48 protein-coding genes and 1 pseudogene are annotated in these 45,477 nt (G+C 53.6%); 24 read left to right on the top strand and 25 right to left on the bottom strand.

The window, feature by feature from the left end:
- Positions 1 to 124 precede the first annotated feature (124 nt).
- Together Q0683_RS02550 and dcd are read left to right on the top strand one after the other, a co-directional pair.
- On the top strand, positions 125 to 388 hold the full coding sequence (locus Q0683_RS02550) for a hypothetical protein (RefSeq protein ID WP_298976151.1): 264 nt from the start codon (positions 125 to 127) through the stop codon (positions 386 to 388).
- A 126-nt stretch (positions 389 to 514) separates the two neighbouring features.
- On the top strand, positions 515 to 1,096 hold the full coding sequence (dcd, locus tag Q0683_RS02545) for a dCTP deaminase (RefSeq protein WP_298612656.1): 582 nt from the start codon (positions 515 to 517) through the stop codon (positions 1,094 to 1,096).
- Here the strand turns inward: dcd and Q0683_RS02540 are convergent.
- Genes Q0683_RS02540 through Q0683_RS02525 form a run of 4 tightly spaced genes read right to left on the bottom strand, consistent with a single transcriptional unit; the run spans position 1,063 to position 3,897 of the window.
- Positions 1,063 to 2,139 carry an Era-like GTP-binding protein gene (locus tag Q0683_RS02540; RefSeq protein ID WP_298617330.1) on the bottom strand — a complete coding sequence of 359 codons (1,077 nt, stop codon included), beginning with the start codon at positions 2,137 to 2,139 and terminating at the stop codon, positions 1,063 to 1,065. The two genes, dcd and Q0683_RS02540, sit on opposite strands and share 34 nt — an antisense overlap.
- Positions 2,132 to 2,284, bottom strand: coding sequence for a hypothetical protein (locus tag Q0683_RS02535; protein ID WP_298612662.1), 153 nt, complete (start codon positions 2,282 to 2,284; stop codon positions 2,132 to 2,134). Before Q0683_RS02535 ends, Q0683_RS02540 begins: the two co-directional genes overlap by 8 nt.
- Positions 2,285 to 2,287: 3 nt before the next feature.
- Complete coding sequence (locus Q0683_RS02530; protein WP_298976148.1) at positions 2,288 to 2,749, bottom strand: pentapeptide repeat-containing protein; 462 nt, start codon at positions 2,747 to 2,749, stop codon at positions 2,288 to 2,290.
- A 38-nt stretch (positions 2,750 to 2,787) separates the two neighbouring features.
- A complete protein-coding gene (locus tag Q0683_RS02525) occupies positions 2,788 to 3,897 on the bottom strand; it encodes a peptidylprolyl isomerase (RefSeq protein WP_298612669.1) in 1,110 nt (369 codons plus the stop codon).
- Between the two features lie 123 nt (positions 3,898 to 4,020).
- On the opposite strand from Q0683_RS02525, the gene Q0683_RS02520 reads away from it, so the two are divergent.
- Both Q0683_RS02520 and Q0683_RS02515 read left to right on the top strand, forming a co-directional pair.
- Positions 4,021 to 4,959 carry a metal ABC transporter substrate-binding protein gene (locus Q0683_RS02520; protein ID WP_298612672.1) on the top strand — a complete coding sequence of 313 codons (939 nt, stop codon included), beginning with the start codon at positions 4,021 to 4,023 and terminating at the stop codon, positions 4,957 to 4,959.
- Positions 4,956 to 5,702, top strand: a complete 747-nt coding sequence (locus Q0683_RS02515; RefSeq protein WP_298612675.1) for a metal ABC transporter ATP-binding protein — start codon at positions 4,956 to 4,958, stop codon at positions 5,700 to 5,702. Before Q0683_RS02520 ends, Q0683_RS02515 begins: the two co-directional genes overlap by 4 nt.
- Here the strand turns inward: Q0683_RS02515 and speY are convergent.
- From speY to Q0683_RS02500, 3 genes are all read right to left on the bottom strand, one after another.
- Complete coding sequence (gene speY / locus Q0683_RS02510; RefSeq protein WP_298612678.1) at positions 5,699 to 6,862, bottom strand: homospermidine biosynthesis protein; 1,164 nt, start codon at positions 6,860 to 6,862, stop codon at positions 5,699 to 5,701. The genes Q0683_RS02515 and speY overlap by 4 nt on opposite strands.
- Before the next feature lie 199 nt (positions 6,863 to 7,061).
- Positions 7,062 to 7,193 (bottom strand): hypothetical protein, encoded by a 132-nt coding sequence (locus tag Q0683_RS02505; RefSeq protein WP_255451698.1) that lies wholly within the window; start codon positions 7,191 to 7,193, stop codon positions 7,062 to 7,064.
- A 562-nt stretch (positions 7,194 to 7,755) separates the two neighbouring features.
- A complete protein-coding gene (locus Q0683_RS02500; protein WP_366142510.1) occupies positions 7,756 to 7,875 on the bottom strand; it encodes a photosystem I protein PsaX in 120 nt (39 codons plus the stop codon).
- A 203-nt stretch (positions 7,876 to 8,078) separates the two neighbouring features.
- Here Q0683_RS02500 and trxA point away from each other — a divergent pair, with 203 nt between their 5' ends.
- Genes trxA through Q0683_RS02485 form a run of 3 tightly spaced genes read left to right on the top strand, consistent with a single transcriptional unit; the run spans position 8,079 to position 10,390 of the window.
- A complete protein-coding gene (gene trxA / locus Q0683_RS02495) occupies positions 8,079 to 8,402 on the top strand; it encodes a thioredoxin (RefSeq protein ID WP_298612687.1) in 324 nt (107 codons plus the stop codon).
- A 21-nt stretch (positions 8,403 to 8,423) separates the two neighbouring features.
- Positions 8,424 to 8,645 carry a sulfur carrier protein ThiS gene (thiS, locus tag Q0683_RS02490; RefSeq protein WP_298612690.1) on the top strand — a complete coding sequence of 74 codons (222 nt, stop codon included), beginning with the start codon at positions 8,424 to 8,426 and terminating at the stop codon, positions 8,643 to 8,645.
- Positions 8,645 to 10,390 carry an ABC transporter substrate-binding protein gene (locus Q0683_RS02485; protein ID WP_298612693.1) on the top strand — a complete coding sequence of 582 codons (1,746 nt, stop codon included), beginning with the start codon at positions 8,645 to 8,647 and terminating at the stop codon, positions 10,388 to 10,390. Before thiS ends, Q0683_RS02485 begins: the two co-directional genes overlap by 1 nt.
- Here Q0683_RS02485 and mazG read toward each other — a convergent pair.
- Positions 10,387 to 11,481, bottom strand: a complete 1,095-nt coding sequence (gene mazG, locus Q0683_RS02480; protein ID WP_366142717.1) for a nucleoside triphosphate pyrophosphohydrolase — start codon at positions 11,479 to 11,481, stop codon at positions 10,387 to 10,389. The genes Q0683_RS02485 and mazG overlap by 4 nt on opposite strands.
- 166 nt (positions 11,482 to 11,647) lie before the next feature.
- On the opposite strand from mazG, the gene hslO reads away from it, so the two are divergent.
- Both hslO and Q0683_RS02470 read left to right on the top strand, forming a co-directional pair.
- A complete protein-coding gene (gene hslO / locus Q0683_RS02475; protein ID WP_298612695.1) occupies positions 11,648 to 12,547 on the top strand; it encodes an Hsp33 family molecular chaperone HslO in 900 nt (299 codons plus the stop codon).
- Positions 12,548 to 12,572: 25 nt separating this feature from the next.
- Positions 12,573 to 13,946: a 1-acyl-sn-glycerol-3-phosphate acyltransferase gene (locus tag Q0683_RS02470; RefSeq protein WP_298612697.1), complete on the top strand. Its 1,374-nt coding sequence runs from the start codon at positions 12,573 to 12,575 to the stop codon at positions 13,944 to 13,946.
- Positions 13,947 to 14,076: 130 nt separating this feature from the next.
- On the opposite strand, the pseudogene Q0683_RS11010 reads toward Q0683_RS02470, so the two are convergent.
- The 6 genes and pseudogenes from Q0683_RS11010 to Q0683_RS02445 all read right to left on the bottom strand — a co-directional run.
- A pseudogene (locus Q0683_RS11010) lies at positions 14,077 to 14,238 on the bottom strand (1-acyl-sn-glycerol-3-phosphate acyltransferase); the annotation flags it as partial.
- Between the two features lie 166 nt (positions 14,239 to 14,404).
- Positions 14,405 to 14,971, bottom strand: a complete 567-nt coding sequence (locus Q0683_RS02465; protein WP_298976142.1) for a DUF2808 domain-containing protein — start codon at positions 14,969 to 14,971, stop codon at positions 14,405 to 14,407.
- 148 nt (positions 14,972 to 15,119) lie between these two features.
- On the bottom strand, positions 15,120 to 15,401 hold the full coding sequence (locus tag Q0683_RS02460; RefSeq protein WP_298976140.1) for a hypothetical protein: 282 nt from the start codon (positions 15,399 to 15,401) through the stop codon (positions 15,120 to 15,122).
- A gap of 62 nt (positions 15,402 to 15,463) precedes the next feature.
- Complete coding sequence (locus Q0683_RS02455) at positions 15,464 to 16,249, bottom strand: HAD family hydrolase (RefSeq protein WP_298976139.1); 786 nt, start codon at positions 16,247 to 16,249, stop codon at positions 15,464 to 15,466.
- Between the two features lie 34 nt (positions 16,250 to 16,283).
- Positions 16,284 to 16,982 (bottom strand): FxLYD domain-containing protein, encoded by a 699-nt coding sequence (locus Q0683_RS02450; protein WP_298612709.1) that lies wholly within the window; start codon positions 16,980 to 16,982, stop codon positions 16,284 to 16,286.
- Positions 16,983 to 17,099: 117 nt separating this feature from the next.
- Complete coding sequence (locus Q0683_RS02445) at positions 17,100 to 18,551, bottom strand: ATP-dependent DNA helicase RecQ (RefSeq protein WP_298612713.1); 1,452 nt, start codon at positions 18,549 to 18,551, stop codon at positions 17,100 to 17,102.
- 185 nt (positions 18,552 to 18,736) lie between these two features.
- On the opposite strand from Q0683_RS02445, the gene Q0683_RS02440 reads away from it, so the two are divergent.
- Together Q0683_RS02440 and Q0683_RS02435 are read left to right on the top strand one after the other, a co-directional pair.
- Positions 18,737 to 19,210: a hypothetical protein gene (locus Q0683_RS02440; RefSeq protein ID WP_298612715.1), complete on the top strand. Its 474-nt coding sequence runs from the start codon at positions 18,737 to 18,739 to the stop codon at positions 19,208 to 19,210.
- A 368-nt stretch (positions 19,211 to 19,578) separates the two neighbouring features.
- Positions 19,579 to 20,109, top strand: a complete 531-nt coding sequence (locus Q0683_RS02435) for an NYN domain-containing protein (protein WP_298612717.1) — start codon at positions 19,579 to 19,581, stop codon at positions 20,107 to 20,109.
- Between the two features lie 56 nt (positions 20,110 to 20,165).
- Here Q0683_RS02435 and petD read toward each other — a convergent pair whose 3' ends face one another.
- Together petD and petB are read right to left on the bottom strand one after the other, a co-directional pair.
- Positions 20,166 to 20,651: a cytochrome b6-f complex subunit IV gene (gene petD, locus Q0683_RS02430; RefSeq protein ID WP_298612721.1), complete on the bottom strand. Its 486-nt coding sequence runs from the start codon at positions 20,649 to 20,651 to the stop codon at positions 20,166 to 20,168.
- 105 nt (positions 20,652 to 20,756) lie between these two features.
- Positions 20,757 to 21,404 carry a cytochrome b6 gene (gene petB, locus Q0683_RS02425; RefSeq protein ID WP_298612724.1) on the bottom strand — a complete coding sequence of 216 codons (648 nt, stop codon included), beginning with the start codon at positions 21,402 to 21,404 and terminating at the stop codon, positions 20,757 to 20,759.
- Between the two features lie 301 nt (positions 21,405 to 21,705).
- Between petB and Q0683_RS02420 the strand changes: the two genes are divergently transcribed.
- The 9 genes from Q0683_RS02420 to nusB all read left to right on the top strand — a co-directional run bounded on the left by Q0683_RS02420 (position 21,706) and on the right by nusB (position 30,327).
- Positions 21,706 to 22,044, top strand: coding sequence for a hypothetical protein (locus Q0683_RS02420; protein WP_298612727.1), 339 nt, complete (start codon positions 21,706 to 21,708; stop codon positions 22,042 to 22,044).
- A gap of 160 nt (positions 22,045 to 22,204) precedes the next feature.
- The gene (locus Q0683_RS02415) at positions 22,205 to 23,491 is read left to right on the top strand and encodes an ABC transporter substrate-binding protein (RefSeq protein WP_298976135.1); all 1,287 of its coding nucleotides are present in this window, start codon (positions 22,205 to 22,207) and stop codon (positions 23,489 to 23,491) included.
- Positions 23,492 to 23,493: 2 nt separating this feature from the next.
- A complete protein-coding gene (locus tag Q0683_RS02410; RefSeq protein WP_298612732.1) occupies positions 23,494 to 23,985 on the top strand; it encodes a YajQ family cyclic di-GMP-binding protein in 492 nt (163 codons plus the stop codon).
- A gap of 13 nt (positions 23,986 to 23,998) precedes the next feature.
- Positions 23,999 to 24,538, top strand: a complete 540-nt coding sequence (locus Q0683_RS02405; RefSeq protein ID WP_298976132.1) for a DUF2854 domain-containing protein — start codon at positions 23,999 to 24,001, stop codon at positions 24,536 to 24,538.
- A 173-nt stretch (positions 24,539 to 24,711) separates the two neighbouring features.
- Entirely contained in the window at positions 24,712 to 26,667 is a 1,956-nt protein-coding gene (gene dnaK / locus Q0683_RS02400; RefSeq protein ID WP_298976130.1) for a molecular chaperone DnaK, read from the top strand.
- A 17-nt stretch (positions 26,668 to 26,684) separates the two neighbouring features.
- Positions 26,685 to 27,806, top strand: a complete 1,122-nt coding sequence (gene dnaJ, locus Q0683_RS02395; RefSeq protein WP_298612739.1) for a molecular chaperone DnaJ — start codon at positions 26,685 to 26,687, stop codon at positions 27,804 to 27,806.
- Between the two features lie 43 nt (positions 27,807 to 27,849).
- Positions 27,850 to 28,959: a M48 family metallopeptidase gene (locus Q0683_RS02390; RefSeq protein WP_298976127.1), complete on the top strand. Its 1,110-nt coding sequence runs from the start codon at positions 27,850 to 27,852 to the stop codon at positions 28,957 to 28,959.
- 33 nt (positions 28,960 to 28,992) lie between these two features.
- On the top strand, positions 28,993 to 29,664 hold the full coding sequence (locus tag Q0683_RS02385) for a DUF502 domain-containing protein (RefSeq protein ID WP_298976125.1): 672 nt from the start codon (positions 28,993 to 28,995) through the stop codon (positions 29,662 to 29,664).
- Positions 29,665 to 29,688: 24 nt separating this feature from the next.
- Positions 29,689 to 30,327, top strand: a complete 639-nt coding sequence (nusB, locus tag Q0683_RS02380) for a transcription antitermination factor NusB (RefSeq protein ID WP_298612748.1) — start codon at positions 29,689 to 29,691, stop codon at positions 30,325 to 30,327.
- On the opposite strand, the gene Q0683_RS02375 is transcribed toward nusB, so the two are convergent.
- The gene (locus tag Q0683_RS02375) at positions 30,306 to 30,740 is read right to left on the bottom strand and encodes a hypothetical protein (RefSeq protein WP_298612750.1); all 435 of its coding nucleotides are present in this window, start codon (positions 30,738 to 30,740) and stop codon (positions 30,306 to 30,308) included. The two genes, nusB and Q0683_RS02375, sit on opposite strands and share 22 nt — an antisense overlap.
- 260 nt (positions 30,741 to 31,000) lie before the next feature.
- Here Q0683_RS02375 and Q0683_RS02370 point away from each other — a divergent pair, with 260 nt between their 5' ends.
- Complete coding sequence (locus tag Q0683_RS02370; RefSeq protein ID WP_298976122.1) at positions 31,001 to 31,234, top strand: hypothetical protein; 234 nt, start codon at positions 31,001 to 31,003, stop codon at positions 31,232 to 31,234.
- Here Q0683_RS02370 and aroB read toward each other — a convergent pair.
- The 4 genes from aroB to Q0683_RS02350 form a co-directional block, all read right to left on the bottom strand.
- The gene (gene aroB, locus Q0683_RS02365; RefSeq protein WP_298976120.1) at positions 31,231 to 32,337 is read right to left on the bottom strand and encodes a 3-dehydroquinate synthase; all 1,107 of its coding nucleotides are present in this window, start codon (positions 32,335 to 32,337) and stop codon (positions 31,231 to 31,233) included. The two genes, Q0683_RS02370 and aroB, sit on opposite strands and share 4 nt — an antisense overlap.
- A gap of 36 nt (positions 32,338 to 32,373) precedes the next feature.
- Positions 32,374 to 33,639 (bottom strand): AmpG family muropeptide MFS transporter, encoded by a 1,266-nt coding sequence (locus tag Q0683_RS02360; protein ID WP_298976119.1) that lies wholly within the window; start codon positions 33,637 to 33,639, stop codon positions 32,374 to 32,376.
- Between the two features lie 56 nt (positions 33,640 to 33,695).
- The gene (locus Q0683_RS02355; protein WP_298612761.1) at positions 33,696 to 36,296 is read right to left on the bottom strand and encodes a glycogen/starch/alpha-glucan phosphorylase; all 2,601 of its coding nucleotides are present in this window, start codon (positions 36,294 to 36,296) and stop codon (positions 33,696 to 33,698) included.
- 163 nt (positions 36,297 to 36,459) lie between these two features.
- On the bottom strand, positions 36,460 to 36,891 hold the full coding sequence (locus Q0683_RS02350) for a hypothetical protein (protein WP_298612764.1): 432 nt from the start codon (positions 36,889 to 36,891) through the stop codon (positions 36,460 to 36,462).
- Between the two features lie 95 nt (positions 36,892 to 36,986).
- Between Q0683_RS02350 and murA the strand changes: the two genes are divergently transcribed.
- Complete coding sequence (gene murA / locus Q0683_RS02345) at positions 36,987 to 38,306, top strand: UDP-N-acetylglucosamine 1-carboxyvinyltransferase (RefSeq protein ID WP_298612767.1); 1,320 nt, start codon at positions 36,987 to 36,989, stop codon at positions 38,304 to 38,306.
- Here murA and Q0683_RS02340 read toward each other — a convergent pair.
- Genes Q0683_RS02340 through Q0683_RS02325 form a run of 4 tightly spaced genes read right to left on the bottom strand, consistent with a single transcriptional unit; the run spans position 38,262 to position 43,236 of the window.
- Entirely contained in the window at positions 38,262 to 38,846 is a 585-nt protein-coding gene (locus tag Q0683_RS02340) for a hypothetical protein (RefSeq protein WP_298612770.1), read from the bottom strand. The genes murA and Q0683_RS02340 overlap by 45 nt on opposite strands.
- Positions 38,846 to 39,475, bottom strand: a complete 630-nt coding sequence (locus Q0683_RS02335; protein ID WP_298976116.1) for a class I SAM-dependent methyltransferase — start codon at positions 39,473 to 39,475, stop codon at positions 38,846 to 38,848. Before Q0683_RS02335 ends, Q0683_RS02340 begins: the two co-directional genes overlap by 1 nt.
- Complete coding sequence (locus tag Q0683_RS02330) at positions 39,472 to 41,280, bottom strand: proline--tRNA ligase (RefSeq protein ID WP_298612776.1); 1,809 nt, start codon at positions 41,278 to 41,280, stop codon at positions 39,472 to 39,474. Before Q0683_RS02330 ends, Q0683_RS02335 begins: the two co-directional genes overlap by 4 nt.
- Before the next feature lie 60 nt (positions 41,281 to 41,340).
- Positions 41,341 to 43,236 carry a hypothetical protein gene (locus Q0683_RS02325; RefSeq protein WP_298976114.1) on the bottom strand — a complete coding sequence of 632 codons (1,896 nt, stop codon included), beginning with the start codon at positions 43,234 to 43,236 and terminating at the stop codon, positions 41,341 to 41,343.
- A gap of 161 nt (positions 43,237 to 43,397) precedes the next feature.
- On the opposite strand from Q0683_RS02325, the gene Q0683_RS02320 reads away from it, so the two are divergent.
- Both Q0683_RS02320 and cpdA read left to right on the top strand, forming a co-directional pair.
- Positions 43,398 to 44,393 (top strand): DMT family transporter, encoded by a 996-nt coding sequence (locus tag Q0683_RS02320; protein ID WP_298612783.1) that lies wholly within the window; start codon positions 43,398 to 43,400, stop codon positions 44,391 to 44,393.
- 48 nt (positions 44,394 to 44,441) lie between these two features.
- Positions 44,442 to 45,227 (top strand): 3',5'-cyclic-AMP phosphodiesterase, encoded by a 786-nt coding sequence (cpdA, locus tag Q0683_RS02315; RefSeq protein WP_298612785.1) that lies wholly within the window; start codon positions 44,442 to 44,444, stop codon positions 45,225 to 45,227.
- The last annotated feature ends 250 nt before the right edge of the window (positions 45,228 to 45,477 follow it).

Below are 45,477 nucleotides of genomic sequence, written 5' to 3'. Positions count from 1 at the left end.
CCTCCCCGCTATACTGGGGCACAGTACCCCTATTGCTTCTGGGATTTTCTAGAGAGTGAGAGGCCTATTCTCCAATCTATTACTTGGGGTCATTTTCCTACTAATCTGGCCGCATTTCTTCCTGATGCAGTTTTATTTTTGGCTATTTCGCCGCGAGTTGCCCAACAGCCTAGAACTGGGAGGGTTGTTTATCAAGCAGGTAATAGCAGCGGGAACGGGTCTCGGTTTTCTGGTTAGTCTCGCTGTTGGGTTGATCCTATTACCGTGGCTGCGGCCAGAGATGGGTCAGGGATGGCGCTGGTTAACCGCAGTGGGGATTTATGTCCTCAATTCCTTGCTTTGCTTTGAACTGGGCTATCGCTGGGGTCAGCGGGAAGCAAAGCGTTAATAGCATGAGGCGATGCCTTAAGGTTTAGCCCTGCGCCAATGCAAACAGGCTTTGTGTTGAGTGTGTTCTCTCTATAGGAAAAGGACTGTAATATACATTGGTTGTTTATGCGGTTGCGGCAGCGCAATGATTAAAAACGACGTCTGGATTCGGGCCATGGCTGCCCAGGGTATGATTCAGCCCTTTGAACCCGCCCTTGTGCGGCGCGTGGCGGAGCAGCCGGTGATTAGCTTTGGTCTTTCTTCCTACGGCTATGATATTCGCCTCAGCCCTAAGGAGTTTCGTATCTTTCGCCATGTGCCGGGAACAGTAGTGGATCCTAAAAACTTTAACCCGGCAAATCTGGAGTCTGTGCCTCTGCATGAGGATGCCAATGGTGCTTTTTTCATTTTGCCCGCCCATTCCTATGGCCTTGGGGTGGCCCTAGAACGCCTACAGGTGCCGGAAAATGTCACGGTGCTGTGTATTGGTAAAAGCTCCTATGCCCGCGCGGGGATTATTGCCAACTTGACACCGGCAGAAGCGGGCTGGCGTGGCCACTTGACGTTGGAATTCTCGAATTCCTCTAGTGCCGACTGTCGCATCTACGCCAATGAGGGGGTCGTGCAGTTGCTCTTTTTTGAGGGCGAACCCTGCGATGTGAGTTATGAAACACGGCGGGGCAAATACCAAGATCAGCCGGAGGCAGTTACATTGGCGCGAGTTTGAGTTAGTTGCTGCAACAGTCGCTGGGGGCCGCAGTAGCCCCATTGGTAGCCTTGCTGAAGGTAGGGATGCAGTCGGCGGCGAATTTGTTGATAGCCCCAGAAGATGACTCCCCCCTGCAGGAAGACGGTGGTATTGACTCCCCAGAGTTCACTGCCAAAGGTCAAGCCCTGCCAACTGGAGAGATAAATTGCCGCATACCACAACAAGACAAACTGACTCAGACTCGCAAAAGCCGGCAGGGGAAAGGGCAGGGCATAGACTTGGCACGCTTTGCGGATGTAGGCAAGGGTGCTGATCATCGCTAGTCCTACATCGAAAAATCCCCCCGGCAGCAGCAGGCTACCCGCCACCTGTACGGCTAACCAAGACCATGCCGACGTGTCTTGAGTGCCCAGAGCCGCTCCCAGACTCTGCTCAACTTGACTGGCTTGGTGGAGAATTCGCTGGGCACGGGCGCGGGGGGCTTCCTGTTGTAACCACTGTTGGAGAAGCTGGCGCAGTTCTGGAATGCCCTGACCCGTTGTGCTGCTCACAGCAATCCCTTCGGCCCTTGGTGGGTAGAGATCCGTCTTGGTGAAAATAAGCTTGTAGGGAATGCCAAGGGTGTTCAGGCGATCGCGGGCTTGGCATTCGACAGGAGTGAGATTTTCTTGGGTGACAAAAAGGACAAGATCGGCCGTCTCAACCACCCTCCATGCCATGTCTTCCCGCTGGCTACCGGCCACTTCATCAAGACCGGGAGTGTCTGTAAGATCGACGATTTGATCCGGACAGTGCCAGCGAACCGTTCGCGGCCATTGAGTCGTTCCAGGAATGGCGCCCACCGGAAAAATCGCTTCCCCATAGAGGGCATTCAAAAGGGCGGACTTGCCGCGGCTCACTTGACCAAGGACAACAATGTGCCATGCCCGCTGCTGGAGGCGATCGCGCAGATCATAAAGGGACTGCCATTGGGCACTCAATTGCGGATGGTGTGCCTGATGCCACGCGATCAGCTCCTCTAGACATTTGGCCGTTACATCGAGGAGGGGGAGGCTACTCACGGCGGAAGAGCGACCAGTTAGAGGCCACCACTAAAGCAACAGCAGCAATGAGAACCACCGGTAATGGAATTACCCACTGTTGCAGGTGCAATACGGCTTCAGTGAGCAGAAAGAGGAGGATAAAGCTGGCGATCGCAATCTCCATAGGCTAGCGACGGCGAGGCGGTTCTTCTAAAAAGAGGGCCTTTTGACCATTGGGCAAGGTGGCATTCCTCAATGTCTGTACCCGTGCTAGGCGATCGCGCCCCCCCAGCACTGCATCCTTTAGCTGCGTCCCCACAAGAATCGCGCGATCCAAACGGGTGATCAGCAAACTTGCCCCCGTGAGGTTGGCATTTGTCAGATTAGCCCCTGTCAGATCCGCGTTATTGAGAATGGCACCGCTGAGGTTGCCACCGCTGAGGTTAGCACCGCGTAAATTGGCGGCATTGAGGTTGGCGCCCCGCAGATCGGCGCCCTGCAGATTCCGACCCCGCAAGTGGGCATAGCTGAGATCACAGTTGGGGCAGTTGCCCGTGCGGCGTAGCTGTTCTAAATGGGCAGGATTAGCGGCCCAAGCAGGCGCACCGATCAGGAGCAGGAAAAGGGCAGAAGCCACCTTAGCAATCATCACACTCTCTCAACGGCGTCTATAACGAACATCCTAACCTAGGCAGGCTGCACCAGATTTTCTAGACCCTCCACCACCTTGGCCGAGAGAATCTTATCCCCTTGGCGCAATTGTCGCAGAGTTTCTTGCCCCTCTACCACATAGCCAAAGACAGCATAGCGACCATCTAAAAGATTTAGCCCGGCGGGCGTCAGTTCAGGCTCAAAGAGCAAAAAGAAAAATTGCGACGAGCCGCCATTGGGATCGTCAGCGGGACGAGCCAAGGCAACGGTGCCATAGGCGGAAAAGGGGAGCACGGGGTGTTCTAGGTAACGCCCTGCATCTTCAAGGGTAGTCCCATAGAGGGGATACTTGTCGCCCTCCACCAGAATTTCAAGGGGAATAGTGCGGTATTGATTGGTTTTGGGATCAACAAAACCCACCTCCGGCCCCGGCGGATCCCCTGCTTGCAGCACGTAGGATTCCTCCGCACGGGTAAAGGGCAAGCCATCGTAGAAGTGGCGTTGCACCAAGTCCACAAAGTTGCCAGCAGTCAGAGGAGCGCTGTAGCCATCCACAACAATCGTGAGGTTGCCCTTGGTGGTTTCCATTTCCACGGTGGCACGACCCAGCAATCGCGGCAGGTTTTCATAGCCCTTGGGCGGTGTGTAGCTAAAGTGTTGTACCATCATGGCCTCCAAGTCCCCCACCTTGTCGAGGGCGGCCGCTTTGGCGGGCAAGAGTTGGCTGCGATCTTTGGCTTTGGCGGCTTCTTGGAGCGTCTCAAGGGCGGTCTCTAACTCCGCCAACAGGGCTTTGGCCGCTTCTTGCTTCTCCGCAGGAATACTGCTGAGGAGTTCATCGGCGCGATCGCGAATAATAGCTTTCGCTTTGCTGACATTGTTGGCAATTTTTGACCACTGCTTGCCCCGTACCCAAAAAGAAATTTGTTCTAGATCCTTTTGCAGTTCTCGTACCGTTGGATTGTCAATCGGTAAGGCCCAACGCAGCAATGCTTTGGGATCGGTAATGGCATTCCCCTGGGGCAAGGCAGCAATTAAGGGCTGTTCAACGGGCAGCGCGATCCCCAAGGGTGGCAGCAGGAAGGTGCCCAACCAGAAAAGAAGTATCACCAGAGGCACTGGCCAGCGTGTGCGTCGTTTCACCATTTCTTCCCATCACTGTCTCCCCTCAGTGTATCGGACGGGGCGATCGCCCTCCAAGGGAGAGCTTTTCCTTTATATTCTATGCTAGGTTAAAAATTATGAAATGATCATGAAAGATTGCTAATTATGCGTGGTCTGAGTTGGTTACTGGTGGGAGTTCTCTTGCTGGGGGGGTGTACAGCCCCTAGGCCGGAGAATCGCCAAGCAACCCCTCCAACTCAACCCAATAGGGATGAACATCCCTTAGTCCTGACCACGTTCACGGTGCTGGCGGATATGGCGCAGCAGGTGGCGGGCGATCGCCTGCGGGTGGAGTCCCTAATGAAACCGGGGACTGAAGTCCACAGCTATGAATTTACCCCCAGTGACCTTGTGCGAGGACAGCAAGCGGCTCTGATTTTAGAAAATGGCCTTGGCCTCGAACGCTGGGGCGATCGCTTCTACAGCAGTCTGCCCAATGTTCCCCGCATTACGCTTACAGAAGGCATTACCCCCATTCCCATTCAAGAGGGTGCCTACCGCGGTCAAGCCAATCCCCATGCGTGGATGTCGCCCCAAAATGCCTTGATCTATGTTGAGAACATTCGCAAAGCCCTGACAGCCCTAGATCCCGCCGGCGCCGAGACCTATGCCGCCAACGCCGCAGCCTACAAAGCCCAAATTCGCGCCCTAGATCAACAGCTACGGCAAGCCCTCACTGCCCTTCCCGCCGACAAACGCTACATCGTCACCTGTGAAGGCGCTTTTTCCTATCTTGCGCGGGACTACGACCTGAAGGAAGTGTACCTTTGGCCCCTAAACGCCGAGCAGGAGGGGACGCCCCGCCAGATGACGCGGGTGATTGACATGGTGCGGCGGAAACAGATTCCCGCGGTCTTTTGCGAAAGTACCGTCAATGCCGCTCCCCAACAACAGGTGGCACGGGAGTCTGGCGCGACATTTGCTGGCATTTTCTATGTGGATTCCCTGTCACCCCCTGAGGGCAATGCCCCCACCTACCTTGACTTGCTCAAGTACAACATCAACACCCTGATTAACGGTCTCACCGAGAGGACAGCCTCATGATTTCTAGCCCTGCCATTGATTTAGAAGAGGTGACGGTGGCCTATCATCGCCATGTCGCCCTCTATGGCGCAACGCTGCAACTGCCTGCCGGCACGATCTGTGGGGTGGTGGGCATGAATGGTGCTGGCAAATCCACCCTTTTCAAGGCAATCATGGGGTTTGTCAAGCCGATTCGAGGTCAGGTGCGCATTCATGGATTACCCCGACAACAGGTGCAACGGCAGTCCCTTGTGGCCTATGTGCCCCAAAGTGAAGATGTAGATTGGCAGTTCCCTCTGCGGGTTTGGGATGTGGTGATGATGGGGCGCTATGGCAAGATGAATTGGCTGCGCCAACCGCGAGCCAGCGATCGCCGGCGAGTACGCGAAAGCCTAGAGCAGGTGGAACTGTGGCCTTTGCGCCACCGCCAAATTGGCGAACTCTCCGGCGGCCAAAAGAAACGGATGTTCCTTGCCCGTGCCTTTGCCCAAGAAGCCCAGGTGTTGCTGTTGGATGAACCCTTTGCGGGCGTGGATGTGAAAACGGAGAAACTGATGATCGATCTCCTCATGGCGGAGCGGCAGAAAGGGCACACGATTCTCCTTTCCACCCATGATCTTTCCTCCGTGAGCACCTTTTGTGATCAGGTGGTGCTGGTAAACCGCAGCATCTTGGCCTATGGCCGCACCCGTGAGGTGTTTACGCCTGAAAATCTCGCCCGCGCCTTCGAGGGATCCTTGAGGATCCCCCCCCGCTGGGACTAACCCCGGCGAATTGGCGTGCCACAGGGATAGGTGGCGAGAGGCACTTCAGTGGGCAGCTCTTTCACCTTGTGCTGAAGTTGCGCTTGCAGATAGAGTTGCTGCAGGCGTTCCACCATTTCCTGCCGCCGATCGTAGAGTCGTTTGTGGGGACGGGGTTGACAGCGATTGAGGCAGTAGGCAGTGAGAATGGGCAGAGCAATCGTGCTATCGGTATAGCAGACCACCGCATCCCGCAGCCCTTGGGGATCCACCTTGCCCCAACTGACGGCTTCACTGGGCACGGCTCCTGAGAGGCCACCTGTATCCGGACGGGCATCGGTAATCTGGATAAAGTAATCGTGCCCCCGTTCCTCTAGCCCCAAGACTTCGTGGATTTGCGGCTGGGTTTGCAGCAGGAAGTTTTTCGGACTCCCCCCACCGATAATGAGAGCAGCACTCTTGCCATGTCCCTCAGCGGCTTCGCGGGCAAAGTAGGCAATGGCGGCAGTTTCGTTAACATCAATGGCGGGGTCAATGATGAGTTTTGAGCCTTCAAGGGCGATCGCCGCCACATTCATGCCAATGGAGCTATCGCCGGGGGACGAGGTGTAAATGGGCACGCCACACTCATAGGCCGTTGCCAGTAAACAGGAATGGGCTTGCCCCCGCTGCATTTCTAGTTCCCGAACATAGCGCCCTAGGTGGTAGTGAAACTCGGCTGTGCCCATGCGGCGTTGGAACGTTTCACTGCGCAGCACCTGCCGCAAAAAGGCATCGGTTTCAAGGAGCACATCGTAGTCAAAGATAATGTCATAGATGCGGATTTTGCTTTCCTTGCGCAGTTGCACATCATCCACAAAAGGATGCGCCGCATAGAGATCCATGCCAAGGGCATAGTGAATATCGTGGTAGAGGTTTGCCCCAGTGCTAATGATGTAATCAATGAAACCTGCGCGCACTAAAGGTGCCAAGGCTGAAATACCCAACCCCGTGGGGGTCATCGCCCCTGAGAGGCTGAGGCCAACCGTCACCTCCGGCTGGAAAACCCGCTGGCTTAGCAGTTGGCAGATTTCCCGCAAGCGTGCCGAGTTGTAGGCCGTAAAGTACTTATCAATCAGTTCTGTTAAGCTGATGTTGTCGGGAATGGGTGCAGGGGTAATGGGGGTAGCAAATGCAGACATCGGTCGTTCCTCGCAAGCTAATTCCCCAGCAGCTAGAGCCGCTCAGGCAGGAACGTTCCTCACCAGAGCATGACCTAACCCGCTGAAGAGTGTGGGGTTGGTTTGAGTTGTCAAAAACTTGAAGGGCAATAACAGTGATTAACACGCTCAGCACTTCTGATCGACCCAGTTCACACAGAGGTGAACACTTGCAGGCCGATCAGCTCATACTCGGCCCTTCGCAATTATCCACAACCGAGAGTGCAGGGATGGCTGCTCGCCGCTGGCGCAACCCCATTTCGAGATACCAAGTGGTGATGTTGGGATAACCCATCAACGTCAATTGTTTCACTGTTGACAAGTCCCATGCCCTTAGATTACGAGATCACTATAGCACTTCGTTACCCAATTTGCCGTGCGCGTTGCCTATTATGCTTTTGCTGCTTGCTTCAGCATCTTCCTCATTCTCTACCTTTTGCGGGGAATCGGTTGGCTGACAATGCTGCCGGGGGGAATTTTCTTGAGCCTCGTCATTGCCAGCTGGTTTACAGGGCTTTGGTCGGTTTTCACATTCTTGAAACAGCGTTACTAGCCTTCTCACGGTGGATTTTTCTTTGCCGACGGATCTATTCAGGTGGGCAAACCCCTGATTTTTGCGTTGGATCCGCCGGAGTCTCTCTGGGAGCGGGTTTGAGCATTTTTAGTTACCTCGTAGAAAATAATTTACCCCCCCTTGCAAGGCATCCCTCGGAACAGGGGGTTGCAATCCGCTCAGGGAGAGGCTACATTGAAGATGCTCCTGCTTCCCTTCGGGAAAGCTGATTAAATGAAAAGGAAACAACTTGCGCCAGTGACGGCAAAGTTTAGGGGTGGGGGCTGGCAGCCCCCTAGGTTAACGGCAGGATAATTAAGGGCTACTTGAGGATGCCAAAGTAGTAGGCAGCAACCAAGAAGTTAATGGCCAGTAGTAGGACTGCCCAAAAGGTACGGAACGCATAGGTGGGTTTTGCAGATTTTGTTGCCATAGTCAACATCCTTTTCTGGACAAGGGCAACCCTATTATACGCTACGGCGATCGCCTGCTCCGAATAGGTGTGGCAACATGCTATACTACGGTCATTGCGGGCAAAGCGGGAAGCGTTGAGCCTGAACAAATTTAATTCGCCGCTTCCAAGGGGGCGAAAGATTGTTAGAGTATATTTTTAAGGCCGCTGGTTCGTTATAGGAATTTTGGCTTATGTCGAGTGCATTGTCTGTTACCGATGCCACCTTTGAAGAAGAAGTATTAAATAGCGATATTCCTGTATTGGTGGATTTCTGGGCACCGTGGTGTGGGCCGTGCCGCATGGTGGCACCCGTTATTGATGAGATCGCCAATGAATATCAGGGCAGAGTTAAGGTTGTCAAAGTCAATACGGACGAAAATTCCAAGGTGGCGACCGACTTCGGCATTCGCAGCATCCCGACCCTGATGATTTTCAAGGGTGGCCAAAAGGTGGATATTCTAGTGGGTGCTGTGCCAAAAACAAAAATTGAAGCGACGCTTCAGCAGTTTCTCTAGGGTAAATTGGCCACTGCTGCTATGGTTTCGGTTGACTCAGCGATCGTCATCTATGTCAACGGCACTCCTCACACCCTGAGGCGATCGCTCACAATTCCAGAACTTTGCGATCTCCTCAACATTCATCCCCGCCTTGTTGCCATTGAATACAATGGTGAAATTTTACATCGGCAGTTTTGGGAAACTACCTCTGTGCAGGCGGGCGATCGCTTGGAAATTGTAACCATTGTCGGCGGTGGCTAATGCGCTGGTGGCGGTGGCCGCTAATTGCGCTGCTGGTTGTGCTGTGCCTCCTCAGCCTGGGGAACTGTGCTAGCCTGATTACGCCGCGCGGCAACCAGTTAGTTACTGCGGTTACCTCAGACCCGAAAACCTTTAACTACGCCCTGAGTCAGGAATCTCCCAATGTCTTTGGTTACCTCTACACAGGGTTAGTTCAAGAAAACGGCCTCACGGGTGAACTGGAACCTGCCCTTGCGGAGTCTTGGGAAATTAAGCCAGAAACCCGCGAAATTATTTTTCAACTCAAGCCAAATCTAAAGTGGTCAGACGGGGCGCCCCTCACCAGTGAAGATGTGGTCTTCACCTACAACCAGATTTATTTCAATCCAGAAATTCCCACGAGTAGCCGTGATATTCTCCGCATTGGCCAGAAAGGACTGCTGCCTGAAGTCACTGCGCAAGGCGATCGCCAAGTAACATTTAGGCTACCGGAACCCTTTGCACCGTTTCTACGCAATACCGGCTTGCCCATTTTGCCTGCGCATCTGCTGCGGGACGCGGTACGGGAACGGGATAGCCAGGGGCGCTTGAAGTTTCTCTCGATGTGGGGCACAGACACAGACCCGCGGCAAATTGTCGGCAATGGTCCCTTTGTGATGGATCGCTATGTGAATAGCCAGCGGCTGATTTTTCGACGCAATCCCTTCTACTGGCGATCGCCCCTGCCCCATCTGGAACGTTTTATTTGGCAAATTGTGGAATCCACCGACACCGCCCTGCTGCAATTTCGCTCAGGCAGTCTAGATTTATTTGCCGTCACGCCGGAGATGTTCTCCCTTCTCAAGCGGGAAGAAAAGCGCGGCCAGTTTCGCATCTACAATAGTGGCCCTAGTCCCAACACCCTGTTTCTTTGCTTTAATCTCAATCGCGGTCGCCGCAATGGCAAGCCACTGGTGGATCCAGTAAAGTCCGAGTGGTTTAACGATGTGCGGTTTCGTCGAGCCGTAGCCTATGCCCTCGATCGCCAGCGGATGATTAACAACATCTACCAAGGTCTAGGCGCTCCCCAACATTCCACTATTCCAGTCCAAAGCCCCTTTTACTTCTCTCCTGAGCAGGGGCTGCCCACCTACAGCTACGATGTGGCCAAAGCCAAGGCATTACTGCAAGAAGCAGGCTTTCGCTACGACAATCAAGGACGCCTCTTTGACGCTAAGGGGAATCGTGTCCGGTTTTCCCTGATAACGAATGCGGGCAACAAAATCCGTGAGGCGATTGCGACGCAAATTCAGCAGGACTTGGGGGCGATCGGCATGCAGGTGGATTTGCAGTTTTTGGCCTTTGGCACCCTCGTGGATCGCCTCTCCAACTCCCTAGAGTGGGAAGCCCATATTCTCGGTTTTACGGGCGGTGGCAATGAACCCAACAGCGGTGCCAATATCTGGCGGGTGGATGGCCTGTTGCATACGTTCAATCAGCAGCCCGCCCCCAATCAACCGCCAATTACGGGTCGGGTTATTGCTGACTGGGAGCAGCGGATCAGTGATCTCTACATCCAAGGGGCGCAGGAGTTGGACTTGGAACGCCGTAAGCAAATTTACGCCGAAGCGCAACGACTTGCTCAGGAATATCTCCCCTTTATCTACTTGGTCAATCCCCTCTCCCTCACCGCCTTTCGCAATCATGTGGTGGGGGCAAATCCTACGGCACTGGGCGGTGCCCTGTGGAACCTCGATGAGCTTAAAGTGCAAATGGCAGCGGATTAAGCCTCTTCAGACTCCGTTGGCAGTTCGCTCGGCTTGTTTTCTGTGGCCAACTGTGCCTTGGCCTGTTGCCAGAGGGCTTCGAGTTCCTCTAGGGTGTAGGTTTCAAGGGGGCGATCAATCCTCGCCTCAATGCACTCCAAGCGTTGGATAAAGCGTTGGTAGGTCTGCTGTAGGGCGTTGATGGGATCCAGTTGGCACCAGCGGGCAAGGTTAATCACACTAAAGAGTAAATCCCCCAGTTCGGCGGTTTGTTGCTCTGCATTTCCCTGGAGGAGTGCTTCCTGAAACTCCGCTAACTCCTCATAAAATTTCTCCCATGCACCACTAATGGTTGGCCAATCTAAACCGGCGCGACTGGCTCGCTCCCCAATTTTCATACCCGCCATTAGGGGGGGGAGTGTACGGGCGTAGCGTTGCAGCTTTTGACTTAGCGGGACAGATTCCTCACTGCCTTTTTCAGAGGCTTTGATCTGCTCCCATTGGGCGCGCACCTCTTGAGGGGTGCTCAGGTGGAGGTCGCCAAAGACATGGGGATGGCGGCGGATGAGTTTATCGGTAATTCCTTGAATGACTTGGGCGAGCGTAAATTGCTTGGCTTCCTCGGCCAGTTGACTCTGGAGAACCACTTGCAGCAGCAGATCCCCCAACTCTTCGGCGATCGCCCCTTTGTCGCCCTCTTGCAGCGCATGGACAACTTCATAGGCTTCCTCCAGAACGTAGGGAATGAGACTGGTGGGTGTTTGCTGTAAATCCCAGGGGCAGCCCCGCTCAGGATGGCGCAGTTCGCGCACTACATCAATTAAGCGCTGAAATTGCACCAGGGCTTCTGGCATAGGGGGTGGCACATAGAGTTGGAGCGGGCAGGTGGCCTCCGTCAGTTCTGCCAATTCCCCCAGCGTCAGGCTCGTACTGTGGTGTTCGGCATCAATGAGTGTTAAGGGTGTTTCCAAAGGCCAGTGGCGGCGCAGGTGTTGTGCCAAGCGGTGGGCGATCGCCAGCGTCGGAATTTCTGTAATCAAGCCTCCCTGAGATAAGTCTGTTGCCTCTGCCAAAACAGTTGCCGCTGACAAAACAGTTAGGGGCATAGCCATAGGAGAAATCACTAGACGCTGGATCACGGTTGTTTGCTTATCATCGCCAATTTTCTGACATTAATGCTAGGGGGCTTCTCTGCTTTGTCTGCAATCCACCGCCTTTGGAGTAAAACGAAAGGAAGGATTTAGACTAAGTGTAAAGAAACGTTTCTTTAGGTTAATCATGGCAGATTTTCTTTTGCGAGCAACGGCTGCGGCTGAAGGTATCCGTGCCGTGGGGGTGATCACCACTCAACTGACTGATGAAGCCCGCAAACGCCACCAACTCTCCTACGTTGCCACGGCTGCTTTAGGACGCACCATGGCCGCTGGCTTAATTCTCGCCTCTAGTTTCAAACAGCCCCAAGCACGGGTGAATGTGCGCATTCAAGGCAATGGCCCCCTAGGAACGATTTTCGCTGATGCCGGCGCCGATGGCACGGTTCGCGGCTATGTGCAGTATCCCAGGGTTGAACTTCCCCCCAATGCTAAGGGCAAACTAGATGTGGGGGCGGCGGTTGGCCACCAAGGTTATCTCTACGTCATCCATGATCTGGGCTATGGCTATCCCTACTCCAGCACCGTGGAACTGGTCTCCGGAGAAATTGCAGAAGATGTCACCTACTACCTTGCCACCTCAGAGCAAACCCCCTCAGCCCTGATGTTGGGCGTTTTTGTTGAAGAGGCTGGAGTGACTGCCGCCGGGGGGCTGATGTTGCAGGTGCTGCCTAAAGCTGCCAAGGATGAACACCTCATCGCGACCCTGGAAGAACGGGTGGCCAATCTCAAGGGCTTTACACCGCTGCTCCAAGCAGGGCAAACCCTGCCGGATATTTTTCAGGAACTGCTGGGGGATATGGATCTGCAAATCCTTCCCCAGCGGCAAATGGTGCGGTTCCACTGTGGCTGTTCCCACGAACGGATGCTAGCGGCACTCAAGCTCCTAGGGGAGGCAGAATTAAGGGATATCCTAGCCACAGAGGCGAAGGCAGAAGCCACCTGTCAGTTCTGTAATGCCGTCTATTGGGCGGATCGGCCGATGTTGGAGCAGTTGATTGCGGAGTTGGCCACTGCCTCAGTCTAGCCGTTGTATCTGAGGAGTTTGCGTCATGTCCGGTGTGGTTGCGACTGCCCAACCCCCTTTGCATTTTCTACCTCAACGATTTAGCTATCCTGTTTGGTGGACAGTGGCGCGACTCCTGCCCTTTTATATCCGCTATGGCTTAGGTCTCAAGCGGGTGGAAGGGGTGAATGTGGAAACCCTTGCCCACTATTATGAGCAGTTTCAGCAGGGAAAGGTACGACTCCTCATTGCCTTTCGGCATCCCTGTACAGATGATCCTTTGGTGATGGGCTACTTGATGTGGCATCTCCTGCCGCAAACAGCCCGCCGGTTGGGTCTTCGGCTGCGCCCCCCCACAAATGGTTATTTTCTCTACGATCGCGGGATTCCCCTCTGGGCAGGGCAACAGATTGGCTGGCTCTTTTCACGGCTAGGGGGGATTTCAATCATGCGCGGTAAGCTCGACAGCCAAGCCCTGCGATCGGCACGAGAATTACTGCTGGAGGGACAATTTCCCCTAGCAGCAGCTCCGGAGGGGGCAACGAATGAACACAACGAACTAGTGGCTCCCTTGGAGCCGGGCGTGGCGCAACTGGGGTTTTGGTGTCTGGAAGACTTGACCAAGGCCGGGCGATCGCTCCCCGTGGTCATTCTGCCGATTGGCATTCAATACACCCTCATTCAGCCTTCGTGGGAACGCATGGCAATGCTGATGGCACAACTGGAGAACCGCCTTGGCTGCCCTGCAAGTTCTCACAGTGCCCAGCCCGAGGATCTCTACGGTCGCCTCCTGAATTTGGCGACGTACCTTTTAGATCGCTTAGAGACCTTTTATGCCACCTCCTATCGCCAAGCGTTTCCCGAACTGCCACCCCTTGATTCTGCCAATGCAGAATTAGCGGCACGAATTCAGCGACTTCTCAACAGTGCCCTTGCGGTAGCAGAGTCCTATTTTGGTCTTAAACCCAGTGAAGACTTTGCCAGCCGCTGTCGGCGGATTGAGCAGGCCGCTTGGGAACGCATGTTCCGCGCTGACTTGGCACAACTGTCCTCCGTAGAACGCTGTTTAGCCAATTGGTTGGCACAGGAAGCCAATGTGCGATTACGCCATATGCGTCTTGCAGAGCGTTTTACCTCGGTTACCGGGAGCTATGTGCGGGAAAAACTGACAATCAACCGCTTCGCGGACATTGTGCTAATCCTCTGGCGCACCTTCGATTGGCTGGAAGGAAAAAGTCCCAACGTGAACCGCCTGGTGGGACAGCGGCAAGTGCGCGTCAGCGTCGGAGAACCCCTCAATTTGCAGAACTATTGGTCTTTGTATCGTCGCGATCGCCAAGGGGCACGACAAGCTGTAAAGGAAGTCACCGATCAGATTCGCCAACAATTTGAAGCCCTGATTGTCCCCACAGATTCTTAGACGGATTCAAAGCGAAGGTTCAAGTCAAACCCAGGCGCGATCGCCCCTCTTGAAGCCGCTGCAGTGCCCCGAAAAGATTACTCATCGGTTGTTGGGCAGCATGTTTCGGGCAGGTCACATCACAGTATCAATCGCGCCCGCTTCCCCGCCGCCCGGTGACGCAGGGAATAATGAGGGCATCCCAACGGGCACGATGGGTGGGTGCTCAGATTACCGGACCCCCTTTAGGCACTTGCACCTCAAGGTGACGAAAATACCGCTGTAGGAGAATATCCCCCAGCAAACGGTACATCAATGCGGTGAAGAGAGGGGAAATGTGGGGCAATGGGGATTTGGCAGCATGTCGCCTCAGGCGTGAAGGGTGAGCCGGCTGTGACACATGAGCACAAGACTAGGGCGAGACCCCAATCTGGCCAGGGATGTCAAACCGGTTTACAAATTAGCAAATTAAGCTTCAGTTAATTATTGGCAATACTGAGAATCCAAGTGCCCACATAGCGCATCAAGGGAATATCCCCAGGCGAGCCAATGCGTGCATTGAAGTAGAACATGCCGCCATGGTTGGGGTTGCGTACATTGTTGAGAATGATTTGAACAGGTTCCCCAGCGGGAATCACTTCTGCTGGCACGATGTCAATGACGCGGTTATCCCGATCCACCGTTACCTCCGCTAGGTTAATTTTTCTGCCTAGCTCGCGCCGAAATTGGAAAAAGCTATTCCCTCGACTGCCCCCCACTCTGACCTCAATTCCCTTGGGATCAATAATGCCGTTGTAGTAGTCAGGGTAGGTGATGTTAATGCGGTTAATAGCTACTTTTTGCTGACCAAGGCGCAGCCAATAGCGATCGCCCATGAAACCGGGCGTCCCATAATCCAAGTGGTATTGCAACTGCTGCCGTCCACTGGGGCCTTCTCCCCATGTAAACGTAAACCCTTGATTTGATTGGGCACGCACAAGGGCTGGGGTCACAAGACCAAGGCTACACCCCAAGACCATAAGAGCCGGCAGGAAACGTTTCACCATAGATAACCCTATTACGACACACCACAGCTACCTAACCTTCAGACGGGGAGGAGTCGCTCAACGTTCCCCTACGGATTAGTCTGCTTAGTATCCTAACGGCAAAAATACACCATTGCAAAGAAAAGTTAAACTTTACGAGGCTCTTTCCCTAGTTTCTGGGCTGCTGCACAAGTTGAGCAAAGAACCCACCACGACTGGTCACATTGGAGAGGGCATCCTTATCGGTCATTTGCACCGCCACAATTTCTGAGGTAAGCACAGTTAACTTCTTGCCCACCTGGCGATCGCACGTCAGTTCGAGGACAGTCGGGGTACCGGTGGCCATGGCCTGCTGAATTTGTTGATAGACTGCCGTTGCTGCCGCACTTTCCTTGCGCTCAATGCTGACGGGCATGGGAACATGACGGAGGATCAAATCAATTGTGTACATTGTGCTCCTTCTTCCTCAAACACGGGGAGTAATATTCACTGTAAAATGCTCTGACTAGAAAATTATCGCTGCCTCAACGCGCTAGTCCACTGCCGATGGAGCGATCGCAACAGGGGCACATCCACATAGGTTGTCCAGCCCACCTCACCGCGGATCACTTGAAAGGGGTAGTCGGGTTCCCCTAGGCAATCCAAGACAAGTGCTGCATCGCGAAAGTCATGATCCTTGGTGTAGTCGGTGATCGTGATAATGGTTGCTAGACCACTCGCAGTGGCTGCCTGAATCCCATTGGCCGAATCCTCAAAGGCAAGGCACTCCTGCGGTGAGAGGCACATTTTCTCAAGGGTGTAGAAGTAAATATCAGGCGCAGGTTTCTTTGCGGGCACAACATCCCCGGCGGCAATCATCTCAAACCAACTCACACCATCAGGAGCAAGGGCATTTTCAAGGAGGGCGGTAACATTGGCGGGGGTGGTGGTGGTAGCGATCGCCAAACGGAATCCTACTTCACGGGCTTCGGTCAGCAATCGTTTTACCCCCGGTCGCAGAGGAATGGCTCCTTCCGCCAATAACTCCGTATAGTAGCGGGTTTTGGCCTTGTGCAAATCGGCAATCAGGGCATCCAAATTTTGCGGACGGGGCCAATCGGGGCGAAAACGATCCAGATAATACTTGATCCGCTCCTTGCCCCCTGCCACCGCCAGCAGTTGGCCATAGAGGGGAACATCCCACTCCCAATCCAGACCCGCCGCCGCAAAGGCTTTATTGAAGGCAACGCGATGGCCATCCCGCTCGGTATCGGCCAGGGTACCATCCACATCAAAAATCAGGGCTTTCAGATCAGCCATGGGGAGCCATCATCCATCCCTCTACGGGGAAAAATTAATGGAATGACTGTAATTTTACCAGTCGTGCTCGCACTGCTTGATCATTGGTGACTGGTTCACGGAAATGCCATGTTTCCTCAGGGCCAAGGCCATAGACCTGTACTGAGACGGCTCCGACCTGCTGCCCCCCCTTATCCAAGAGTTCAAAATCTGCCTGAACCATGCGAAACTGCTCTTCACTGTAGTTTTTGAGAACACCCACAATAAACGGTGCTCCCCCCTCAATATGCCACTTGAAGTCCGCCATGGTTACGCCCTGTTGCGTAAGGCTACCACCAATCAACTGCTGCATCCGTTGTTGTTGCTGCCACCGACCGAGATGGTAGCTAAAGATCACCAGTAAACTCACAACTCCGGCGGCGATCGCCACCACCCAAGGAGCTGAGGAAGCATATACAGGGGTAGCTAGAGCTGGGTTAGGCAGGCGCAGATCGATGACCTCTTCCCAATCAGGTTTAGGCGAACCTTGAATGCGGCCAATAATTTTAATGCGGGCAATGTCATCTAGGTGAAACTGTCCCAAGCGCGACTTGAGAAGATTCACTAAGGCAGAATAATGGGCAACAGTGCCGGGGGGTTTGTTCAAAACAATGTTTAATTGGTTGCGAAACTGATTTACTTGGACAACAACGGCGTGTTCTGAAAGCACATCCTGAAGTGTTTCGCGAATTTGCTCAACTTGTAGTAGCCCCATGTCCGCAACCCCTAGTGTGTAGCAATAGAATCGCCTTCTGCGAAGCCTTTGGGAAGCGGTAGCGGTACCGCCCTATGTGCCAGTGTACACAAAGTTCTATGAAGCAAATTTGTGAATTCACCGTGGTTTACCGGCCTTGGTGAGCTGCTCACAGCGATCGCAATGACCACAACGCCATTCGGCTGCCTCAGGGGCAAAACCAAAGGCTTGGAGGAGAAACCGCCAGCGGCAGCCGCGGTAGTAGAGAAACTCTTGCATTAATTGTTCCTGCGTCGCTTTGGGCAGGGGTGGCACCTGTGTTAGGGGTTGACGGCAATAGTGAAAGGGATCCTGCCAGCGCAGGGCACCCTGTTGATGCAGGAGTGCCAATGTTAATTCCACCTCAGGCCACTGTTGCCGCAGTTGTTGAAGATTGCCCCTGAGGGGCAGAGACGCCTGAAGTGCCATGGCGCGATTGTAAGTGTCTTGACTGTGGCGCTGAAAAAACTGCCAACGCTGTTGATCTTCGCGATCCAAACCCCAGCGATCGCTCACCAGAGCTAGGGCTTGAGCCGGCTGACCATCTCGCCCAGCGCGTCCTACCTCTTGGAGATATTCACTGAGTTGCAGGGGCGGTTGATAGTGGCAGATCCAACGCACATTGGGTTTATTGACCCCCATACCAAAGGCATTGGTACAGACCACAAAGGGGAGTTTGTCCTGCAGCCAATCCGTCTCAATTTGGCGTCGCTGTGCTGCTGGCAGTCCGCCATGGTAAGGGGTGGTGCGGTATCCCTGCTCCTGTAGCCAAGTGGCTAGGGTCTCACAGTCGCGGCGGGTGCGGGCATAGATCAATCCAGAGGTTTTCCCCTGCTGCTTGAGAAATTGCTGGAGGCAATGGCGGCGATACCCCCGACTCCACACAGAACGTACAGTTAAATGGAGATTGGCACGATAGGGGCTGTGAATGATCTGCACAGGCTGCTCTAGACCTAAAACCTCAATGAGGATGCGTTGGGCATTGGAATCGGCAGTGGCCGTAAAAGCAGCGATCGCCAGCCGTGGGTGGTGCGGTTTGCATTGACGCAGAGCAGGTCGCACTGTTCCTAAGCGCCGATAGACCGGCCGAAAGCGATCGCCCCACTGGACAAGGCAATGGGCTTCATCCACAATCAAGCCATTGAGCCACACCTGGGATGAACAGAGGTGTTGCCAAAGGGGGTTAGAAAATAGCGACTCTGGGGAGAGATAGAGCAAACGGTAGTCCCTAAGATGTGAGAGAATCTGACGTCGTTGACTGCTGGGCAGTTCACTATGGTAGGCTGCGGCAGCAAGACCCCGTTGCCGCAATTCCCCCACTTGATTTTCCATGAGCGCAAGCAGCGGCGAGATCACCAGCGTCAATCCCCCTTGAAGGAGTGCTGGCAACTGAAAGCAGAGACTTTTGCCCGCTCCGGTGGGGAGGACGATTAAGGCATCCCGCCGTTGTAAGAGTGCTGTCATCACCTCGGCTTGGGGCGATCGCAACTCAGAATAGCCCCAGTATTGGCGCATCGCAGCCCGTATGGCCGCCAAATGGGTATCGGACATTCACCGGCTCAAGCTGGGAACCAATTTTCGAGCAATCCAACTGTTGCCCAAAAAGCGGCACAGTCTCCTAGGGATAGCTAGAAGAGTCAATTTAGAATAATTTTAAGCAAGACACTCTATGATGCCTAGGGGCTTTTAGACCTGTCACTGTTGCCGAAGTGTAAAACGCTTATGGAGATAAACCTATGGGCATGAAACTTGTGCCGCTGGTATGCGTGGCAATGCTGGCAGCGATGGTCGCTCCGGCAACTGCCCAAAGCCGCCGCCAACCCATTGATCCCCAACAATTGCCTATAACTCAGCCTACCTTGCCCCAAGCTTTTGAACGCGTTGATGGCAGTCAAGGGTACTGGCAGGATGAGTCGATCGCTGGCGATGCTTCTTTTGTGTTCGGTGCGCCCACCTATCGCGATAATGACATCATTCATCGGGCGCGGCGAATCAACTATCTCTCCACCGATGCCTGGTATCAGCAAAGTAGTCAACCCCCTATCCGCACCCGCGATCTCGATAGTCCCTTCTGCACCTCGATGTATGGCACGCCCTTTCCTTGCAATTTGATGGTAGAGTCACCACTACCCCCCCCGCAGCAGCCCTTGTTTACCCCCCCACCCCCCCCTGCAGTCGTGCCGCCTCCACCAGTACGTGCGCTGTATTGAAACTTGTGGGATAAAGTTAGCAATGGGGGGCAGCGCCCCCTTTTTTAGGACTTGAACGGCCGATCGCCGAAAAACTATGGCACCTGCTATGGAGTTCTATTAAAATAGATTGCAGTGTTAAATAATGCGTTAACAAATTTTTCTTTTCTTAAAAGTGTTCCCATTGAACTATTAGGCCAGCTTTATTTCACTTATTATTTGCGATCGCTGTGCCTATTACCTTTGACCTCTTTCTATGCAGTAGTTTCTTCTTTACTACCCTGAATGGCTATAAACTTTACTCTATAGAATCTATACAACCTGCAGACAACTCCAACCGCTATTCATTGTTGTCCCATTACACAAGTCATCTATAGGTTCTCCCTATTATGCTTCCCCATCAAGAACGACTCTCAATTTTCATCGATGGGAATAACATGTTCTATGCCCAGCAAAAAAACGGCTGGTTTTTCGATCCCCGTCGTGTTCTTGAATTCTTCACCCGCGATCCCAACATCGTATTGGTCAATGCTTTTTGGTATACCGGTATCAAAGATACCCAAGATCAACGCTCGTTTCGCGATGCCTTGATCAACCTTGGTTATACCGTGCGCACAAAACTGTTGAAAGAATATTACGATGAAACCCTCGGCAAGTATTATCAAAAGGCTAATTTAGATATTGAAATCGTGATTGATATGTTTAACACGGTCGGCCAGTACGATCGCGTCGTTCTTTTTAGTGGCGATGGTGATTTTGAGCGGGCGATTGAACTCTTGCGCTCCAAAAATACCCACATCACGGTTGTTTCCACCGAAGGAATGATTGCCCGTGAACTGCGCAATGCCACCGATCGCTACATTGATCTCAATGAGATTCGCCCCTTTATTGAAAAAATTGACCTGCAAAACGCCAACTAAAAAGCGCATCCAGCGATCGCCAGATGCGCAAGTAACTGAAGTGTTGTCTAAAATTCCTAGAACAGACCTAGGGTTAGGGACTTATCCAAAGGAAGAGTAGCACCAATACCCAGCCACAGCGTCACCAATGTGCCAAAGAGGAAGACCGTCATGGCTACCGGACGGCGGAAGGGATTTTGAAACTTGTTGACGCTTTCAATGAAAGGAATTAGCATCAAGCCCAAGGGAATCGAGGCATTTATGAGGACGCCCAGCAGCTTGTTGGGCACTACCCGGAAAATCTGGAAGGTGGGATAGAGGTACCACTCCGGCAAAATTTCCAAGGGGGTGGCAAAGGGATCCGCCGGTTCACCGACCATGGCAGGATCCATCACCGCCAGACCAACCACAAGGGCGATCGTGCCCATAATTACCACCGGGAAGATATAGAGCAGGTCATTGGGCCAAGCAGGTTCGCCGTAGTAGTTGTGACCCATGCCTTTCTTCAGTTTTGCCCGCAGCGCCGGATTCGTTAAATCAGGCTTTTTCAAAACTTTTGCCATAAATCAATCGTTCTCCTAGAGGTTCAGCAAGGGGGAGATTATCTGGAGCATAACAAGTGGAACCGCCGAAAATAGCAGGCTCTGTTACATTTCTTGATGCTAAGCTTACAGGGGACCCGAAATGCCCTGTTTGCGAATCATCAGGAAGTGCATCAGCATAAAGACGGCGATTGACCAGGGCAGCACAAAGGTGTGCAAGCTATAGAAGCGAGTGAGGGTTGCTTGACCAACACTTTCACCCCCACGTATTAGTTCCACCAGTTGATCGCCCACCACGGGAATCGCCGCAGGGATACCGGAAACAATTTTGACCGCCCAATAGCCCACTTGATCCCAAGGCAGGGAGTAGCCCGTGACACCAAAACTGACGGTAATCACCGCCAAAACCACACCCGTTACCCAAGTGAGTTCGCGGGGTTTCTTGAAGCCACCGGTGAGATAGACGCGAAAGACGTGCAGAATCATCATCAACACCATCATGCTGGCGGACCACTTGTGAATAGAGCGGATCAACCAGCCAAAGCTGACTTCATTCATGATGTACTGCACAGAGGCAAAGGCTTCAGCCACGGTGGGTTTGTAGTAAAACGTCATGGCAAAGCCCGTGGCAAATTGGATTAAAAAACAGGTGAGAGTGATACCACCTAGACAGTAAAAAATGTTTACATGGGGTGGTACATATTTGCTGGTAATGTCATCGGCGATCGCCTGAATTTCCAGGCGTTCCTCAAACCAGTCGTAAACTTTGCTCATAGGTAATGATTAGTCCTGCGAAACCGCTGCTTTCTTTGAAAAATGTAACACAAGCGCCCTCAGACTTTCCACATTGAGTTAGAGTCCTTTTCCCATGGAGGCACGCCCTGAAAACGGGAAAACGCAGAGGTTGATCTCCCCTTGATAGATCCCATACTTATAGACAAGGGCTGCACAGCCATTCTCAGGTTGATTGGTGCCCCCCACCGTTCGATAATAAAGTCTCAACAGCTTCAGAATTGCCACTTGGGGCTGTATCCTCACATTCCCTTACTCACAAGACCGCTTGGGAGGCTTTGAGATGAATCTGCTGAAGAAACTCTTTGGTGCTATTTTCGGCCTATTCGGGGCGATCGCGAAACTCTTTGGTTTGGGCAAAAAGGGCGAATTCTACATTGAATTAGACGAAGGCAAAGCTGTCCCTGCTACACCGGCAACCCCTACTAAAGCGGCGGAACCTGCTCCTCAACCCGCTCAGCCCGTTGCCGCAGCACCCACGCCCATCCTTACAGCTCCGGCAGAACCCACACCTACCCCTGTCGCCCCCAGTGTTCCCTACACCCGTTTTGCCCGTCGTCGGCCAGGTGCCAATATGGCTGCATTCTTGGATATGGCGCGGCAAGTTCGTCCCTCTACCTAGGAAAATTAATCCACAGAGCATTGGATACAAAGGGGCTGTTGATGGCGGAGTGCCGCATCTGGCTCCTTTTTTTGGGCTAAGCCATCGTCTCCGCGGATTGCAAGATGTCCCCAGTTGCAGTAGCATTCTGGCAAATTGTGAGGGTTGAGGGTAAATTCCTATGGGTCAACAGTCGTCGAGTGGATGGGCAGCCGTAAAGATTTTTGCAGGGTTACTCCTTCTCTTTACTGTTGGTGCCTGCGAGGCGGACACTACCACCACTGCCCCAACCGCTGAAGGACTGCGCATTGGCTCCCTATTGCCCTCAACGGGTGATTTGGCCTCGGTGGGAACCCCCATTGCTGAAGTGGTGCCCCTGCTGGTGGAAACGGTAAATGCCTGTGGCGGTGTCAACGGCAAACCTGTCACGCTCATTGCGGCCGATGATCAATCCAATCCTGCTGCCGGCGCTGAAGCCATGACCAAGTTGGTGGAGATTGACCGCGTCGCGGGCGTTGTTGGCTCCTTTGGCAGCAGTGTCTCCAATGCCGCCGCAGATATTGCCACGCGGGGTCGCGTCATGCTCATTTCCCCCGGTAGCACCAGTACCCTCCTGACAGAACGCGCCAAGAAAGGGGACTTTAACGGCTATTGGGCACGCACCGCTCCCCCTGACAATTACCAAGCCCAAGCCCTTGCCCAACTGGCCAAAAAAGAGGGGTATCAGCGGGTGGCCACGGTGGTGATCAACAACGACTATGGCCGTAGCTTTGAGCAGGAATTTACTCGTGCCTTCAAAGCCTTGGGCGGGACAGTCATTAATGAGGATCGCCCTACCCGTTATGATGAGCGGGCAACGACCTTTACAACCGAAGCCGCAGCTGCCTTTGGGGGTAAACCCGATGCCGTGGTGGCCATTGTGTACCCCGAAACAGGAAGTCTCCTACTGAAGTCCGCCTTTGAGCAAGGTCTGACCCAGAACGTGGCCATTCTCCTCACCGATGGTGTGAAGTCCGAAAGTTTTCCGGAGCAGGTGGGGCGTACCGCCGATGGCAAATACATTATTGCTGGCGCTAAGGGAACAGTCCCCGGTGCCAATGGCAAAGCCCTAAGCCGCCTACAGGAACTGTGGCGCACCCAAAAAGGCGGTGATCTCCCTGCCTTTGGCGCTCAGACTTGGGATGCCGCCGCTCTATTGGTTCTGGCTGCCCAGGCCGCAGGGCAGAATACGGGGGAAGGGATTCGCAGCAAAGTGCGCGATGTGGCCAATCCGCCTGGCGAAGAGGTGGATGATGTGTGTACAGCCCTAGCCCTCCTGCGAGAAGGGAAAGAAATCAACTACCAAGGAGCCAGTGGTAACGTGGATATAGATGAAAATGGCGATGTTGTTGGGATCTATGATATTTGGCAGGTTACCGATGACGGTAAATTAAAGATCGTTGGTCAAGTGAATCCCCAAACACCCTAAGCATGGCAAGCACGTTTTCTTTTGATATTGTGAGTGATTTCGACTGGCAGGAGCTGGTCAATGCTGTGGATCAAACGGAGCGAGAGATTAAAGCCCGCTATGACCTCAAGGATACCCACACCACCCTTGAATTGACCAAGGAAGGACTGACGATTCACACTGAGAGTGAATTTACCCTTAACTCAGTGCATACCATTCTGCAACAAAAGGCGGCGAAGCGGCAGTTGTCTCTGAAAATTTTTGACTATGGCCCTGTGGAGGCAGCGGGCGGTCAACGGGTCAAGCAGTTCATTAAATTGCGGCGCGGCATCAATCCAGAATTGGCCAAGGAAATTAGCAAACTCATCCGCAGTGAATTTAAGAAGGTACAGGCCGCGATCCAAGGGGATGTGGTGCGCGTCAGTGCCAAGTCCAAGGATGATCTGCAAGCTGTGATCCAACGCCTGAAAACGGAGGATTACCCTGTGCCGTTACAATTTACAAATTACCGCTAGGAATTGCAGGGTCATGTTAGGGTCTGTATCGCTAGGGACGTTGGGGCTAATGGTCGGTTCACTGCTGACCGTGGTGGGGGCGGTGGCCTATGCCACAGGAAATGCCACGTTGAATCTGGCCGGATTTTTCTACGGCGTGCCCCTACTGCTGGGCGGATTGGCCTTAAAGGCGGCAGAACTTAAACCGGTACCCTATCGTGAACCGCCCACGGCGGAGGCGATCGCTGGCCGTGCCCAAGCCACACCCATTCAAACTCAAATCCGCAAGGATGTCAGCCGCTATCGTTATGGTCAAGAAGCCCATCTGGATAGCACCTTGGCCAGTTTAGGCTTGAGTCCCTCGGATGCCGAGCGTCCTGTGTTGGTGGCGATCGCCGAGACCCTAACAGACGGTGCTTATACACTAGTTTTAGAGTTTGACTCCCCAGCAGTTCCCCTTGAGGTGTGGCAATCAAAGCAAGCCAAGATGCAGACGTTCTTTGGCCCCAATATTCGGGTAACCATTACTGATCAGGGAAAAGACCGTGTGGCCGTGGCGCTCATTCGCGAATAAAGCAGTGGTCAACCCTGTGCCAATTGCCTAAGATTATTGATAAACCGTTTTGCTCTAAATTCAGGTGTTACGATAGCATCGTGATTGCGGCATTCTAACCAAAGAGTCAGACTTTTTGCGGCCAGTCTGCTCTTAAAAATAAAAGCGCATCTTTGACATGAGCAATTAGGGCTATGGGTAAAGTCATTGGCATTGACCTTGGAACCACCAACAGTTGTGTGGCCGTCCTAGAAGGGGGCAATCCCGTCGTGATCCCCAGTGCTGAGGGCGGACGCACTACCCCCAGTATTGTTGCTTTTGGTAAATCGGGTGAACGGTTGGTGGGTCAGCTCGCCAAGCGGCAAACTGTCACCAATGCCGAAAACACGGTTTTTAGTATCAAGCGGTTTATTGGCCGCCGCTGGGAGGAAACTGCTGAAGAACGTGCCCGTGTACCCTATACCTGCGTGCCGGGTCGCGATGGCATGGTCAATGTGCAAATTCGCGATCGCACCTATACCCCCCAAGAAATTTCCGCCATGATCCTGCAAAAGCTCAAACAGGATGCGGAAGCCTATTTGGGGGAACCCGTCACCCAAGCGGTGATTACGGTGCCCGCCTATTTTAGTGATGCCCAGCGCCAAGCCACCAAAGATGCGGGGGCGATCGCCGGCCTTGAGGTGCTACGCATTATCAACGAGCCAACCGCCGCCTCCCTAGCCTACGGCATTGATAAGCAGGATCAAGATCAAACCATCCTAGTGTTTGACTTGGGGGGTGGCACCTTTGATGTCTCCATTCTCCAACTGGGCGATGGGGTTTTTGAAGTGCGCTCCACCGCAGGCAATAACCACCTAGGGGGCGATAACTTTGATGAGTGTATTCTCGATTGGCTCTTGGCCTCTTTCAAGGAGCAAGAAGGAATTGATCTTTCTAAGGACAAAATGGCACTGCAACGCCTGCGTGAGGCTGCTGAAAAAGCAAAAGTGGAGTTATCGGGCACCCTGAGCACTTCGATTAACCTGCCCTTTATTACTGCCGATGCAACGGGACCCAAGCACCTTGAAATAGAACTCACCCGCCGTAAGTTTGAGGAACTTTCTGCCCATTTAGTGCAGGCTACCCTTGAACCCATGCAGCAGGCGATCGCGGATGCAGGTCTCACAGTTCAGGACATTGATCGGGTATTGCTGGTGGGTGGTTCCACCCGTATCCCCGCCATTCAAGAGTTGGTGAAGCAATTTTGTGGCAAAAATCCCGATCGTTCTGTCAATCCCGATGAAGCAGTTGCCATTGGTGCGGCAATTCAAGGCGGTATTCTCAGCAAGGAAACAACTGTTAAGGATCTGCTGCTTTTAGACGTTACGCCCCTTTCCTTGGGTATTGAAACCCTGGGGGGTGTCTTTACGAAAATTATTGAACGCAACACCACCCTCCCCACCAGCAAAACCCAGACTTTTTCCACTGCCACCGATGGTCAAACCGTGGTTGAAATTGCTGTCTATCAAGGGGAGCGTCCCATGGCCAAGGACAATCAACAACTGGCCTGCTTTGAACTCACAGGCATTGCCCCTGCCCCCCGCGGCGTACCGCAAATTGATGTTACATTTGATATTGATGCCAATGGCATTTTGAGTGTGTCTGCCGTTGATCGCGCCACCGGTCGGCAGCAAAGTGTGCGTATTACCAATCGCGGTGGCCTCAGCAGCATGGAAATTGAGCGCATGCGCCAAGAAGCCCTGATCTACGCCCAGGCAGACCAAATCAAAAGAGAAATTGCCGAACTGCGCAACCAAGCCGATGCTTTGCTATACAGTTATGAATCTACCCTTAAAAACTCCGGCATCGCATTAACCCCTGATCTGCGGGCGCGCATTGAGCCGGTGGTTCAGAGGATGCAGGCGGCGATGGTGGATGACAACATTACCCCCGAGGAAATTCGTCGGCGGATGGAAGACCTGCAGCAGGCCTTGATGATGTTGGGGAATCTGGTTTATCAACAAACCGCGGGTGGTTCAATGATGACCTCAAGTCCAACAAGGGATGGAGGCACAATCAGTTCCCAAGCGACTCAAGTTTTAGATAGTAACGCCACAATCATCAGCGATAATGAAGAAACAGTTGTTACAGACTATGAAGCAGTTGATTAATTTAGGTAACGGTAGCTATGGCTCGTGATTTCTATGAGATCTTGGGTGTTTCCCGCTCTGCGGATGCTGAGGAATTGAAACGAGCCTATCGGCGCTTGGCTCGCAAGTATCACCCCGATGTCAACAAAGAACCGGGCGCTGAAGAAAAATTCAAGGAAATCAACCGTGCCTATGAGGTGCTCTCCGATCCCCAAGCGCGGGCTAACTACGATCGCTTTGGTGAAGCCGGGGTTAGTGGCGTTGGAGCCACTGGCTTTAGTGATTTTGGCATTGGCGATATGGGGGGCTTCGCCGATATTTTTGAAACCTTTTTTGGCGGCTTTGCCACAAGCAGCCGGCGACAGCAAGGCCCCACGCGAGGTGAAGATCTACGCTATGACCTGAAACTGGAGTTTCGCGAAGCGGTCTTTGGCGGCGAAAAGGAAATTCGCATTAACCACTTGGAAACCTGCAAGGCCTGTCAAGGCACTGGGGCGAAGCCCGGCACACGACCTGTGACCTGTCCAACCTGTGGGGGCATCGGTCAGGTGCGGCGATCGGCACGAACTCCCTTTGGGAGTTTTACACAACTCACAACCTGTCCCACCTGTGGTGGTTCTGGCGTCGTGATTGAAGATCGCTGCGAAGCCTGCGGGGGGCAAGGCCATATCCAAGTCAGCAAAAAGCTAAAAATCACGATTCCTGCTGGAGTGGACAATGGCACTCGGCTACGGGTTTCGGGGGAAGGGGATGCCGGTTTGCGGGGCGGTCCTCCCGGAGATCTCTACGTCTATCTTTTTGTTGAACCCGATCCGGAGTTTCAGCGCGAAGGCAACAATATCCTATCGCGGATTAAGATTAGCTACCTGCAAGCGATTCTTGGTTGTCGAATTCCCGTGAGCACGGTGGATGGAGAGGTAGAACTCAAAATTCCCGCCGGCACCCAACCCGGTACAGTGTTAGTCCTAGAAGGGCGAGGCGTGCCCCGTGTGGGCAATCCTGTGGCGCGGGGCGATCACCTGATTACCGTTGATGTGGAAATTCCCACCCACATCACCCATGAGGAACGGGAGCTGCTGGAGAAATTGGCGAAAATTCGTGGCGAGCGCATGGGCAAGGGCGGCTTAGAAGGGTTCCTCGGCAGCTTATTTGGTGGTTAGGGGGCGTTGCCTAAAATAGAAAAAAGCATTGGGGGCGCCGGCCATGCTGACTGAGGTCTTAACAGCACTAGAGCAAGGAAATTTCCAACAGGCAGAAAAACTGCTGGCAACCTTGCCTCCCGAAGACCCGCGGGTGCTCCTGTGCCGAGGGCACCTCCATCTTAAGACAGAGCAGCTTGAGGCGGCTGAGTCAAACTTTCGCCAATTACTGCGGCTGAACTGTGGCCCCAAACTGACGCAAATGGCACGGCGCGGTCTTGAAAAAATTGAGCAACTTCGCCAACAGCAGCGACAACAGGCCATTCTAGAAACCCATACTGTGGTGGGAGTAGAGCAGCAGGGAGTTCTTGTCTTGGAGGGGGTGGTTGCTCCTGAGCAGCGGACAACCCTTGCCCGACTGTTGGCCACCATGTTCAAGATGGATCCCTACACAGCGCGATTGTTGATTCCATCGCGGGGCTGGCGTTTGATCCGCACGGGAAATTTTGCGGAACTTACTGTCTATTGCCAAGAACTGAAACAGCAGGGGTTTAGCCTCTTTTGTGTCCCCTTGGAGGTGTTGACGGCCACCCCTGTCTTACAGGTGCGTTATTTCACGGCCTTGGAACCACAGCCGCGGGTGGTGTGTACTAGTTCGTTATCACCAGAAGCTGTGGAGCTAACGTTTACTTGGTCACAGGTGAGCCAGCGAGTGGAGGGGTTGCTGCCGATTTTTGAGCAGGTGTTCGATCGCGATCGCCAAGGGCGAGTGACCCACAAAGAACAAATTCAAGATTATGCCCAGTGCTGTGATCTCCACTTACTGAGCCAAAATCAAATCCTGCGCTTTTATCGCGGCGGCTACCAGTTCCACCAGGGAATTCCCCTGAATCAAGTGGCGGAGGTAACCCAAAGCAATCTAGAGTTGGATCAAAATACCTCATGGGTGAAGTGGCGGCAGTTGTCGAGTCTCTGGCAGCGGCACTGTGGCGATCGCCCCGTATGGCAAGACTTCACCAGCTTCGCCGAAACCGCTTTCGACTTTACGGAACTCCTGAGCAAAATCCCTCCCCACATCAACCTTTTTCGCCGCGAAGACAGTCCTTGGGATGCCGCCTTCATGCTTTACAGCAGTTTAGCCTTTCATCGTGCCCGCAGTGGCAGCAACCGCTAAGCTAGAAACAGAAGTCTGCTCGTGCGAGTATCTGTGCTGCACCGCCTCCAACAAGCCATTAAGAATGATCTCATTGCCGGTCTGCTGGTGGTGATTCCCCTGGCAACGACGATTTGGCTATCGATTTCCGTCTCCAGTTGGGTGTTGGATCTCCTCACCCGTATTCCTAAGCAAGTAAACCCTTTCAAAACATGGCACCCGCTGTTGGTGGATCTCCTCAATGTGGCCGTGGGGATTATTGTGCCCCTAACGGGCATCTTGCTGATTGGCTTGATGGCGCGCAATATCTTTGGGCAATGGCTGTTGAACACAGGTGAGAGCCTTCTCAAGCGCATTCCCTTGGCAGGGAGTGTCTATAAAGTGCTGCAACAACTCCTAGAGACCATTCTGCGGGACTCGCGCGATCGCTTTCGCCGTGTGGTGTTGGTGGAGTACCCGCGGCCGGGGCTATGGGCTGTGGCTTTTGTCACTGGGACAATTAACGGTTCATTGCAGACGGTGTTCTCGGAACCGATGCTGAGTCTATTTATCCCCTCCTCCCCTAACCCGACGACGGGTTGGTATGTGATTGCCAGTGAGCGGGATGTGCGAGACTTGGATATTTCGATCGAGGATGCCTTTAAGCTGATTATTTCCGGGGGAATTGTAACACCGGGATCGGTTCCCACCTCAGCCCTGCCCCCGGCTACTGCTTCGGTGCCCTAAGAACTCTTTTTTGAGGATTGACCCATGATTACTGCGCGTCGTGTTGCCCGTGAATTAGCTTTGCTCAGTGCGGCTCAGGTGTTACGCCAACCGAAACTGCTCGATGAAAGTGACTGCCGCAGCTTAATTCTGATGGCAGTACGGACACTGGCAAGTGATGTGCGCGATACCCTCGAACAGGCCGCCACCGAACTGAGTGACAGTCAGCGCCTACTTCGCCACAGTGAGTTGCAGTTGCCCCACCTTGAAAAGGCTCAAGTGGTGCTCCAAGAGGCTCTCCGGCGGGCGGAAAAGGGTTTGAATAAAATAGGCACTGCCCTTGATCTGCCGGAGATTCTGTACTTTGCTCACCAAGACGAAGTCCAAGCCTACGCGATCGCCCTCCTGCGCTGTTTGCAGCGGTATCGAGCCGAGATTGAGGATTTGGTGAACCGCTCAATGGTAGATTGGCAATTGGAGCGACTCACGCAGTTGGATCGCACGATTATTGAAATTGCCGTAGCGGAAATGCGCTATCTTGACGTAGCGAAGCAAGTGGCGATTAACGAGGCCATTGAACTGACTAAACGCTACAGCGATGAAGGCAGCCACCGCTTTGTCAATGGTGTGCTGCGGCGAGTCAGTGAAGCCCTCGACACGGCTCAGGCGGCCACGGGTAACTGAAACGACTGCCATAGCTGCTGCCGCCCCAGCTCCACATCCTCAGACCGACATTGCCAGTGAGGATGGGCACTCATCACTAAACTTTCGAGAGTTTCCCGATCAAAGAGATGCCAAACCGGGGCACCCTCAACGGGGTAGGCGATCGCCAGCAAATTTTCAGCCACACAGTGAATTTCTAAACAGGTGGCCGCCCGCTGAATTTGCAACTGCTGCCCCGGTAGGAGCGATCGCACCGCCTCCATGATCTCCCGCAGTTCGGAGATACTCTGAACACAGACTCCCGGAATAGCTACCCGCTGCCGGGGATTCCCATTAACTTGCAGCCAGTAATGACGGCTGGGATCAATCCCCAAAAGCCAAGGATCAACATCATCTAAGCGATAACGGGGAGCTAAGGACAGTCCGTGCATCATTTATCCACATTCCCAAATAACAGCATTTATATCCGGCGATCGCTAGGGATCACGCTTCCCTTATGTAGTGTGATAAGTCTCCTTTATTTGATCAATCAAACTTAATAATGCTTAATCTTTTGCTAATAGTTGTTAACAAACCCCCGTTTCCTAACCGGCAGGATCACGATTTTGTTACAGCAGCTCCAGAAACCCAGGGGAAATTAGTTAAAATGAAGTTAAGAATAGGTTAATTCCTGAGGAAAGAGGATAGGTAAGCAATGAATAAATACGAATTTTTACATCCCTACAGCCGTTACCACGGTGAGTTTACCCCCGAAAACTTTTTATTTGATGCCAACCTGCAGGAATTTGCCAGGCGGGTGAGCTACATTTCTAGCCTTGAAAACAGTGGTAAGCTCTCCCCAGAGGAAGCCTACAAGCAAATCAAAAATCTTTGGAAAGAATTAAAAGCCAGCAAAAAAAGCCTCCTAGACAGCACCTCCCCTAGCTAAGCTTGCAGGCGCTGGAGTGTCTCGCGAATCAATTCTGGCGGGACGTGATCTGCGATTTCCCCCTGGCCGATAGCGGTGGGGAGAATAAAGCGTACCTTCTGGGCCTGTACCTTCTTGTCATGCTTTAGGAGTGCTAAGAGTCCCTCTATGTCAAAGTGAGGGGGGATCGTTGTTGGCAGTTTTGCTTTGAGAATCAATGCCCGTTGGGCAGCGGCCTCTTCAACTGACCAATACCCCAAGGCCACCGCCAGTTCCCCGGCAGCAATCATGCCAATAGCAACTGCCTCGCCGTGATTCAAAAGACGATAGTTACCCATCCTCTCAAGGGCATGGCCGATCGTATGCCCGTAATTCAAAATGGCACGCAGGCCAGCTTCGCGCTCATCTTTAGTCACCACATCCACCTTGGCTTGGCAAGAACGTTGCAGGATTTGGATCAACGACTCAGAAGGTAGGGCACTCATGCGATCTAGACGCGGCAATTGACCTAACAAATTAAAAAGCACTGCATCCCAAATCACACCGTACTTAATCACCTCGGCCATGCCGGCACGGAATTCCCTAGGGGGGAGCGTAGCTAAGACCTCGGGATCAATGACCACAAGACGGGGTTGATGAAAAGCCCCAATGAGATTTTTGCCTTGGGGATGGTTCACCCCTGTTTTCCCGCCAATGGCGGCATCCACCATCGCCAAGAGACTGGTGGGAATCTGCACTACAGCAATACCGCGTAGCCACGTTGCTGCTGCAAAGCCGGTCATATCCCCAATGACGCCGCCGCCAAGGGCAAAGAGGGTGGAACCCCGCTCTAACCGCTGACTCAGAGCAGCATCGTAAATCTTTTCAACACTTCTTAGGGTTTTGTAGCGTTCTCCCGCCGGTAGGATACAGGGGGTAACCTGCCAGCCGCTTTCGACAAGGGCATTCTGGACATCCGCGCCGTAGTGCCGCCAAATTTGCGGATTGGAAACGATAAGGGCGGGAGCTTTGGGGGTCAAGAGGGTATATTCGGACAACAGGGTAGGTAACTGCTGCCGTGTATTCGCGCCAATGGCAATGTTATAGGAGTGCTCACCCAGGGGAACAGGAATTAGGGTCGTCATAGTTGAGGTTTCTGAAAGTATTTTCTCTAGGTCTTCTTAAGTATCACTACCGGGACGAGGAAACGCTGGCTTTGCTCGCCAAGGGGCAAAAAAGGGCAGCAGGAGCAGTGCAGGTAAGGCAGCCGCGATCGTAAAGAGAAAAAAGAGCGGCCACCCCATAATCTCTACGACTTTCCCCGCAGGGGCTGCTAAGACATCCCGACTAAAGGCAAACAGACTGGAGAGGAGGGCATACTGCGTGGCACTAAATTGCGGGTTGCAAAGGCTCATTAAAAGGGCGGTCAAAGCCGCGATCGCCAGCCCCGCACAGAAATTATCAATACTAATGGCCGCCACCATCACCGTGGGATTGGCACCGGCATTGGCCAAGACAAAATAGGAGACATTGCTGGAGGCTTGTAGCCCCCCCATGATCCAGAGGGCACGGTGAATCCCGATTTGACTGATGGCCGCCCCCCCGGCAAGAGCACCAAAAATCGTGGCCATCAGCCCCACCCCCCCCTGTACTGCTCCAATTTGGGTTTGGCTAAAGCCCTGCTGCAATAGGAAGGGGGTCATCATATTACCTGTGAGGGCATCTCCTAAGCGGTAAAGACAGATAAAGAGTAAAATCACCAGTCCAGTTCCCCAACCGTAACGCCGGAAAAAATCAAGGAAGGGTTGAATGACCGCTTCAGCCAAAGAGTGGGGGACAGGGAGATGCAGGGCCGGTTCCGGCGCCCACAGCGTGGTGATAATGCCCACCAACATCAGCAATGCCATGAGGACGTAAACCACCGGCCAGGGCAGTTGATCGGCTAGGATTAGGGCTAGGGAACCCGTAACCAAGAGCGCAATGCGATAGCCAAGGACGTAAACCCCTGCACCCGCCCCCATTTCCAGGGGGTCTAGAACATCGGCACGATAGGCATCCACGGCAATATCTTGACTAGCACTCAAGAAGGCAATGGCCAAGGCATTGACCGCCAGCAGCCGCAGGCTTCTACTCGGATCCTGTACCGCCATGAGGGCGATCGCTCCCAAGAGGAGCACTTGAATCAGCAGTAACCAGCCCCGCCGCCGTCCTAAAAAGGGGATCGCATAGCGATCCAGCAACGGTGACCAGAGAAACTTCAGCGAGTAGGGCAACCCCACGAGGCTAAACAGGCCAATGGCAGTTAAGTCAATGCCCTCAACGGTCATCCAAGCCTGCAGTGTTCGACCGGTGAGAAACAGCGGCAATCCCGACGAAAAGCCCAACAAAAGCAGTGCCGCCATTTTGCGACTTTGAAAAACCCGTAGGGCTGTGCCGATTCTCGCCATTCATTCTGTTCCCCTGCTTAAGACTTGCCCTAGTGTAGAGCAAAAGGGGCAGCAACCTAAAGACTACTGGCTTGACTAATGCGACTGGGGCGAAAAGCAGGCCGACAGGCATCCAAGGAAACGGGAACGGGTTTGACGTGCCAGATGTCTTTGCAGTACTCGGCAATCGTGCGATCGCTAGAGAACTTGCCCATGCGCGCCACATTGAGGATGGACATCTGGGTCCAGCGGGTCTTGTCGCGGAAGGCTTGAGCAGCCCGCTGTTGGCACTCCACATAGGACTGATAGTCCGCCAGAAGCATGTACTGATCCTCATTGAGAAGGGAATTGACAATCGGTCCAAACAAGCCCGGCTCCCGTGGATTGAAGTAATCAGAAATGAGCGTATCAATCACTTTTTTCAGCATTGGGTTGCTGTTGTAGTACTCACGGGGATTGTAGCCCTCAGCTTTTAGGCTCATCACCTCTTGAGCTGTCAGACCAAAGAGGAAGAAGTTCTCTGCCCCCACCTCTTGGCGAATTTCCACATTCGCGCCGTCCAGTGTCCCAATGGTCAGTGCCCCGTTGAGGGCAAACTTCATATTTCCGGTGCCGGAGGCCTCTTTCCCAGCGGTGGAGATTTGCTCCGAAAGATCGGCAGCGGGATAGACCATCTCTCCAAGGGAAACAGAGTAGTTGCTCAGGAATACCACTTTGAGGCGGCCATTCACATCACTGTCGTGGTTGACCATATCGCCCACAGAATTGATCAGCTTGATGATCATCTTGGCCATGAAATAACCGGGGGCTGCCTTGCCGCCAAAAATAAACGTGCGCGGCTGAATGTCCATGCGGGGATTGGCTTTGAGTTGCTCGTAGAGCGTAATGATGTGGAGCACCGCTAAATGCTGCCGCTTATACTCGTGGATGCGCTTAATTTGAATGTCAAAGAGGGAATAGGGATCGACTTCGATTTGATTTTTGCGCCAGATATACTCCGCCAAGCGCTCTTTATTGGCTTGTTTAATTTGCTGCCACTTGGCTTGAAAGGCGGGATCGGTAGCGTAGGGTTCTAGGCCTCGTAGATCTTCTAAGTGGGTAATCCAGCGATCGCTCTTCAGCGTTTCGGTAATCAAACTGGCCAAGCGCGGATTGCTCATCAACAGCCAACGGCGGGGAGTAATGCCATTGGTCTTGTTTTGGAACTTGTTGGGGTACATCTCATAGAAGTCCCGCATCAGCTCCTGCTTGATTAGCTCCGTGTGCAGTTCTGCCACGCCATTCACCGTATGGCTGCCGACACAGGCCAAGTGCGCCATGCGCACCTGCTTGGGATGCCCTTCCTCAATCAAAGACATGCGTGCCAAGCGTGCGGTGTTACCGGGGTAGCGCAGGCGAATCTCGTTCAGGAAGCGGTAGTTAATCTCGTAAATGATTTCTAGGTGGCGCGGCAGCAGTTGAGCAAAGAGTTCCACAGACCAGCGTTCGAGGGCTTCTGGTAGGAGGGTGTGGTTGGTATAGGCAAAGGTGCGTTGAGTAATGTCCCAGGCCTTTTCCCAACCCAGTTGGTACTCATCCACCAACAGCCGCATTAGCTCAGCTACGCCAATGGCCGGATGCGTATCGTTGAGCTGAATGGCCACCTTGTCGGGGAACGCATCAAAATGGGTGTGACGGCGCAGGTAGAGACGGATAATGTCCTGCAAGGAGCAAGAGACAAAGAAATACTGTTGTCGCAGGCGCAGCTCTTTGCCTTGGGGGGTATTGTCATTGGGGTAAAGTACCTTAGAAATATTCTCGCTAAAGGTTTTTTCAGCAACGGCTTGGGTATAGTCGCCGGCGTTAAAGACCTGAAGGTTAAAGTCTTGGGCGGCGCGGGCGCTCCAGAGGCGAAGCGTGTTGACGGTGTTTTTGCCATAGCCGGGAATCGGCGTGTCGTAGGGGGTACCAAACACTGTGGTGCTAGGAACCCAGCGCACGCGGTAGTGCCCTTGGGCATCGGTGTAGGCTTCGGTGTGGCCGCCAAACTTCACCTCGACGTTGTAATCAGGGCGGGCAATCTCCCAGGGGTTACCAAAGCGCAGCCAGTTGTCGGGCACTTCGTGCTGCCAGCCATTGGTGATAATTTGCTCAAAAATCCCAAACTCGTAGCGAATGCCGTAGCCGACAGCGGGAATTTCCAGAGTTGCTAAAGAGTCGAGGAAACAGGCGGCCAAGCGCCCTAAACCACCATTGCCCAACCCCGGCTCCGGTTCGCGCTCCATCAGTTCGTTAAGGTCAAGGCCAAAGTCGGCCATCGCCTGTTTGGCTTGTTCGTAGAGGCCGACGTTAATCAGGTTATTTAAGAGCAAGCGACCAATGAGAAACTCCGCCGATAGGTAATAGACCACCTTGGCATCCTGCTCAAAATAGGTTTGGGCGGTTTTAATCCGCCGATGTAGCAGGCGATCGCGCACGGTGTAGGCAAGGGCCATGAAGTAATCGTAGGGCGTAGCAAACATGGCATCCTTGCCCTGGATGTAGTGGAGATTATCAACAAAAGCGCGCTTCAGGGTTTGGACGGTCATCCCTGTGCGATCGCTCTCGATATACAGATCGCAGTGGTCGTCGTTGGCAGCAGGGTTAGGGTGGGAAACTGAATTAACAGGATGACTGTTCGGAGGGGCGGAATTATTCATGCAACCTGTGACTCTGAAGGAATCGGAAATAATTTAACTTAAGGCTAATACAGATTTGTGAAATGTACATTAGACTACTGCTGCGGGAATTTTAATAATTGATTTATCTTCCTTTACATTTTTTTAATCTTCTCAAAGTATGCCCTTAGCTTTTGGACAATCCCTAATCAAACCAACCAATTTCCGCATCCCCAAGGTGAGAAGCGTTGGGATTGGGGGTAGGAATTTCATTGACAAGGGGCTTAAATCCCACATCCTCAAAACGGTAGGGCTGAGGTGCACTCAGTTGACGAATGACTTGTTTGGCCTCTTCAAATTCGGCTTCTAGCGCCCGATGGCGAGCGCGGAGTTCCTGAAGCGCTGTGTCGAGAGCTTGGGCGCGATCGCGCCACGTTTGCACTTCCTGTTGCAATTGCTCTATCTGGATGTTCTGAGCAGTTTTCTCAGCTTCTGCGGCTGCCAACGCTGCCTTGAGGGTCGCCACTTCTTGCGCAAGTTCCGCTTTAGTGGGCTGCTGACGACTCCGCTTGCCAGCGGTTTGACTCTGCTTGGCAACCTCTTGCCGCAGTAAGTCGCTGAGATTTTGGTGTTCCATCAAATAACTAAGTCATTCACAGGATTCATCTTTGCATAAAATTCGCACTGATCGGCTATAATCGCTTGGAATTCTTTTGGCTGTGAGAGTGAAAAATGCTAACCTCGACCGCAATACCGCTGACCACAGAACAGGCACACCTCAAGATTCAGGGGGGCTATCGGTTATCGGGCGAGGTGAGGATTAGTGGAGCCAAGAATTCAGCCCTGGTGTTAATGGCAGGGGCACTCTTAGCGGCCGACACAACTATTCTTCGAGCAGTACCTGACTTAGCTGATATTCGCCGCCTAGCGGAAATTTTACAAGCACTGGGGGTGAAGGTACAACGCCTCGGTAGTGAAGCGATCGCCATAGATGCCACGGACTTAAATGCCAATGATCCCCCCTACAGCTTGGTCAGCCAATTGCGGGCGAGTTTCTTTACCATCGGCCCTCTGGTGGCACGGTTGGGTGTTGCCCGCGTCCCCTTGCCGGGAGGGTGCGCCATTGGTGCCCGTCCGGTGGAACTGCATGTGCGTGGTCTGCAGGCAATGGGTGCCGAAGTGACGATCGATCACGGTGTTGTCACCGCCAGTGCCGCCAAACTCAAGGGAACGCGAATTTATTTGGACTATCCGAGTGTCGGCGCAACGGAAACCCTGATGATGGCCGCCACCCTTGCCGAGGGGGAAACCACGATTGAAAATGCCGCCCAAGAACCGGAAGTGGTGGATTTGGCGAACTTTTGTATCGCCATGGGGGCAAAAATCTACGGCGCAGGCACCAATTCAATCACGATTGTGGGGGTTGATCGCCTCCACGGCACCGAATATGAAATTATTCCCGATCGCATCGAGGCCGGTACCTTTCTTCTGGCGGCTGCGGTGACTCGCTCGGCCATTACCCTTGCACCCGTGATTCCCGGTCACCTAACTCCCGTCATTGCCAAACTCGCAGAAATAGGAGCGACGGTTGAATTTCCCGATCCCACCCGTGTGCGCTTTACCCCTGCCCAGCGCTACCGTGCCACGGACATTGAAACGCTCCCCTACCCCGGCTTTCCCACGGATATGCAAGCTCTAATGATGACGTTGCTGGCCATCAGTGAAGGAAATAGTTTAGTCAGCGAAACGGTGTTTGAAAATCGCTTTGGCCATGTGGCTGAGCTGAATCGCATGGGTGCTGATATCCGCGTCAAGGGCAATCACGCCGTGATTCGGGGAGTCCCCCATCTTTCCGGTGCACCCGTGACGGGTACCGATTTACGCGCCACAGCGGCTTTGGTGGTTGCCGGACTGGCGGCTCACGGAGAAACCCATGTCTATGGCTTACAGCATTTGGATCGCGGCTACTGGCAAATCGAAGCCAAGTTGCGGGGGTTGGGCGCACGGTTAGAACGCTGTGTACCAAGTGCAGCCACTTCTCTGGTTTTTTAGTCTTTTTTTTAGCCCAGCCTTGGGAGCAAGCGGGAGTTCGTTGCCGATGCCCCCTGTCCATTGAGCCATCACATTTCCCAGAACTTCGGCCACGGTGGGGGTCCAATGCTGCCAAGCGCTAAGGGGTAAGGCCAATGCCCCCCAATAGGCCCCAAAAAGACAGCTTAAAAGAAGACCGGCGCTCGGTTGCTGTCGGCTGACAATTTGATGAGCTAATTCTAAATCCCAAGGGGCGATCGCCAAGGCGTAGCGGAGAATCTCCCCTCTTTCGGCGGGAACAGATAAAGGTTCAGCTGCCCAGGCGGCGTCTAGGTATTCATGGAGCAGGGTTTGGATGTCCTGCAACTCCTTTGCCACCGACACCAGGGGTTGATCCCAGGAGGCTAGCAGTTGGGGAAGCTGTAGGCACCAATTCCCTTGGTTGCGGAGCAGCCATTGCTGCGGCAGGGTTTGTGCTAGATTAGCCTCCTCCTGAGCCACGCCCCATAGGAGTCCTAGCAGAGCACCGCGAAACTGCTCATAGACTCCACCTCTGACCATCAGACTGATTGCTTTTGACCAACGACGGCGTAAAAGGGATCGCCGAAGCCCAACCAAGACCAAGGGGAGGGTAGATGGGTGTCAATCACCTTCAGGGCGGGAATGCTGTTAATGTAGGCTTGCACTAGCTGTACGCGATCGCCCTCGGTTGCGTCTCGCCAAGCCTGAATTGCCTTTTCAAAAAACATCCGATTCGAGAAGCTGACAATAACGATGCCTTGGGGCTGAAGGATACGGGCAATTTCTGTGAAGATGGCCTCTGGGTATTGCAGATACTGTACAGACACTGCGATTAGTACGGCATCAAAGCTGGCATCCTCTAGGGGCAAAGCCAGTTCTTTATTTAAGTCTTGCACAAAGTAACGATCCAGTCGCGGGTTACGGGCTAACTCCGCTGCATTCATCCCATGACCCACCACTTCCTTAAAAGAAACCTCTGGCGGCAGATGGGAGACCCAGCTACTCATGAGATCCAAGACCCGCATCTGCGGCTGCAGGTACTGGCGGTAGAGATCCGTCAGACGCGCCAGAAAGAAATCATCCACGTGGGTCACAAAGCGGGGCAGCGCATAGAAGAGATCATCGCTACGACTATCTAATTTTGTGCGCTGTTGGGGATTGAGAATCATTGGGCCAACTGCTGAGTGATCTCCTTCTTAAGATAACGAACCACCTCGGTTAAGGGGAGGTTGATTTTCTCCCCTGTTGCGCGAATCACCAGTTCCACTTCCCCATTGGCGATCGCCCGCCCCGTTACCAGTCGGTAGGGAATGCCAATCAAATCCGCATCTTTGAATTTCACCCCTGCCCGTTCATCGCGATCGTCGAGGAGCACCTCAATGCCTGCTGCTTGAAGCCGTTCGTAGAGGTCAGTGGCCACCTGCAGTTGCTGGCTGTCCTCAATGTTGGGCACGACAATGATCACTTGATAGGGGGCGATCGCCAACGGCCAAATAATCCCTTGGGCGTCGTGGTGCTGCTCCACCGCCGCCTGTGCCAAGCGGGAAACCCCAATACCATAGCAACCCATGACCAGCGGCACATTTTCCCCCTGTTCATTGGTGTAGGTGGCCTGCATTGCCTGAGAATACTTGGTGCCCAATTGAAAAATATGACCAATTTCAATCCCCCGCGCACTTTCTAGGTACTGGTTGGGATCGTGACAGGCGCGATCGCCCGCTTGGGCTTTGCGCACATCCGCCACAATTGCCGGCAGGGGACAGGCTTTGCCCCAGTTCACCCCCACCCGATGCTGCTGATCGCGATTGGCTCCCGTAATAAATCGCTGCAACTCCGTTACACTGTGATCGGCAATGCGAATCCACCGCGGAATAATTTGGGGATCGGCTTTAATAACGGCATCCTCTAGATCGGGGCCAATGTAACCAAAGGGAATGGGAGTTGCTGCCCACTCTTGGGCCGTATCGGCCTCCGCCAGCCGCAGATCCAGCAATTTTGTTGCGCCGTAATTGGGGGCAAGGGAAGTGAGAGTGTTGTGCAACTTGACGCTGTTCACCTCTTGATCGCCGCGAATACTCACCAACACCAGACCAACCCGGCCGTTATCAAAAACCGCTCGATAGAGGACATTTTTCACAATTTGGCTGGGATGGCACTGCAACTGTTCAACGAGGGCATCAATGGTTGCCGCATTGGGAGTCTCCAGCGTTGTCACCTTTTTGTAAGTTGTAGGCAGCGGATCTGGAGGCAGGGACACCGCCTTTTCCACATTGGCAGCGTATTGACCGTCAGCTGTATAGAGCACCTCATCCTCGCCGCTAGCGGCCAGTACCATAAACTCATGGGAGGCTGAACCGCCAATCGCACCCGAATCTGCCTCTACGACGCGAAAGGTCAGGCCACAGCGGTGGAGAATCCGGCTGTAGGTGTCGTACATTACCTGATAGGTCTCCTTGAGGCTGGCCACATCAGCATGGAAGGAGTAGCCATCCTTCATAATGAATTCGCGTCCCCGCATTAGCCCAAATCGCGGTCGAATCTCATCGCGGAATTTTGTTTGGATCTGGTATAGGTGAACGGGCAACTGCCGATAGGAGCGGATTAAGTCCTTGGCAAGGGTGGTGATGACCTCTTCATGGGTAGGGCCCAGTCCTAGCTGTCGCTGGCTACGATCCGTCAAGGAAAACATAATCCCCTCAGCCTTGGTATAGGTATCCCAGCGCCCAGACTCTTGCCACAGCTCAGCGGGTTGCAACTGCGGCAGCAAACATTCCAAGGCACCCGTGCGGTTCATTTCCTCACGGACAATGGCGCTGACTTTTTGCAGCACTCGCCACATCAAGGGCAGGTAGCTATAGATGCCACTGGCAATCCGTCGAATGTATCCTGCCCGCAGCAATAGTTTGTGGCTGGGAATTTCTGCTTCCGCCGGATCATCGCGGAGCGTAACAAAAAGCATTTGCGAGAGGCGCATAGCTGGGCTACCGATACTGCACAGAGCCTCTATTTTACGATTTACGATGACCAGCGATCGCTAAGGGGTAGCCGTTGGTGCAGGTTCCGCTAGAGGGGGTTGAACAGGTATCGGCATAGGGACAGCAGTGGCTTCGGGGGTTGGTGAAGGACTGGCGGGAGCAATCGTGGTCTCAGGGGTTGGCGTAGATGTGGAAGAGGCTGCCGGTGTGGGTGCAGGGGTGGTGACCTCTGGCGTCGGTGTTGCTGGGGAAATTGATTCTGGCTCGGCGGCGCGTTCAAAGGGACGTTTGGGGGCAGGGGGGGCGCTTTCCCACCAGGGGGTTGGGGGGGGCACTTGCTGCCGTTGACGCAGGCTCAGTTCGTAATCCCATTGCCAAATTTTATTCAAGGCTTCACGGTAGAGGGCGCGATCGCGACCAATTTGCTCAGCGGTTTGGATGGCTTCCTCAAGTTTGCCTTGCTGTGCCAAACGAATGGCTCGATCCAAAATGGGACGATCCTCGATTTCTTCTAGTTTGGCTTGCCAATCGTCACGGTAGTTAGCAACAACTCTGGCTAACACGGCATTAGGCGGGAAGTGGTTCAAAACTGTCAAGGCGGCTCGATACTCCTTCTGCTGGGCAAGGGCAATGGCTCCATGGAGCAGGGGTTGTTCATCAATTGTGCGCAGATCCCGCTGCCAAAGAGCAATTAAACCCTGGGCTTGACCCCGTTCTGGCTGACCAAGGGGCACCTGTCGAGCTTGAGCAATAGCCAATGCATACCCCCAGCGTAGGCGGGAACTAGCAAGCCACGACGCCCACTGAAGATGCTGCTGGTTACGTAACTGTTGCTGCCATGTCTTGAGGTAAGTTTGAGCTGCTCCATAGAATGGATCGGTGCTGGGAATTTGCTGCCCACGGGCGATCGCCTCCCAGTAGCCCAAAACTGTGCCCTTGGCTGCAAGCGCTTTGGCCTGACCCAAGATCACAATCGGGCGATTGTGGTAGGAAACATCGAGAGCTGGGGCAATTTTCTCGATAAGGGCTAAGGCGCCCTCGCGATCGCCTGCCGCCAAGCGTTCCTCTGCATAGGTAAACACTTCGGGAATCCAACGGCGAATATCCGCCTGGGCTTGGGAATAGACAACCGCCTGGGGGGGAATTTTTAGGGCCAGCATCACCGCCTCTGCTAGTTCATTGGCCGTTAACCAAGCCGCCAAATCCCGTGCCTGCACCAGTTGTACCCACGCATCCTGTTCTTGGGAGATGCGCACTAAGAGCTTTTGTGCCTGTTCGCGCCAATAATCGGTGCCCAGTTGGTTCATCAACTTCACCTGCAGTAATGCCAATCCCCAATCCTGCTGGCGCAGCGCCGCCTCGGCCGTGGCCAATAAGTTCCCCCCTTCTCCCGCGTTGGTTGCGGTCAGTAGCTCTTGGGCTTGGGAGTAGCCCGCTGCCATGGTGGGGATCTTTTTCAAAAGCAGGGTGGCTAGGTCAATATTGCCTTGGCTCAACTGTTGACGGGCAATCACCAATAGGGCAGCTGACCACTCGTCCACACGCCGCTTAGCTTGGGGAAAGAGGGGGTGATCTTCCGGCCATTGACTGACGGTTTCAATTGCGTGAGCAAGAGAGGGTAAGTTGCCGTGGAGGGCGGCTTGATCGGCACAGTAGAGGCGATCGCCATCGCTCATGATCAGGCCGGGGTGACGACAATCGGGCAAGGGGGGTAAAACCAATAGCCAAACAGTGGCAGTCATCAGGGTTGCCCCGGAGATTAAAAAGGGGATGAGCCAAGGCCACCCCTCATATGCCATAAGTCGTTGGCAGTAAGTTTGCCAACGGGCGGGCAGGGATTCAGGGGCCGTTGTCCCCCTAGGGGCGATCGCCAGCTCCCCTGACTTAGGAAACCGCCGGCACCACCGTTGCCAAACCTCTAGTACTTTCATTTCCTGCTGCGGCTCCTCACCCACTGCCTGGAGTTCCCTTAGGAGGCTAGGGAAGTCGTTAGAACTTGTTATAGCAAATCAACTTGGCAATTCCCTCCTCAAGTTGCCGTTTTCCACGGCAGGATTATAATTTAAGGATACGAATCGCAATAATCCTTAACATTTCTCCTGATTTTGCAGCGCCTGTGACCGCACTCTGGCAACGTTTGATTTTAATCTCTCCCTTTTTCTTTTGGGGCACTGCCATGGTGGCGATGAAAGAGGTGATGCCCCACACCTCGCCGCTGTGGGTTGCCGGTGTGCGCCTTGTGCCCGCAGGTCTTCTGGTTTTAGCAGTGGCGATCGCCCTTGGTAAACCCCAACCCAATCGTTTGCGGGCCTGGGGATGGATTAGTCTATTTGCCCTTGTGGATGGTTTTTTATTTCAGGGGTTTCTGGCCACAGGCTTATCCAAAACGGGGGCAGGCTTGGGGTCTGTCATGATTGACTCCCAACCCTTGGCGGTGGCGTTGCTGTCTCGCTGGCTGTATCAAGAGCGAGTGGGTGGTTGGGGTTGGCTGGGGCTACTTCTTGGCTTACTGGGCATTAGTGGCATTGGTCTAGGCGATGATCTATTGACTTTGCTCCATGAACCGAGCGCATGGCAAGGGATTCCCTGGGGACAGTGGGGGCAGCGGGGTGAACTGTGGATGCTATTGGCTGCCCTCTCGATGGCGGTGGGGACAATTCTCATGCGTCCCTTGGCACGCTATGCGGATCCCGTGGTGGCTACAGGCTGGCACATGGTCTTGGGGGGGCTACCCCTATTGCTCTGGCCGAGTCTCAATACTCCCGCCCCTTGGACAACCCTACACTGGGTCGATGTACTCAATCTTGGCTATGCGACCCTCTTTGGCAGTGCGCTGTCCTACGGTGTCTTTTTCTATTTCGCTGCCAAGGGGAACCTCACCAGTCTCAGTGCCCTGACGTTTCTCACACCAGTCTTTGCCCTCACCTTTGGCCATTGGATTTTGGGCGAAACCCTGAGTCCAATTCAGTTGGTGGGAGTGGGGTTGACCCTCATGAGCATTTACATGATCAATCAGCGCCAAGCTCTTGGGCGGTGGTGGCAAAAACTCCCCTTACCCACTCGCTTGCGTGAATCGGCAACGGCTGTCAGCGTTAAGGTGGTTGATAAATGAAATAGCTTGAGTATCCGAGCCGCAGCGTTACCAGCCCCCAGCAAGTTTATGAATCAACCCATTCACCTGATCCAGCTATCAGATTTACATTTATTTGCCACAGAGGAAGGCAGACTCCTTGGTCTGCCCACAGCTCAGTCCCTAGCTGCTGTTTTAGACGCAATTCGCCCTCATTTTCCCAATGCCCTTCTGCTGACGGGAGACTTGGCCCAGGAACCCGTTGCCACCACCTACGGCCGTTTGGCCACTGCCTTTGGGGACTTCACCTGTCCTGTATATTGGATTCCCGGCAATCATGATGAACCAAGGGCAATGCTGCCAGCCCTTGAACGTCCGCCGCTGAGGGGCGATCGCCAGGTTACCCTTGGCACTTGGCAAGGCCTGCTCCTCAGCTCCCAAGCAGATGGTAAAGTTCATGGTGAATTGAGTCCTGAGATTCTAAATTGGCTAGAGGAGACCTTGAGTCGCACCGGCGATCGCCCCACATTCATTGCTCTGCACCATCCCCCCTTTAAGACCGGTGCCCCTTGGCTCGACAGTAGCCGCCTACAGAACCCTGAGCATCTGTTTGCCGTTCTCGATCGCCATCCGCAGGTAAAACTTGTTCTCTTTGGTCACATCCATCAGGAATTTGCCATAGAGCGGCAAGGGGTAACGTATCTGGGTTGTCCTTCCACCTGTATCCAGTTTTTGCCTCGCGCCCCTGAATTTTCCCTTGAACCCATTGGCCCGGGTTTTCGTCATCTGTGGTTATACGCCGATGGCACATTTCGCACCCACATTGAGCGGGTAGAGATTCCCCTCACATTGGACTTTAGCGCCAAAGGATATTAGTACCGATTCAATTTAAGTGGCGCTAATAAAGGCTGTGTCATGAACAACCAGCCCGCCAGAGAGCAAATCACCCCTGTTGTTATCTGGGATCATACAGCTTGCAGCTTTTGAGGGTGGACATTTCTCGGATGGGGTGGTAGCCTGATCTACTAGATTGAAGGGCAAAATGTTAAAATAGCCTCGTTCCATAGCACATGAGACACTCCCGTCCTGAGCTGCCAGGGCGGCTCCGGTGAAAGCGCTCGTGGTA

It is taken from the genome of uncultured Thermosynechococcus sp. (assembly GCF_938074695.1).
Lineage (GTDB): Bacteria > Cyanobacteriota > Cyanobacteriia > Thermosynechococcales > Thermosynechococcaceae > Thermosynechococcus.
Note: the sequence above shows the minus strand (reverse complement) of the source record. Positions and strands in the feature narration are given on the sequence as shown.

What these genes read in the sequence shown, in the direction of transcription:
- Q0683_RS02550 (WP_298976151.1), top strand. Translation starts at nt 125, where the DNA reads ATGCAGTTTTATTTTTGGCTATTTCGCCGCGAGTTGCCCAACAGCCTA.
- dcd (WP_298612656.1), top strand. Translation starts at nt 515, where the DNA reads ATGATTAAAAACGACGTCTGGATTCGGGCCATGGCTGCCCAGGGTATG.
- Q0683_RS02535 (WP_298612662.1), bottom strand. Translation starts at nt 2,284, where the DNA reads ATGGAGATTGCGATCGCCAGCTTTATCCTCCTCTTTCTGCTCACTGAA.
- Q0683_RS02530 (WP_298976148.1), bottom strand. Translation starts at nt 2,749, where the DNA reads ATGATTGCTAAGGTGGCTTCTGCCCTTTTCCTGCTCCTGATCGGTGCG.
- Q0683_RS02525 (WP_298612669.1), bottom strand. Translation starts at nt 3,897, where the DNA reads ATGGTGAAACGACGCACACGCTGGCCAGTGCCTCTGGTGATACTTCTT.
- Q0683_RS02520 (WP_298612672.1), top strand. Translation starts at nt 4,021, where the DNA reads ATGCGTGGTCTGAGTTGGTTACTGGTGGGAGTTCTCTTGCTGGGGGGG.
- Q0683_RS02515 (WP_298612675.1), top strand. Translation starts at nt 4,956, where the DNA reads ATGATTTCTAGCCCTGCCATTGATTTAGAAGAGGTGACGGTGGCCTAT.
- speY (WP_298612678.1), bottom strand. Translation starts at nt 6,862, where the DNA reads ATGTCTGCATTTGCTACCCCCATTACCCCTGCACCCATTCCCGACAAC.
- Q0683_RS02500 (WP_366142510.1), bottom strand. Translation starts at nt 7,875, where the DNA reads ATGTTGACTATGGCAACAAAATCTGCAAAACCCACCTATGCGTTCCGT.
- trxA (WP_298612687.1), top strand. Translation starts at nt 8,079, where the DNA reads ATGTCGAGTGCATTGTCTGTTACCGATGCCACCTTTGAAGAAGAAGTA.
- thiS (WP_298612690.1), top strand. Translation starts at nt 8,424, where the DNA reads ATGGTTTCGGTTGACTCAGCGATCGTCATCTATGTCAACGGCACTCCT.
- Q0683_RS02485 (WP_298612693.1), top strand. Translation starts at nt 8,645, where the DNA reads ATGCGCTGGTGGCGGTGGCCGCTAATTGCGCTGCTGGTTGTGCTGTGC.
- mazG (WP_366142717.1), bottom strand. Translation starts at nt 11,481, where the DNA reads ATGGCTATGCCCCTAACTGTTTTGTCAGCGGCAACTGTTTTGGCAGAG.
- hslO (WP_298612695.1), top strand. Translation starts at nt 11,648, where the DNA reads ATGGCAGATTTTCTTTTGCGAGCAACGGCTGCGGCTGAAGGTATCCGT.
- Q0683_RS02470 (WP_298612697.1), top strand. Translation starts at nt 12,573, where the DNA reads ATGTCCGGTGTGGTTGCGACTGCCCAACCCCCTTTGCATTTTCTACCT.
- Q0683_RS02465 (WP_298976142.1), bottom strand. Translation starts at nt 14,971, where the DNA reads ATGGTGAAACGTTTCCTGCCGGCTCTTATGGTCTTGGGGTGTAGCCTT.
- Q0683_RS02460 (WP_298976140.1), bottom strand. Translation starts at nt 15,401, where the DNA reads ATGTACACAATTGATTTGATCCTCCGTCATGTTCCCATGCCCGTCAGC.
- Q0683_RS02455 (WP_298976139.1), bottom strand. Translation starts at nt 16,249, where the DNA reads ATGGCTGATCTGAAAGCCCTGATTTTTGATGTGGATGGTACCCTGGCC.
- Q0683_RS02450 (WP_298612709.1), bottom strand. Translation starts at nt 16,982, where the DNA reads ATGGGGCTACTACAAGTTGAGCAAATTCGCGAAACACTTCAGGATGTG.
- Q0683_RS02445 (WP_298612713.1), bottom strand. Translation starts at nt 18,551, where the DNA reads ATGTCCGATACCCATTTGGCGGCCATACGGGCTGCGATGCGCCAATAC.
- Q0683_RS02440 (WP_298612715.1), top strand. Translation starts at nt 18,737, where the DNA reads ATGGGCATGAAACTTGTGCCGCTGGTATGCGTGGCAATGCTGGCAGCG.
- Q0683_RS02435 (WP_298612717.1), top strand. Translation starts at nt 19,579, where the DNA reads ATGCTTCCCCATCAAGAACGACTCTCAATTTTCATCGATGGGAATAAC.
- petD (WP_298612721.1), bottom strand. Translation starts at nt 20,651, where the DNA reads ATGGCAAAAGTTTTGAAAAAGCCTGATTTAACGAATCCGGCGCTGCGG.
- petB (WP_298612724.1), bottom strand. Translation starts at nt 21,404, where the DNA reads ATGAGCAAAGTTTACGACTGGTTTGAGGAACGCCTGGAAATTCAGGCG.
- Q0683_RS02420 (WP_298612727.1), top strand. Translation starts at nt 21,706, where the DNA reads ATGAATCTGCTGAAGAAACTCTTTGGTGCTATTTTCGGCCTATTCGGG.
- Q0683_RS02415 (WP_298976135.1), top strand. Translation starts at nt 22,205, where the DNA reads ATGGGTCAACAGTCGTCGAGTGGATGGGCAGCCGTAAAGATTTTTGCA.
- Q0683_RS02410 (WP_298612732.1), top strand. Translation starts at nt 23,494, where the DNA reads ATGGCAAGCACGTTTTCTTTTGATATTGTGAGTGATTTCGACTGGCAG.
- Q0683_RS02405 (WP_298976132.1), top strand. Translation starts at nt 23,999, where the DNA reads ATGTTAGGGTCTGTATCGCTAGGGACGTTGGGGCTAATGGTCGGTTCA.
- dnaK (WP_298976130.1), top strand. Translation starts at nt 24,712, where the DNA reads ATGGGTAAAGTCATTGGCATTGACCTTGGAACCACCAACAGTTGTGTG.
- dnaJ (WP_298612739.1), top strand. Translation starts at nt 26,685, where the DNA reads ATGGCTCGTGATTTCTATGAGATCTTGGGTGTTTCCCGCTCTGCGGAT.
- Q0683_RS02390 (WP_298976127.1), top strand. Translation starts at nt 27,850, where the DNA reads ATGCTGACTGAGGTCTTAACAGCACTAGAGCAAGGAAATTTCCAACAG.
- nusB (WP_298612748.1), top strand. Translation starts at nt 29,689, where the DNA reads ATGATTACTGCGCGTCGTGTTGCCCGTGAATTAGCTTTGCTCAGTGCG.
- Q0683_RS02375 (WP_298612750.1), bottom strand. Translation starts at nt 30,740, where the DNA reads ATGATGCACGGACTGTCCTTAGCTCCCCGTTATCGCTTAGATGATGTT.
- Q0683_RS02370 (WP_298976122.1), top strand. Translation starts at nt 31,001, where the DNA reads ATGAATAAATACGAATTTTTACATCCCTACAGCCGTTACCACGGTGAG.
- aroB (WP_298976120.1), bottom strand. Translation starts at nt 32,337, where the DNA reads ATGACGACCCTAATTCCTGTTCCCCTGGGTGAGCACTCCTATAACATT.
- Q0683_RS02360 (WP_298976119.1), bottom strand. Translation starts at nt 33,639, where the DNA reads ATGGCGAGAATCGGCACAGCCCTACGGGTTTTTCAAAGTCGCAAAATG.
- Q0683_RS02355 (WP_298612761.1), bottom strand. Translation starts at nt 36,296, where the DNA reads ATGAATAATTCCGCCCCTCCGAACAGTCATCCTGTTAATTCAGTTTCC.
- Q0683_RS02350 (WP_298612764.1), bottom strand. Translation starts at nt 36,891, where the DNA reads ATGGAACACCAAAATCTCAGCGACTTACTGCGGCAAGAGGTTGCCAAG.
- murA (WP_298612767.1), top strand. Translation starts at nt 36,987, where the DNA reads ATGCTAACCTCGACCGCAATACCGCTGACCACAGAACAGGCACACCTC.
- Q0683_RS02340 (WP_298612770.1), bottom strand. Translation starts at nt 38,846, where the DNA reads ATGGTCAGAGGTGGAGTCTATGAGCAGTTTCGCGGTGCTCTGCTAGGA.
- Q0683_RS02335 (WP_298976116.1), bottom strand. Translation starts at nt 39,475, where the DNA reads ATGATTCTCAATCCCCAACAGCGCACAAAATTAGATAGTCGTAGCGAT.
- Q0683_RS02330 (WP_298612776.1), bottom strand. Translation starts at nt 41,280, where the DNA reads ATGCGCCTCTCGCAAATGCTTTTTGTTACGCTCCGCGATGATCCGGCG.
- cpdA (WP_298612785.1), top strand. Translation starts at nt 44,442, where the DNA reads ATGAATCAACCCATTCACCTGATCCAGCTATCAGATTTACATTTATTT.